The organism is Flavobacterium akiainvivens (assembly GCF_001278115.1).
Classification (GTDB): Bacteria; Bacteroidota; Bacteroidia; order Flavobacteriales; family Flavobacteriaceae; genus Flavobacterium; species Flavobacterium akiainvivens.
This window is the reverse complement of sequence record NZ_LIYD01000005.1, coordinates 2,001,715-2,058,745: the sequence shown is the minus strand read 5'-3', so window position 1 is coordinate 2,058,745 and position 57,031 is coordinate 2,001,715. Positions and strand designations below refer to the sequence as shown.

The following is a 57,031-nucleotide window of genomic DNA, read 5'->3' as shown; positions in this document are numbered from 1 at the left end:
CACATTATCTGAACCTTCTTTAAACGCCGGGTGTATAGCGCCGTTTATAACCAGCATGGGGCCGCTTTGTGTGGCGTACTTTATGTTGTTGGCAGGCTTAAAATCTTCCGTTTTACTAATGCCCGCCTTACCTTTGCCGTCAATGTAAAAAATACCGTTAGGCTTCAGGTAAAAATTACCCTTACCGGAAGCTGTATCGGCAGGGGAAAGGGTTTTAAAATCTTCTATATACAAGCCCACAGGCTCACGTTTGGGGCTGTACATGCCGCCGTTCATGGCAAAAAGCAGTGTTTGTCCGCTTGCCTCCACATGCTTTTTAAGGTTGCCCAAACTTTTTATGCGTTTGCCGCCAGCATCTTTATAATACAGGATTACTTTTTCTTGAGAAAGGTTGGCGGTGTAGCTAATGTAATCATTGGCAGCATCCTCATAGCCCATTACGGCAAGTGAGCCAAGGGCAACAAACGCAACAAGCAACCACAGTTTTTTCATAGAGGAATTGATTTAAAAAAGAAAGCCACTAATTTCACGAATGTACACAAAATATATTAGTGCAGATTCGTGAAATTAGTGGCTCTTATAACTAATACCTACAGCTTTATAATTTTGTGCGATGCCGTACCGCTGTCAGTAGCCAGGTTCAGGATATAGCTGCCCGCTGCAAGCCCGCTAAGCGATATGCTGCCCGTAAAGCCTTCGCGAGGCTGGTTAAGTACCAGTTGCCCCTGCAGGTTATACAGCTGCGCAGCACAGCTGCCTGCGGGTAATGCTATGTTTATAATGTCAGTTGCCGGGTTAGGATGTATTGTAAATGCAGGTGCTTCCAGGCTTTGTATACCCACGGTATCGTCATTTTTAAAGCGGCATATAATCATTTTCATTTCATAGTACATATCTATCCCGCTAAAGCCTGCGGTAACAATACGTCCGTCTGCCATTTGGGATATGTCTTCCAGATAATTCATGTAATCGCCGTTATTACCCGTAAAATCATGAACCAATTTGCCTTCATCGCCAAAGGTTTCGTCTACTTCGCCATTGCTGGTAAACCGTGTAAGGTAGTGGTAGGTGCGCAGGTACGGAAAAGGGTAGGCTGCATTGCCACCGGCCAGTATTTTGCCATCGCCTTGCAGGTGCAGGCACTTAAACTGGTCGTTAGCATTAAACACAGTGGGCAGTACTATTTTTCCGTCTGTACCGAAGCCGGTATCTATACTGCCATCAACATTTAGCCTCGCCACAGCCGGGTTGGTTGAGTTAAAGCCCCCGGTGCCAAAAAGCCCTATGGCATAGCCCGCCGCCACAATTTTGCCGTCAGGTTGCAGCGCTATGGTTTCAAGCGAACCGTTACCCTGGTCGGGCGAAAGTGCAACAATAGCCACACCGTTATTAGCAAATGTGGTGTCAGGGCTGCCGTCTTCGTTAAAACGGCTAACCACGCCATTTTCAAGGTTAAGGTATGATTTGCCAGATATAACAATTTTATTATCAGGCTGCACTACAACATCAGTAGCAATATCAAACTTATAATCGGTAACATCAGCATACACAATACCGTTAGTGCCAAAGCCGGTGTCGATACTGCCATTGGCTTTGTAGCGGCATATTTTGTATACGTTTATCTGGCCGTTCCAGTACTGGCCTAAGGCAATAATCTTACCGTCAGGGGCCAGCGCCATACAGCCCACATGCTGCGGTGCTACCTGTACCACCCCGTTGTTGCCAAAAGCAGTATCGGGCGAACCGTCTGCTTTTAAGCGCCTTAGCTCTCCCTCGCCGTTTATAGAGCCGCTTACTAAAATTTTACCGTCCGGCTGTACTTTAAGCCCGGTTATAAAACAGTTTAAACTGCTGGGATTAGCAAAATACGTAATGCCGTTGTTGCCAAAAGAGGTGTCTATATCGCCGTTTTCAAGGTGTTTGCTCACAAAACCGCCAAGGAAAGAAACGCCTTCACTCGGCACATAATTAATCCCGGCGGTAAGTATAGCGCCATCGGGCAGCACGGCAATGCGGTAACCTCGGGTAAGGTGTTGCTGGACGTACTCTGTTTTTTTACCGGTAACAGCAAAAGAGGTGTCAAAAGAGCCGGCCTGTGCCGCAGCCAAAAATGGCATGCACAGTAGCGATAGTAAGGTTTTTTTCATAACAAGCAATAATAAAGTGATTGGTTTTTTTACTTAGATGCCGGTTATGTTAAAGGGTTGCGTTAAATTTTTAACAATTGTTGATTTGGTAATTAGATTGTTCGATGATTGGATTTTTGGATTCTTCGACCTTGTATTATGGAATAAAAAAACCAGCCCGAAGGCTGGTAGGTACTTTTAAATGGCTGTCGGATCATCTAATAATCGAACAATCCAAAAATCTACTCACGATATATCTTGTCATACAGTTTCTGGTACTTTTCTTTTACTGCTTTTCGCTTCAGTTTTAGGGTAGGTGTCATTTCACCGCCCTCTACGCTCCATACATCGGGCGTAATTTCAAATTTCTTAACCTGCTCCCAGTGGCCAAATTTCTTGTTTACGGCATCTACTTCCTCCTGTATGCGGTCGTGCACTTCTTTGCTTTGGGCAATTTGCTCGTTGCTGTCAACACTTAGCCCTTTGCGCTGCGCCCATTGCTTAACAAAGGCAAAATCAGGCTGTATAAAGGCTGCAGGCATCTTTTCGCCATCGCCTATTACCATAACCTGCTCTATAAAGCGGCTTTGCTTCATGGCATTTTCAAGCAGCTGGGGGGCAATATACTTACCGCCGCTGGTTTTAAACATCTCTTTCTTGCGGTCGGTTATTTTAAGGAAACCGTCTTTGTCTACCTCGCCAATATCTCCCGTGTGGAAGTAGCCGTCGGTAATAACCTCGGCCGTTTTTTCAGGGTCGTTATAGTAACCCATCATTACGCTGTCGCTCTTGGTCAGTATCTCGCCGTCCTGTGCAATTTTAACCTCTACGCCTTTAAGCGGCCTGCCCACAGTACCCACTTTAAAGCCGTGGTTGCGCTGGTCGTTAACCGCTATAACGGGCGATGTTTCGGTAAGGCCGTAGCCCTCCATTACCGGAATTTCAGCGGCTGCAAATACACGGGCAAGGCGTGGCTGTATGGCAGCGCTGCCGCTAACCATAAGGCCTAAATTTCCGCCAAGGCCGGCTTTCCACTTGCTGAAAATCAGTTTGCGGGCTATCCATAACTTAAAGCCATACCAAACGCCGTTTGCACCATACGGCTCATAAGCCTGGCCCACATCAACCGCCCAAAAGAACAGTTTGCGTTTAATGCCGGTAAGGTCAGAGCCTTTGGCAATAATGGCATCGTACACTTTTTCCAGCAGGCGCGGCACAGCCGTAATAACGTGCGGCTTAACCTCCTTAATATTAGCGCTTACCTTTTCAATGCTTTCGGCAAAATAAATGCTAACCCCCACATACTGGTAAATGTACAGTATCATGCGCTCATAAATGTGGCACACGGGGAGGAAGCTCAGTGCCACGCTCTGGCCCTTTTCAAACGGCACGCGCTCTTCGCTCATCAGTACATTACTCACAATGTTTTTATGCGAAAGCATTACGCCCTTGGGCCTTCCTGTAGTGCCCGAAGTGTATATAATGGTGGCAAGGTCATCGGTACCAATGGTTTGCTTAATGCTGTCCACCTCGCTTTGGTTAGACGTGTCTTTGCCAAGTTCCAGTATTTCTTTCCAGTTTTTGCAGCCGGGCACTTCTTCAAACGAATAAATGTCCTTAAGGCCTGCAACCTTGCCTCTTATGGCACTAACCTTGTCAAACAGTTCCTGGTTGCTTACAATAACATATTGCGAGTTGCTGTGGTTAAGTATATATTCAATATCATCTTCAGATATGGTAGGGTATACCGGCACGTTTTGCGCACCCGTTTGCAATATGCCTATATCGGCAATATTCCACTCGGTGCGGTTGTTGTGCGATATAACGGCAATCTTATCGTCTTTTTTAATGCCCAGGCGCAGCAGGCCACGGCTAAAAGTATTGGCCTGGTCTATATACTCCTGCGTTGAGGTAGCCACCCATTCTTCGCCATGCTTTGTAACAAGCGCTTTCTCAAGGTTGTATTTCTCAAGCTGGTAATACGGAAAATCAAATAATCGGGTTATTTGGCTCATATGCTTTTTAAAAGATTTGGTTCTACCAATTTAAGGAAAAAATAAATAGTGTGTGCCTGTAATTGGCAAAATAATAAAAAATGCCCGACAAAATCAGCATTTCGTCAGGCAACTTGTTATTTAAAAGCAGAGTTGGTAAATTACCCCCTGCTCGTGTACATAATCAAATCTATAATCCTTGACGAATAGCCAATCTCGTTATCATACCAGCCCACAACCTTTACCATTTTGTCTATGACCGATGTAAGTTGTGCGTCAAACAGGCACGAATGGCGGTTGCCCAGCACATCTACCGATACTATAGGGTCTTCGGTATAGGCCAGGATGCCGGTAAGCCCGTTTTGCGATGCCGTCTTAAAGGCTGCGTTTATCTCTTCAATGCTCACCTCGCGGCTTACATAGCAGGTAATATCAGTAAGCGAACCATCGGGTACCGGCACGCGTATGCCACCGCCGCCTATTTTGCCCACAAACTGCGGGAAAATCTTGGTCAGCGCCTTGGCAGCCCCCGTTGTAGTGGGCACAATGCTTTGGGCAGCGCCACGGGCACGGCGCAGGTCTTTATGCGGCTGGTCGTGCAGGCTCTGGTCGGTCGTATATGAGTGTACTGTTGTAATATACGCCTGCTCAATACCGCATAGGTCGTTTATGATTTTCATCATGGGTGCGGCGTTGTTTGTGGTACAGCTGGCGTTAGAAATTACAAGCTCGGTACCATCAAGTATATGTTCGTTTACGCCCAAAACAATGGTTTTAATGCGGTCGTCTTCCGGCGGGGCAGAAAGAATAACCCGTTTTGCGCCCGAATCCAAATGCTGCTGTGCATCGTCAAGCGTTTTAAAGCGCCCGGTTGATTCAATTACTATGTCAATATCATATTGCGCCCAGTTAATATCCTGAACGCTTTTCTGGCGAATAAACGGCACGGGTTTACCATCTATAATAAGGCTGTCTTCGGTGTGATGAACTTCGTGCTGAAGGATGCCGTGTATGCTGTCATACTTAAGCAGGTGCGCCATGGTGCGGGCATCGGCAATGTCGTTTACGGCGGCCACCTCTATGGCGGGGTGGTTTATAAGCAGCCGGAACAGGTTGCGGCCTATGCGCCCGAAACCGTTAATGGCTATTTTAGTTTTTTTCATTTATGTGAAGAAAAATAAGGCCGTAAAGGTACTAAATCTTTACAGTTTGTTTTTGTATTTTTGTAGTTATAAATCAGGAGTATGACAACAATAACCTTAAAAATAAACGAGCGCACCAAGGCCGGTAAGGCATTGCTGTCTATGCTTGAGTTTTTTACCAAAGAAAGCAAAGGGGTAGAGGTAATTGAAACACCTTATGACCCCGAGTTTGTAGCCATGGTTAAAAAATCTGCCGCGAGCAAGAAGAAAAAGGAAGTTAATCCTGATGATGTATGGGGAAGTTTAGGGTTGAAGTAACGCCTAAGGCAGAAAAAGATTTGGAGAAGCATTTCAAATCCGGCAATAAAGCCAACATCAAAAAAATTGAAATGCTTTTTATTGAATTATCCGAACACCCTTATGAAGGTACTGGCCAGCCCGAACAGTTAAAGCATGAACTTGCCGGTTATTGGTCAAGGAGAATAAACCAAAAGGATAGACTTATTTACTCTGTAGTAGAGGCTGTGGTTACTGTAACTATTGTGTCTGCTTTAGGGCATTATTCTGATAAATAAGATACTTTTAAAATAAAGTTTCAGTAAAAATACATCAAAGATTAATAACAGGCAAAACGGTTGTAAATAAAGGCTTTACAGCCGTTTTATGATTTTTTGGTAATGAGGTAAAAAGCAGGAAAAAGCGAGGTTTGGCAAAAGTAAGGTTACTAAAACGTTACTTTTAAATATTAGAAACAATCGTTTTAAAATACTGTATTTCAGCTTTCTGCATAGTTTTTCATATTGTTCCGCAGCTCACATAAGTTTAATTTTATCATTAAGAATTGTGAGTATGGAAACGACAAAAAAATCAACGTTTAAGGTATTGTTCTACCTGAAAAAGAATGCACCAAAGAAAAACGGAAAAGTTACGGTTATGTGCAGAATTACCGTAAACGGCAAACAGTCTGCATTCAGTACAAAGCTGGATATTTCCGCAACAAATTGGGATTTGAAGTACGGCAGGGTTTTAGGTAAAAGCCGAGAAGCACAAGACACAAACAGGAAACTTGACAAAATTCGTTCGGGTATTGAGGAATGCTATTCCAAAATTCTGAAGAATGAGGGGGCTGTAAACAGTGCTAAACTTAAAAATGCCGTTCTTGGGATGGAAAGCGGAGAACTGACCTTTTTCAAATTCTATGAACAGTTCCTATTGGACTATGAGAAAAAGGTTAATAGTGGACTTCGGGTAAATGGCACACGCAGTAAATACAAAATACTTTTGAAACATCTTCGAAATTTTGCACTTACAAAATACGGCTATTCCGATGTGTCCTTTAACGACCTTACACCTGATTTTGTGCAGGACTTTAATTACTACCTGCGTGACGACCAAAGTTTAACACACAACACCATTTGGCTGTATATGATTGGATTTACTACGCTTTGCCGATTGGCAATGAGCAGAAAGCATCTTGCTTTTAATCCGTTCAGCGAATACAAGAATACCAAAAAGGATAAAGACCGAGGTTATCTATTGCGTAATGAATTGGAACAGCTCGTAACGTTCAACTGCGATAAAAAGAAAGACGAATTAGTTAAAGACCTGTTTGTTTTCAGTTGCTTTACAGGTCTTTCCTATTCAGATATGAAAGGACTTAAAAATAGCAATATCCAAGATTTTTTTGACGGTAACAGGTGGATTATTGTGCGAAGAAAGAAAACAGCTACATCATCAAACGTAATGCTCTTAGATATTCCAAAAATGATTATTGAAAAATATGCAGGATTGTCAAAGGACGGAAAGGTATTTCCTGTACCATCAAATACGATTTGTAATGACAGCTTAAAGAGAATATCTCAACTGATTGACTGCCTTGTAGAAAAGAAAGTAACCTTTCATTTGGCACGTCATACCTTTGCCACGCTATTTTTAAGTGAGGGCGTTCCATTGGAAAGTTTGAGCAAGATGTTAGGGCATAAGAATATTGCAACTACACAGATTTATGCAAAAATTCTCAATGAGAAAGTTGGAAAGGATATGCAAAAAGTATCGCACAAATTTAAGGGTATTGAACAGTCTTTTGCTTCTCAACTATGAAACCTATAAAGCAATCAAGGAAAGCCAATGTTAGTTACATTGGCTTTTTTTGTAATTTAGCTTATTACAAATAATCTGTTGCAAATAAATATAATGGGACTAAAAATTAGCACAATCGCCGCCATTCCAGAGAATGTAGAAAGGGAATATTACCTATATATTCTTGACTATTATAACTGGGATGAACCAATTAGTAAAACTTTACGTGACAGTTTCGACAAAATTGCAAAGTTTGCCGCTGAAAACAACTCGGTTGCTATTCAGGGTATTCCCGAAAGTCATTTTTATTCAGAGCTTATGTCTTGGGAAGCAGTAAATGGCATTGACCCTAAAGAATTGCTTCCCGCACTGATGATTACAACAATTCATCCTAAATACTTTTTAGAGGGAAATGATAAACAATCTATCGGTGGCAAAATCCCAGAAGACAAATTGGTCTTTATCGAAATTGCGAGTGTTTGTAAAACTCCTCAAGATGTTATCAAACTTATTGAAAAAGTTTTTCAAGACATTAAAGACAAAAAGGAAATTAAGGATTTTAAAGTGAAAAAGGAATTGAAAGGCGGAATTGGGAAAATATTAAATGATACTATAATCCTTGAACCTAACATTGCAGGAATTGGAGTTAATATCAATAATATATTTAAGTTTCTTAGCAAAAAGTAATGTGAATATATTAGAGATTGAATGTCAACAAACATTCTAAAAGAGTTTTTAAATGAGAGAGATTTACTATAATTCAGATATTACACCAAAATCGGCAAATGAAATAAAGTTGCTTGCTCTGTATTATGACAAAATAAATATTGTTAATGATGCAGTGTATGCCCCAAAGTTTAGCCAAGCAAGTGGAAAGTTTGAGTTTGACGGAGTAGAAGATTTTCAATTTATTCCTAAAACGTTTACAACAGATTATAAGGTTCTTATTGATGAGAATATAATTGCAATTACTGAAAAAAACGAAAATCAGGAAGATGAATTTGAAAAAGGACTTGCAAGTAAAATAAGTGAAATAGTTAATGCAAATCATAACTTAATATTTCCAAACCATCCAACAGAGAAAGACGGTAAAATAATCACTGAAGAGGTTTACGACATAATGAAAAATATGTGGGATTTTGATTGGGGTAAACCTGTTGAGACCAATTTAATATGGTGGTATTATTCCTTAAAATTAAAATGGTTTCTAAAACTTTTGATAGAGGGAGAAACTTGTTTGAGCAGTAGTAATAATTTAAAAGCTCTTTTTTCAGCATTTATTCAACAATCAACCAAATCGAACAACGATTTAAAAACTCAAGGCTACACAAAGTCATTAGCACTTGACGCTTTAAAAATCAGTTTACCAAACCCAGACATTTTAAGTTTTGATGACCTTTTAGAACTTAAATTAAGATTGAAGGATGAATTGGGGCTATTCTATCAAACAATAAATGCCATCGAAGTTAAAAACAAACAGCTTTACAATGCTGATTTAAAAGACAATGAGTATCAAAGTGTTTTCTTTAGTGAAATACAAAAACCTCTTATTGACTTAGAAAACAAAATGAAAAATCTGAATAGTAAAACATTTAGGAAGTTCATTGAAAAAATGCAAAATCCCAAAACATATGTTCCGTTAATTGGGACAGTGGTTGCAAGTATGCCAATACATTATGCTTTATTAAGCTCTTTAGGTTTGACAGCAGGGATGACATTGTTAGAATTCAAAGAAGAAAAACGAGAACTTGAAGATAATGGATTATATTTTTTACTCAAATTAAGAAACTAATCAGGAATATAAGCCCAAATAGACTTCACACTGCACAAAGGCATTACAAAAAACGACACAGCCCATTGTTTTAAGCAATGGGCTGTTTTTACTGATTGATATGGATACAAGAGCATTCTTTTGATGTAATCGGGCTAACGCTGATAGTTATCTTCCAATACTTTTACAATATCGCTTTCACGAAACAAGATTTTCCGTTCGAGCTTGATAAAAGGTATCAGTCCGTCATCCCTGTACTGTTGCAATGTCCGTTTGCTGATGTGTAACATCTCGCAAACCTGTTCACCTGACAGGTAGATTTCCCCTTTCAATAAAGGGTGGAAATATTCCCTGATATACAGCAGTTCATTTTTGATACTTACCACAGCTTCGAGCAGTGCAAGCATATTTTCGTTTGAATCTCCAATCTGTTTCATTTCTTTTGCTTTTTTAATAGTCGCTCTCCCTGCATCAGTAATTCCACTTCGGATAATCTGAAATAAGTCTTCCGATTGATTTGCGTTGCCCCAAGAATACCCTTTGCCCTGTACGTTTGTAAAGTTCTTTTACTAACATTTAGCAGTAGGCAGGCTTCCTGCTGGTCGAGCCATTTTGTTGCCTGTTGCAATGCTCTGTAGGGTGCAGTCATTTCCTTAATCAATAGAGAAACTTCTTTTACTTCCCTGTGCAATGCTTTCAAAATCTGAATGTCTAAAACCGTTATTTCCATATCTGCATCATTTAAACCTCAAAAATAAAAGCTACTTATACAGAAATTTCCAATGTTGCTTTCAGAGGTAGCATTTGGCGTGCAGATGCCAAATGCGGTATTACAATCGCAGTTTTGGTTTATTGTTTTTCAGGCGAGCTTGTTGTGTTTTGATTGTATTGTCCATTCTCAACGCAGGTTTTTTGTTGGTCTGTACAGTCTGACTTTTTTCATCGTTTTTGAAATCCGAACGCATAATCGTTTTTGTTGCACCAATTATGCTTTCGGACTGGGTAGGTTGTTTTGGTGGTTCAGCACGTTTGCCCCCGAACAGCCTATTCCAATCTATTAAGCCTTTTGCTTCCTTGAATTGGCGTTTAAAGTTGGCAATGAAATTGGAAATCGGGTCGCCCTGCTTATCAACTTGTATCAAAGGGCTATGCCCTTTTTTTCTGATTAATTCTTTCTCTTTCCGCTCCTTGTCGGGTGTAGCTTTTTGTGCCATAGGTTCAAAATTTACTCCAATGTAGACTACAAGAGAATGTCATGTTTTCCTTTGACATTTGGTGGCAGTATTTGGCAGTCAAAGGCATTATAAAATCACTTCCAAAAAAGAATAAAAAAGGTAGCAAAGGTAAGGCGGACACCCACCGCACCGCCCAACCAAAAGACTACGGCATAATGGCTGGGCAAAATTAAGGTGGCTTCGCCGAGTTTTTTTGTTGCCCTGCCACCCTTCGGGACTTATTCCGTTTCCTTTTGGTTTTTCCGCCCGTCCGCCTTATTGAAATGGCTTTCTTTTTTTTCTGTTTTTTTCTTTTGGAAAATAATTTTAAGAGAGAGAAACGTACCACCCACCACGTATATTTATCAGAATAACGGTTTGTGTTTCTCGTTATAGATTTCCCTAATCAATTCACCAAACTCCTGAAAGTGGTATTCGATAATGTTGTCCAGATATGCATAAATCGTCAGTTTGTCGATGCCCATAATATTGGTAAGCCTGTTAAATGTTTCGTGGTGTTCCTGCCGTACATAGACCGATTTACCCCTGCTTGCAGTACTGTTCGGAATTTTAAAGAACTGTCCGCAGTAATCCTCTTTGGTCAGCTTCTTTGGCTTGTAAATCATCTTTTTTGTATTACTCGCAGGTGTTTTTGTGTTTTTCGTTACAGTTTCCGAAGGTTCTTCGCCTGCCATTACACGCATAATGGCTTCCTCATCTACTTCGGGTTTGGCAAAATCTTCCCGATGTGTTACCGCCTGTTGTTCCGTGAAAGATTGTTTCTTTTCATCAGTTAGGAAATTTTCAATAGAGAAATCTTCTTTTTCGGGTTGCTGATTTTTGTTTTCTTCGTGTATCATATCTCTCATTTTTAATATTATATCCAATTAGCTGTTTGGTTAACTAAGCAATCAGCTGTATATACTTTTGTACCTATCTACCTAAGCACTTGCATACCCTTAATTAGCTGTTCCATTAACTCAAAAATCTGTAATTCGTCCGCATTCAATCAAGCAGATTTGCTGTAGGGATTTATGCTTATTGGTTACATAGTTAAGGATATAAACAATCAGCCAGCTAACCATATACAAAGGAAGCAAAAGCAGTCCTATCTATGTTGATGTGGCACTCAAAGGTAGCATTTGGCGTCTATTGTCGTGATTGTAAATGGCTGTTATTCAAATAGTCTTGTCGAAATTTGTAATCGGAAGCAATGGGTTTTCCCTGCTAACTCCAATCCGTTTGCAAAACGGATTTTCTGAACTCCTGTTCAGAGCAAGTTATCTCTTGAGGTCCTCGAAATAAATTTCCGCACCTCAAGAGCACTTGCCCTTGCAGGGGGCAGGAAACGGCTCCGAAGTCGCTCGTTTATGTAAAATTAAAAATGGATTATTATGGAAGAAAAAAACAGAAAACAGATTAAGAAATCAGGAAGAAAACCAAAGATTGACCCAGCCGTCAATCGGTATTCCATCAACCTGAATGCAGAGGATAATGCCAAATTTCTTGCCCTTTTCGACCAATCAGAAATGAAAATAATTGCTCATTTTATTACAGCCTGTATCTTTCAGAAGACGGTAAAGACCGTTAAAATTGATATGGATGCAATAGAATATCACGAAAAGTTGACCCGATTTTTTAGCCAATTCCGATCAATCGGAACAAATTATAATCAGATTGTGAAGATATTGTACCGCAATTTTTCAGAGAAAAAAGCAGGAACGTACCTGTTTAAATTGGAAAAGGAGACCATCGAATTGGTACAAGTTACTAAGGAAGTCATCCGTTTGACACAGGAATTTGAAGAGAAGTATCTGAAAAAAGAGTAAAGTTATGATTGCAAAAATTGGAAAAGGAAGCAATATGTACGGAGCTATTTTGTACAATCAGCAGAAAGTAGACAGGGAAGACGGAGCGGTTTTGTTATTGAACAAGATACCCGACACTGTGGACGGCAAGTATTCAGTAGCCTATTTTAATAAATGCTTTGAGCCGTATCTGTCTGCAAATATTAAAACTGAAAAGACGGTACGGCATATATCGCTGAACCCAGATCCTGCGGATAAGGTCAGTGATGAACAGTTTACGGAAATGGCTCGCGTTTATATGGAGCGTACGGGTTATGGCAATCAGCCCTATATTGTTTTCAAGCATACGGATATTGACCGCACCCATATCCATATCGTTTCGACTTGTGTAGGCATTGACGGCAGGAAAATCCCCGATGATTACGACCATCCACGCTCAATGGCAATCTGTCGGGATTTGGAACAGAAATATAATATGAAAAAGGCAACTGAACAAGAGCAGAAACAAGCCAATAAAGTTTTCAAGCCTGTAAGTCATAATAATGGCGACATCAAAAGTCAGATTGCTTCGGTAGTAAGGCATCTACCCAAGTATTATAACTTTTCTACTATGGGTAGCTACAATGCGTTACTTTCTCTTTTCAACATCACAGCGGAGGAAGTCAAAGGTGAACGGAACGGACAGACCGTAAACGGATTGGTGTATTTCGCATTGGATAAAAACGGCAACAAGGTTAGCAATCCGTTCAAAGCATCACTTTTCGGAAAAGATGCAGGCGTTGCACATCTGCAAAAACACTTTGAGCAGTCCAAAGAGAAAATGAAAACCACGCCTGTAAAGTCTGTTCTGAAAAATACGGTAGAGCATGCCATACATACCACAATTAACGAAACAGATTTTAAAAAGCAGTTGACCGAGCAGAGTATTAATACAGTTGTAAGACGTAATAGTGAAGGACGAATTTATGGTATGACCTTTATTGACCACGAAAGTCGAACCGTTTGGAACGGTTCACAGTTAGACAGAAACCTGTCTGCAAACGTGTTTAACGATTGGTGGAACAACAGAAATAAGCCCGTATTAAGAATACGGGACAACTCTGTTTCCAAAACAAATACAATGGATAACCTGCCTACAAAAGACCTTTTTGGTTTTATCTTGCAAGAGCGTTCACAGAGTTCCGATTTGGGATTGTTCAGCCTGTTGCCCCAAGAACAGGGTGTGGACTACGAGGAAGAACAGTTTGCCAACCGAATGAAGAAGAAAGGGAGGAGATTATGAAAATTGTTTATCAAATGTTGTCTAAAATAAATTCACATCTTTTGTCAACAGTTTCTTTAGGAACCTCAATCACGTTATAATCAAAATCTAAATAAGTCTGCTTCATTTTATCAAAAGTGTACACAGCTTCTTTCCAAGTTTGTTTCCTTTCATTGTCTGTTTCGTAGATGTCTAACCAAGGCGGAAGAATGAATACTTTTCGATTATATGAATTTGCTTCTGCCTGACTATTCTGCTCTTCAGATATAGGTATGTTTTCCATTTCCATATAGCAAATTACGTCCAATAGTCCTCTATCAAAAAAAACGGTTTTATCATACACTTCTCTAACAACTTTTCGATATGTGCTTAAAGAAGCGTCAAACATTAACTCTGCATATAAAGTCTTATTCTTCCATGGCACTCCTTCTCCGTTGGTTTGCATCTGTTCTTTAATAATTTGCCGAGCATCTTCCGGAATTACACGCATACCTTTAATTTCGAGTGCATTAAGCAATGTTGTCTTTCCAACGCCTGGTCCACCGGTAATAACGTAGTAGTTTTGATATTGATTTTTTTTCTGACATTTCATAGGTATTGGTTTAAATTCAGATTACTTCTTCATTTCTTTTCTGATTTCCCGCATTCCTTTTCCAAAGTGATTTTTCATCATCCTATTGAGATGACTACTATCGGTAAATCCTAAATCAAGAGCAATATCCTGAATAGGATTATCCGTATATTTTGCTCTTGACTGTGCAATCCGTAATTTAGATTTTAATACGTAATCCTGAAACCGTTCCGAGGAATTACGCCTAAAATATTCACTAAAGTAAGTTTCGGAAACGTGAAATTTATTGGATAGATATTTAACGGATAGCTTTTCGGGGTCGAGAATATTGAAGCTTATGAAATTGAGTAAATCAACAAATTTTTCATCGTTGAAAGTTCGTCCACCCCATACCTTTTGCTGAACATTCCTACAAATGATTGCCAGCACAGAAACTAATGTATTCTGAATTACAAATGCAGAACAAATATCTTTTCTATTGTATTCATAAATTATTACATCTAAAAGTCTCTTCAGCTGTTTTTTATCATCAGGGTCGTCAATCATTTCTCCTGAAAGATGACTGTGATTTCCCATAATAAAGTTTAAACGGCTAAACCAGTTGCTGTAATCAACAGTTCCATTCGAGTTAGGTAAAAAATAACTTCCCATAAACCTGACAAACAAAAATCGGGTTGGCTTTTCAATTACATATTTATGGCATTTAGCCGTAGGTAAAAGGAAAATACCGTTTTCTTCATATGGATAATCTACATAATTGACACTATGAAATCCTTTGCCATCCAAAATGTAAACCAGTTCAAAGAAATTGTTTTTACGGCTTCTATCTTGCCATTCATCATATTCTGCAATCTCAATTGCAAATGTTTCGTGAATAATATCCATAATGCAAAAATACTAATTTTTGGTTACCGCATTACAACGCCCAATAATGTTACTGTTTTTTCAAAGAAGAGTACCAAGTTTTTAAACTACGATTAGTCAACTTTGTAGAAAATAAGATTAGATATGAAAGCAATACAATTAGAAGAGTTCGATATTGACAAATTACAATTAAAGGAAGTAGTGAAGCCAAGTCCAAAACAGGGAGAAGTTCTTGTAAGAATAAAAGCCGTTTCGCTTAATTATTTGGATTTCTTATTAGCAAGTGGCAATTTCTACAAAGACTTGCCTAACCTTCCTTACACACCAGTATCTGATGGAGCAGGGATTATAGAAGAGTTGGGAGAAGACGTAAGCGGATGGAAAGTTGGAGACCGTGTGGCAGTCCAATATGTACAGAATTGGACAAAAGGGAACTTTCAAAAAGAATACAACACAAGAGTTGCGTGGCAAACACAGGGCGTTTTAGCAGAATATGTTTGCCTACCAACTTACGGGATTGTAAAAGCTCCAAGTAATCTAAGTTTTGAGGAGGTTTCCACATTGCCAATTGCTGCCGTAACAGCTTGGCACGCACTAATTAATCAGGCAAACCTGCAAATCGGACAAACCGTACTGACACAAGGAACGGGAGGTGTTTCCATTTTTGCCTTACAATTGGCAAAAGCAGCAGGAGCCAAAGTGATAGCCACTACCAGTACAAAAGAAAAAGAATTGAAATTATTAGAACTTGGAGCGGATGAAGTCATTAATTATAAAGAACATCCAAAATGGCACAAAGAAGTTCTTCGACTTAATGGTGGACAGGGAGTAGATATTACGCTGGATATTGCAGGTACAAAAACCATAGAACAGTCCTTACTTTCACTCAAAGAAAATGGTTTTTTGGCAACTGCGGGATTTATATCGGGTTCTGCATTACCCATTGATATTCACAAACATTCCATCAATATGTCATTTATACGCATTCAGGGTCTGGCGACCGGAAGTGCCGAAAGTTTCTCAAAAATGAACCGTGCTATAGAAATTAATAATATCCATCCTGTTATTGATAAGGTCTATAATATGGATGAGGTAAGGGATGCATATAAAAGAATAGAAAAAGGAGATATGGTTGGCAAAATAGTTATTTCCATATAATTCCATTTCTCTTTTTAAATAAAAATAATAAAGGAGGAGCTTGAATTAAGGTAAGCTTCTCCTTTATTTCTTAAACATCCAGACGAGAGTAAGAAATAAAAATATAACGAAATACTCAATAAAGCTCACATTAATGAAGAGGCTTATTTAATGCTCTTTTGGTACGTTTTAGCGTTTGCTAATGATAATACATATCATATATATAAACGCCTAAAATAAAAATTCTCTTTAAAATGACATTTTCATTAAATCATATTATCACAGAGATACAGCGAAAAGAAAATGCAATTTCGCTTTCTGCACCTAATGCAATTGATGAAGCATATCAAATGACCATATATCTGAAAGAATATTTATGGTCTATAAGAGAGGATGTTACAAAGCAAGGCTTTAAAAACCAATGGGAGGAAATCAATTTCTTTCGCAACATTAAGCCATATATCCTCTCCAAACTCATTTACCACAATAAGATATTTCGCATACAGACCGCTTGTCCCGTTGACGGAGGGAAAATGTACGCCAGTTATTTTTCAGAACAATTGCAGGAATTAAAACAGGAATATAGGGAGCATATCTACAATTCGGATTTTTACAGATATTATCGTTCAGGAAGAACCGACCGTGATGAAACCTACTTTAGGTTAGGCAACATTAATTTCCACGATGGGCTGAACAGTTTTGTTTTTGAGATTGACCCGCTGTTTTCAACCTACTATGATAACAAAGTGGCTCGGATAATAGCAAATGAGCTACTCTATACCTACATACTCCAAAAAATCAACAATGATGAAATAGCAGGCTCTCTTTCTGCAAGCGGTATCTCATCTGACGGTATCCTTTGGACAGATACCAAAAATGCACTGATAGAATTGATTTATGCGCTGTATGCACATGGCTCTCTTTCCTACGGTAAAATAGGAATACGAAAAATCAGTATGACTTTGGAAAGATTATTCCAGATTACTTTGGGAGATTTGCACAATTCTTTTCATCGAATGAAATATCGAGCAGGTTCCCGAACTGCATTTTTAGACCAGCTGAAATCTTCTTTGGAAGAATATATGGATAAAGATTTATAGGTGAATACTTCGCAAACCAACCCTAAAAATAGGCACAGGCGATAAATAGCCTACCTTGAAATATTTGTGTAAGTTTGTATAACTAAGTAATAAAAATAGTTATGGCAAACACTATCGAACAAATCAACATTGCGTTTATCAATGATAAAAGTCCGATTATAAATATAATCAGCAATAACCTATCAGGAATTAACGTTCTGTTCCTTTCGGAGAACATTGAGGACGGATTATCACAATTATCTGCATTGGCAGAACTTCCCCAAGTCTGTATAATCAACCTTGATTTTTCTGACAGCAATGTACTGGCACAACTTCACGAATTAAAAGCAAAATACCCGACCTTAAAACTTATTGCCCACAGTGACGATGATAGCGAGCAAATTGTAACCACTCTTTTAGAAATTGGCATTGACGGTTATCTCCTTATCGGGACTGATGCCGAAGAACTGCAAACAGCAATTGAGGGAGTCTGCAAAGACAAGAAATATTTTAGTACAGGAGTATCCAAAATAGCACGAGAGTATTTCAGCAATAAGGCAGACGCCTAATCTTTTCCATTTCTTGTTTAATAAAATATAGACAATAATAATTTTTGTATATTTGCTTTGAGCTAACGGAAACACGTTGAAAAGCAAAGCAATAAGCACCGTTACCAAATCGTTACCTGACTTCTTTGATTATCCCTATAAAAGCCTTGTATTCAACCGATACTGCTTTTTCCTGAAAACTTTAAAATAAAACCGCTGCATTTCAACTGAAATGCAGCGGTTTTATTTTATGTAGCGAAGACGGGAATTGAACCCATGATCTGAATTTGTAAAATCCGTTTAAACCTGTTCAATCCGTGTCATCCGCGTTCCATTTTTACGTACAAGCCCGCCCCGAATGGAACCTTAAACTTTAAACAAATTTAAAGAATGTGCTTCTGCGCTTTGTAAGAAGACCTTACCAGCGCGCCGCTTTCTACATGGCGGAAGCCCATTTCAAGGCCTATTTCTTCATATTTCTTAAACTGGTCCGGCGTAATGAACTCCTTAACCGGCAGGTGTTTTTTGCTGGGTTGCAGGTACTGGCCTATAGTAAGCACGTCAAGGTTTACATTGCGCAGGTCTTCCATGGTTTGCAGTACTTCGGCTTCGGTTTCGCCAAGGCCCAGCATAATGCCCGATTTGGTACGGTTAATGCCGCTGGCTTTCAGGTAGCGCAGTACCTCAAGGCTACGCTCATATTTTGCCTGTATGCGCACCTCGCGGGTAAGGCGTTTTACGGTTTCCATGTTGTGGCTTACCACCTCTGGCGATACCCCCACAATACGGTCTATAATACGCTCCACACCCTGAAAATCAGGTATAAGGGTTTCAAGGGTAGTGGTAGGGTTCATCCTGCGGATGGCCTTAACCGTTTCTGCCCATATAATAGAACCCATATCTTTAAGGTCGTCGCGGTCTACACTGGTAATAACCGCGTGCTTAATGTTCATTATTTTAATAGAACGCGCCACTTTTTCAGGTTCATCCCAGTCCACCGTTTCGGGGCGGCCTGTTTTCACGCCGCAAAAGCCGCATGAACGTGTACAAACATTACCCAATATCATAAAGGTAGCAGTACCCTCGCCCCAGCATTCGCCCATATTGGGGCAGCTGCCTGATGTACATATAGTGTTAAGCTTGTATTTGTCTACAAGCCCGCGCAGTTCGGTATATTTTTGGCCGGTAGGGAGCTTAACCCTAAGCCATTTTGGTTTTTGTGTAAGAAGGCCGTTAGCAGCAACGGGCCTTGAAGTATCCAGCACGCTCTCCATACTCAATTCTTTCTTTAGGCTACAAAGATAAGGCAAATTTATATACCAACAGGCAGTACCAAACGGCTATAAAAATCACATTGGCCATACATTATGTGAAGGGGAGGTATTATCCTAAATCCGAAATATAATCATATTTAAGATAAATGGCGGATTTCCCGCAACGGACTGAAAATCAGATTTGATAATTTTTATGTTAAAAAGAGTTAAATTTATATAAACCTTTTTATGTAATGTATTTTGCATAGTGTTTTTAAATTGATTTTTGCTGTTTTTAATAGTGTAAGTGTTTGATATTTAATAGTTAAATGAAATGGGGTTATTCTTTTTTGGCTAATTTTAACACAGCCAATAAGGCCTTAAAGGCAAACCAACCAATCATTTTTTTCTAAACCAATCTAAATTACTTTCACCTTATGAAAAAACACTACATTTTTCTGGTGGCAGCCTTGCTGTCATCGGCAGGGATTTTTGCACAGTGTATCCAAAATGGCGACTTTGAAAAAAGAACAGACAACTGGCGGTTTTCACACCGCGCAGGTTCTTATACACAAGTGGGCTGCGATATAGATACAAGCCCTGCAAACGGCTTTGCACCCTTTATGGCATCGTCCACACCAGACCAGTTTTCGTTTCCGTATGGCACAGTAGTTTCTCAGGGGCTCGACCCTTTTTTGGCATCATGCAGCCCATCTGTAAGCGTGCCCCGCACAGTGCTTAACAAGTATGCCATGAAACTTAATATTAATGATGGCGATGCCGATATTACCAGTATGTTCCAGCCCTTTAACGGCGCCGAGTTTATTAGCTTTAACTATGCCTTTAGCGCCATGAACAGCCACCAGGGCGACCCCGATCACCAGCCGTTTTTTACCGCCAGGGTAGTAGATATTAACAGTGGCACAATAGTAGCCTCTTATTGCATTAAGGCCGATAATACAAACCCTTTATTCAGCTCAACCACCGGCCCGGTTGGCGGCGAAATTGTGTATACCGACTGGCAGTGTAAAACACTTTATATACCGGAGGAATACAGGCGAAGAAAACTTATGCTTGAGTTTGTAGTGGCAGACTGCGGTGCATCTAAAGATTTTGGTACCGTATACCTTGATAACGTAAACTGCAGGGAAAAATGCCGCGAAGTGGCCTGTATTGAAAACGGTAACTTTGAACCGGACGGCCTGTACCCTTGGGACTTTAAGCACCGTGCACAGTCTTACACCCAGGTGGGCTGCGATATAGATACTAATGATCCGGGCTTTGCTACAGTAATGCCATCTACCATACCAGACCAGTTTACAGCCCCTTATGGCACAAGGGTATCTGTAGGGGTAGACCCATTCCTGGCCAGCTGCTCTCCTGCGGTTGCGGTACAGCGTGTAATATCGGGCAACTTTGCTATGAAGCTTAACGTTAATGACGGCAATGCCGATGTTACCAGTATGTCCCAATACTTTACGGGTGTGCCTTTCATTAGCTTTAACTTTGCATTTAGCGCACAAAACACGCACCAGGGCGACCCTGATCATCAGCCGTTCTTTACCGCACGTGTTATAGATGTAAGCAGCAATACCATAGTAGCATCTTACTGTCTTAAGGCAGATAATACCAACCCTATTTTTGGCACTACTAACGGGCCACTGGGCGGAGAGTTTGTGTATACCGACTGGCATTGCAGGACGCTTTATATTCCTGAAGAATTCCACGAAAGGTACCTGCTGCTTGAGTTTGTAGTGGCAGACTGTGGCGCCTCTAAAGACTTTGGTGTTGTATATCTTGATAACATTAACTGCAGGGAAAAATGCCAGGATGGTAAGGCGAAAATGATGCGTAAAATACAAACATTTAACGCTTATCCTAACCCGGTTAATAATGTACTTACCATAACAGGAGCACAGGATACTACCGTATTTACACTTACTGACCTATATGGCAAAACGCTGATTAGGGTAGAGAATACCCAAAAAGCAAACGAGGTTACCATAGATGTATCCGGACTTGCAAAAGGTGTTTACCTGCTGGGTACAGACAGTGGCAGTACAACTAAAATTATTAAAGAGTAAGTAAAGCGATAATAGAATTTTTAATTGAGGAGAAGTCCCCGCCCACCCGGCGGGGATTTTTTGTTTACAGGGCAACAAGCACATCAGATAATTTGCCTAAGTGTGGTGCTGTAAATTCAGGTTCAGCGGCAAGAGGGTACAGCTGTTGTCCGGGTCTGCTTAAAAATGCAGTGCGCCAGCCTGCCCATTGTGCACCGGCCACATCCCAGCCATGGGCAGCAATAAGCATACACTCCTGTGGGGCAATACCCATTTTACGGGCAGCCCAGCTGTAAGCATCGGCATGAGGTTTAAATTTGCCAATTTCCTCTATGCTTAGTTGTGCATCAAAGTATGAGGTAAGCCGGGCATTTTCAAGTTGTGCCGCTACGGCTTTTGATGATGAGTTGGTAAACGACACCATTTTAAAGCCCGCCTGTTTTAAGCGTGCTAAAGATGCCAATACATCTATATGCGGCGGTAAAGACAGTATAGGTTTTATGGCTGCTTTGGCCTGGTCTTCGGTTAGGGTAATACCGTTGTTTTTACCCACCATAATAAGTGCGGCAGCCCCAACAGCCCCAAAATCATGATACTGGTTAGCCACGGTGCTTACCAGTGAATAGTGCAGCATGGTGGTAAACCACAGCGACAGCAGGTCGGCCCGGCCGTTCAGGGCATCGCCTACGCTTTTTTTCATGGGGGTAAGGTCGAGCAGGGTTTCGTTTACATCAAAAAACAGCACTTTGGGCCTTGTAGATTGTTTTGTTTCTTCTCCATGCGGCGAGGCATGAAAAAATGATGTGGGTACCAGCAATCCTGCGGCACTTGCGGCGGCGGTATTGCCAAGAAAGTTTCTGCGGCTTATTTTTTTCAAAGTAAATGTTTTTGGTAAAAATAAGGCATGCAGGTTTTTTAGTTAAGTATTGGATGACGAATTGAATTTATCAACACAGTAAGCCCGCAAATGAGCAGCTAAAAAAAGTAACAAACAATATTTCAGGTATATAAAGGTTATATAAGTAAACCAGCCTATATGAAATACTTTTTACCCTTCCTTGCCTGCGTGGCCTTTATTTGCTGTAAAAAGCAGCAACCCGCCGTTGCTGAAACTGACAATATAAAACCGGCAGCTGTTTCCCAGGTTTCTGAAAAACAAAATGTTCCTTTTGATACACTTACCAATACCCTGCACATATTTGTTGCCCTGTGCGATAACAAATACCAGGGCATAGTACCCGTTCCGGCGGGTATAGGCAACGGACAGGACCCAAATACTAACCTGTATTGGGGCTGTGGCTACGGAATACGTACCTATTTTAAAAAGAGCAAGGAGTGGAAGCTGGTAAAAACCATAAAGAAAGACAGTTTGGTTTTAGAACGCCTGGTGTTTAAACACGCTACCAAAAACTGCTACCTCGTGGCCGATGCTTACGATGGGCAATACATAAAACAATGCACGCAGGATTTTTTGGCGGCAGCAAACGGCGCAGCAAAAGACACGCTAAACCTTAACGGAAAAACACTGGGCATAAGCGGTAACAGCAGCTTTGTAGGCTATATAGGCCACGACGGCCTTATGGATTTTGATGTAGATGAGGTATACAAAAATACAGATGGCAAAACCCGCAATGTGGTTGTTTTGGCGTGTTTTAGTAAAAGCTATTTTTCGCAGCACCTTGATAAAGAAAAAGTAAACCCACTGGTGTGGACTACCCACCTTATGTGCCCCGAAGCCTACACCATTCACGATGCCATAACCGGCTACCTGGCGGGAGAGGGCAATGCGGCAATACGCAAGCGGGCGGTATCGGCGTATGCCAAATACCAAAAGTGCGGCGAAAAGGCTGCCGGCAATTTACTGGTAACGGGGTGGTAGTACTGCACATATTTATATATTTGTGCAGTAAACCCATACCAAATGAAATTTAAACTCCTCATAATGCTGCTTTTTGCAGTATCTGTAGTCTTTGCCCAGCGAACTGAACTTGAAACTACAAATCGTAGTGTGCCGTTATTTCCCGGATGTGTTGAACCAGAATTGCGTTACGACTGCTTTGTGCAGAGCGTGGGTGCTATAGTGCTTGATTCTGTAAATGGTTATCATAAAAAGCAACCTGTTCCACAAGAAAGAATAGAGGTAAACCTTATGCTTTTTACAACCGAATCGGGTGATATAGAGGTTCGTAGGGTAAAATCTGCCAACAGTACAGTTGAGGCCATTGCTAAAGCTTCCCTGCAAAAACTTCCGAAAGTAATTCCCATTTACAGGCCAGAGGGTACCCCGGCTACTTGCTCGGTAGGGTTTGTATTAGTATTGGTAAAAGATACCGGTACGGGTTTATTCAGGCATGATTACAAAAGTATGTATGAGAGATTGCATAATAAAACAAGCCCAATAGGGGGTATAGATATTATTGATGCGGTTTTTCCTGAGTGTGTGGGTGTTAAAGCACCTATAAAGTGTTTTGAAGAAAAATTTACAGGCTGGCTTTTGCCGAAACTAAGTGCAGCTGCAGTGGATGAACTTAAAAAGGATACAAAAGTGATAAGGCTTACAATTGATGAAGAAGGAGGCCTGCTTGCTTTTGAGCTTTTTGGATTTACAGGGCAACTTCAGGATGAGGTTGTAAAAATTATGCCTTCTTTTCCTAAAGTAGCCCCGTCAACTGTAGATGGCAACCCCTATATGGCAACCTATGTATTTCCTGTAGTGGTTAAGTAAACCTAATACTTAATAATCAGTTCTTTAATCAGTGCCCTTACCTTTGGTTCTGCCGATGCAGCTGCCTGTAGCACCTCGTCATGGCTTACGTTGCTTACGCCTTCCTGTGTGTCGCCCATATCGGTAATAACCGATATGCCAAAACACTCCATGCCCATGTGGCGCGCCACAATCACTTCGGGCACGGTGCTCATGCCTACGCAGTCGGCGCCCAGTATCTTTACCATGCGGTATTCGCTCAGGGTTTCAAACGTTGGCCCCTGTAAGCCCAGGTAAATACCATCTTTAACATCAGTGCCCTGTGTTACTGCAATTTCCTTGGCTTTGCTAATCATTTTACGGCTGTAGGGCTCGCTCATGTTTACAAAGCGCGGGCCAAAACGTTCGTCGTTTTTACCCCTTAGCGGATGCTCAGGCATCATGTTTATGTGATCGTAAATAATAACAACATCGCCCACCTTGTAAAATGGGTTAACCCCGCCGCTGGCGTTGCTTACAATCAGCTTGTCTACCCCCAGGGCTTTCATAACCCTTACGGCAAAGGTAACCTCCTGCATGCTGTAGCCTTCATAATAATGAAAACGCCCCTGCATAGCCACCACGGTATTTTGGCCTATTTTTCCAAAAACCAGCTGCCCGGTGTGCCCCTCTACGGTAGTAACCGGAAAGTTAGGCAGCTCACTATAAGGTATGGTGTGTTCTACGGCAATATCCTGTGTAAAGCCGCCCAGGCCACTGCCTAAAATAACGCCATAGCGCGGCACAAAGCCTGTTTTGTCGGTTATGTATTTAGCGGTTTGCTGTACTTTTTCCCACATAGGTTAAAATGGTATTGTCAAAATCATCGCCACCGTTAATAAACATACTGCTAATGGGCAGGTAATACAGGCTGTCGGCGGGCAGCTTGCCCTTAAGGCGTGTATAGTCTTTTTCGGTGGTTATAATAATGCGTTCATTAGCTAATTGGTTCAGTTCGTTTAATTCGGTTTCGGTAAACTCATGGTGGTCGGGATACTGTTTGTTTATAGTACCCGGCCCGGCCAGTACCTCAAAAAAATATTGCGGTTTTGCTATGCCTGCCACAAGAACCCGCTGCGTTTGTGTAGCATCATCAATATGCAGCACACCTTTTTCCGAATATACTAAATCATCATAATCAATACAAGTAAAAAACACTTTTTGGGAAGGTTTTGGCTTTAGCTTTTTGATAATGCGTTGCTGCTCAGTATCCGATAAATCCGGCGGGCACTTGGTTACTACAATAACATTGGCACGGTGTGCGCCGGTGCGGCTTTCGCGCAGGTTGCCCGCGGGGAGTATAAAATCGTCAGGATAAATTTCGCTGTAAGCGGTAAGCAAAATATAAAACCCGGCCTTAAGGCGGCGGTGCTGGTAGGCATCGTCCAGCAGTATGATTTCAGGCTTTGGGTTAAGGTTCAGGAGGTTGGTAACACCGTTAACCCGGTTGGCATCTACGGCCACGGTTATGTTGGGGAATTTACTGTAAAACTGGTAGGGCTCGTCGCCAATGGTTTGGGCAGCAGCGTTTTCATTGGCAATTATAAATCCGTTGGTTTTGCGGCCATAGCCCCGGCTCAGGGTGGCAATGCGGTACCGGTCGCCCAGCAGGCGGATGAGGTATTCGGTCTGCGGGGTTTTGCCCGTGCCGCCGGTACTCAGGTTGCCCACGGCTATAACCGGCAGGGGGAAAGAGTGCGATGTATACACCCCCCAATCATACAGCAGGTTGCGTATGGCTGTAATTAGCCAATACAGGGCAGAGAAGGGCAGGAGCAGCCTGCGCAATAGTTTAAGCATACTACAAAGTTACATTTTATAGGATATGGAGGCGTATGTTAAAATTGCATTTTTTTAAAACCGGTGCAAAAAAGCCATCGTATATAGGGTATGCAAGGAGCATAAAAGTGTGTTTTTATTAGTTGGTTGAAGCCCGTGAGTTGATGCATGGGCTTTTTTTGTGCCTTAAAGTTTCCTGTTGTTAATCTTTTCCCAAATGTAAATCCTCCTTCAAACCACGGTTGTTTTTATGGCGTATCTGTACCTATAAACTTTAAACAAAAGACAACCATGAAAACCCCAAAATTTTTAGCAACAGCAATCATTGCCTTTATTATGCTTATTAGCGGTGCCGCTGTGGCGCAAACCAAAATGGTGGGTGGCGCGGCCATGTACCCAACCAAAAATATTGTAGAAAATGCCATGAACTCTAAAGACCATACCACGCTGGTAGCCGCCGTTAAAGCTGCCGGGCTGGTAGAAACGCTTCAGGGTAAAGGGCCGTTTACCGTTTTTGCCCCAACCAATGCCGCTTTTGATAAGCTGCCTAAAGGTACGGTAGACAAACTGTTGAAACCCGAAAACAAAGAGATGCTTAAAACCGTGCTTACCTACCATGTGGTAGCCGGTAAATGGAGCGCTGCCGATGTAGCTGCCGCCATTAAAAAAGGAAATGGCAGTGCCGAAGTTACTACGGTAGAAGGCGGTAAGCTTTGGTTTAAGAATGACGGTAAAGATACCTGGGTAATCGACGAAAAAGGCGGTAAGGCTAAAATTACCATTGCCGATGTAAACCAAAGTAACGGTGTTATACACGTTATAGACACGGTTTTGATGCCAAAATAAATGAGTGATTTTTTTCAGTGTTAGTAAATGTTGTTTAAAGGCTGCTTACCGGCAGCCTTTTTTATGCCCAATTCTAAAATCTTTTAAAAAAACATTCTTTTTTAAAACCATATAAAACAGCCTGACGTATATATCTGCAAATACTGCATCTAACAACTATTATATAACCCCCGCTACAGGTTGGGAATTACCCCCCGAAGATTCCCAACCTTTTTAAAGCCTGCCCGATATCAGCAGGCTTTTTTATTTAAAATGTAAATTTGTTAAATATTAGTTAACGAAACTTACAAAATCTGTAGGTTTTTACATTTAAGAAATATTGGTAACTTCATAATAACGCAGCGTTGTTTTTTATTTAAAACTTGGATAATACAGCAGGCGCACATTTGCACCACATTATTAACCAACAGCTAACAACTTATGCAAAACAACTACACAAAAGCCATTATGCTGCTGTTTGCCTGCCTTTTGGCCAATATGGCCGGGGCACAGGAACTGCTGCATTACTGGAACTTTAACACGGTTGCCACCTACACTACTGCTAACGTAGGTACGGGCACCATAACCGCAAACCTGGGTACTGCCAGCGAAATGGTAACCGGAGACGGCCAGGATTTTGGTACACTTAACGCACAAAACGGCGATGCGGCCGGCACACACCTTAGATTTAACAATCCTGTAGGCGGCGAAGTACTATTTGCACTGCCTACAACCGGCTACCAGGATGTGGTGGCAAAAGTAGTAACCCGCCGTTCAGGCTCGGGGGCTTCTATCCAAAAATGGTCATACTCATTAGACGGTACTACCTACACGCTTTTCCAGACGGTAGATCCTATAACCACTACACCATCATTAGTAACGCTTGATCTTTCTGCCATAGCAGGAGCTGATAACAATGCCAACTTTAAAATTAAGGTAGCGTTTGAACAGGGCACAGGCGGCCTTGAAGGCAACAACCGTTTTGATAACTTTACCCTTGAAGGCCAAGAGCTTGCTGTACCACAACTGGTACACTACTGGAACTTTAACGGTGCTACCTATACTAACGAGACTTCGTTTCTTGTTGCAGGCGGCAGTGTAACGGCTAACCTGGGCACAGCCAGCGAAATGGTTTCGGGCGATGGCCAGGACTTTGCCGACCTAAACGCACAAAATGGCGACCCAGCTGGTACACATCTTAGGTTTAACAACCCTGTGGGTGGCGAAGTACTGTTTGCCCTGCCTACTACAGGATATGAAAACCCTGTTTTTAAAGCGGTAACACGCCGTTCAGGCTCGGGTGCCTCAATCCAGAAATGGTCATACTCTTTAGACGGAACAACCTACACGCTTTTCCAGACGGTAGACCCTATAACCACTACGCCATCATTGGTTACGCTTGACCTTTCTGCCATAGCAGGCGCTGATAACAATGCCAACTTTAAAATTAAAGTAGCGTTTGAGCAGGGCACAGGCGGCCTTGAAGGCAACAACCGTTTTGACAACGTAACCGTACACGCTACCGCAATGGAGGGTACCAGTGATACTACTGCCCCGGCTGTAACTATTGTTCCGGCTAACAACGCGGCAAACGTAGCGGTTGCAACCCCAATAACGCTATCATTTAACGAAAACGTAAGGCTTATAAACGATGCGGCTATAACCAACACAAACGTTGATGCCCTTGTAGAGCTTCGCCTTAACAACGCTAACGGCGCTGTAGTGCCTTTTGATGCTACTTTTGCCGATAACACCATTACTATTGTACCTACAGCGGCTCTTGCCAATGCACAGGCATATTATGTAGCGCTGCTGCCAAACGTGGTGGAAGACGAAAGCAACAACGCGGTTGCAACAGCGGTAACATCTACCTTTACAACTATAGCGGTTCAGACTGCGCTTACAGCCGGCGATATCCTATTCACGGCATACCGTATGAACGTAAGCGGTGGCGAAGACGAAATTGCTTTTGTAACGTTTGTTGATATTGCAGCCGGTACGTTTATTACGTTTACCGACTCTAAATATACTTCTAACGCTACACCACAGTGCCCTAACGGTATTGTTTGGACAGCTACAAGCTGCATACCGGCCGGTACTGTAGTAACCATACAAAACGATGCCCTAACGGCAAGCTCAGGTACGGTAACGGGTTCGGGCTTTGGCCTTAGCTCTGGTGGCGACCAGGTAATTGTATATACAGGCACTAACACAGCGCCTAACTATATTACGGCCCTTACCAGCAACGGCTGGGCTACAGCTAACACATCGTGCAGTGGCAGCGTTTCTATGCAGCCAGCAGGCCTTACAGCGGCTAACAGCACTAACACCAGTACTGTTACAGGCGCTGTAGACGGTAACGCGGTTAATGCTTACTATACCGGTACCATGACAGGTACTCCTGCCGAACTTAAGGCTGCGCTTGTTAACCCGGCTAACTGGGTTGCAGTAGCTGGCGGCACAGAGCCTCAAACATGGCCTGCATGGGCGTTCCCAAGCTCGCCAACCGTGCAAACGGCTACTGTGGTAAACAACACTACCATTACCCTTGCGTTTAACAGTGCGCTTAATGCTGCATCTGCCCAAACGGTGGCTAACTATACCGGTATTGCAGGCCTTACTTCGGCTGTGCTAAACGGTAACACGGTTACGCTAACATACGGCACTGCTTTTACAGCCGGTTCAGCCTATGAGCTTACGGTAGCTAACATTGCCGATGCCAACGGCCTTACCATGACCTGCCCTTACGAGTTTAGCTTTAGCTACAACACTACAGTATCTTTTGATGAAACGTTTGTAGTAGTTAATGAAAACGCGGGTACACTAAACTTTGTGGTAAACCTTGCCAATCCTGCAACGGGTTCGGTAGACCTTGTACTTAAGGCTGCCCCATGGAGCACCGCTACAGCCGGCCAGGACTTTACATTCTCCACACAAACACTAAACTTTACAGGCAGCAGTGCGCTTACGCAAACTATAGCTATCCCTGTTTTAGACGATACAGATGTTGAAGAATATTCTGAATACTTTGTACTAAGCCTTGAAAACCCTGTGGGTGTTACCATTACAGGTGATACACTTGCTACGGTATATATTAAAGATAACGACATCCAGGCCCCGGTGGCTAACGAAACCATTACACTTGATTATGTAGTGAGCTTCGACCCAAGCGGCGCTAACGAGAGCACCTGCGAGATTGTGGTGTTTGACCCTGCAAGTAAAAAGCTATTCGCTACAAGCGCAGTAGAGGGCAGGCTTGATATCATCAACTTTGAAAACCCGGAAGCTCCGGTAACAATAGAGAGCATAGATATGGCCCCTTATGGCGAGGTAACCAGCGTAGCTGTACATAACGGTATTGTGGCAGTAGCTTCTCCAAATGCGGTAGGTACTGAGAACGGTTCGGTTGTATTTTTTGATACAGATGGTACATTCCTTAAGCAGGTAACGGTGGGCAACCTTCCGGATAACGTATCGTTTACACCAGATGGTACTAAAGTACTTACGGCTAACGAAGGCCAGCCAAACGCTAACTACAGCGTAGACCCTGAAGGTTCGGTAAGTATAATAGACATAAGCGGCGGTGTGGCTAACCTTACACAGGCTAACGTAAGCACACTACTGTTCACGGCATACAACAGCCAGGAAGCAGCCCTTATAGCCAGTGGCGTAAGGAAACTGAAGCCTGAAAGCACACTAAGCCAGGATTTTGAACCGGAATACATCACTACAAGTGCCGATTCTCAAAAAGCATGGGTAACCCTGCAGGAAAACAACGCCATTGCCGAGATTAACCTTGCTACAGGCGCCATTGCCGATGTTTGGGCACTGGGCACTAAAGACGTAAGCCTTCCGGGTAACGGATTTGATATATCTGATAACAACAACGAAATACTTATTGCCAACTGGCCAATTAAATCATACTACATGCCTGATGGCGCTGCTACATACAGCGTGGGTGGTGTTAACTACATTGTTACCGCTAACGAGGGTGATGAGAAAGAATACACAGGCTTTGTAGAACGCACTACTATTGGTGCCGACTCTTATACGCTTGATGCTACGGCGTTCCCTAATGCGGCAATGCTTAAGAAATCATTTAACGCAGGCAGGTTCCGTGTTACGGCTTTCGACGGTAAAAATGAGGCCGGTAACTATGAGGAGATCTACTCGCTGGGTTCACGCTCATTCTCAATCTTTAATGCCGATACTAAAGAAATAGTATACGACAGCGGTAACGATTTTGAAGTGTACACTGCCATGACGCCATCTATAAGCGCCCTGTTTAATGCTGATAGCGAAGACAACACTTCTAAAACGCGCAGCCGTGCCAAAGGCCCTGAGCCGGAAGGTGTAACGGTTGCCCAGATAGGCGAAAAAACATTTGCCTTTGTAGGCCTTGAGCGTATAGGCGGTGTAATGGTGTATGATGTTACTGACCCGGCTGACGTGAAGTTTGTAGACTACAAAAACAGCAGGACAGTATCGGCTTACGGTGGCGATAACGGCCCCGAAGGCATCATCTTTATCAGCGCGGCCGATAGCCCTGATAACACACCTTATGTGATTATAGCAAACGAGATAAGCGGTACGCTATCTGTATATTCGGTAGATACAACAAACCTTGGCCTGGGTGACGATTATACACGTGCCAACCAGTTTGTGGTGTTCCCTAACCCGGCAGAAAGTGGCATAGCCTACTTTAACCGTGCTGCCGATGTTGAGGTGTTTGACTACACCGGTAAAAAAGTTTATGAGGCTAAGCAGGCGCTAAGCATCAATACCGCTAACCTGGCTGCAGGAATTTATCTTGTAAAAACAGGCGAGGGTATTACCAAAAAACTTATTGTTAAGTAAGTGTTAGTTTCGTGTTTTTAATTTTTTTTCCCGACCGGGAAAAACAAATCCTGCCCGTTCTGGGCAGGATTTTTGTTTTTAGGGCTGTTGCGAAACTTTAGTGGGTTTTGTCATGCCGAACGCAGCACAGCAGTTTGTGTCATGCCGAACGTAGCGCAGCGGAGTTGAGGCATCTCAGATTCATCTAAATTTGTATCTTTACTGTATGGAAATCTATTTTGGTACCAAGGAAGAAAACAATGCCCGCAGGCAGGAGGAGTTTTTAAAGCTTCACCCGGCCGAAAGGGTTATGGCGTTTATAAGGCTCAGCCAGGCCATGGCAGCGTTTCCTACCCATGCGCCAAAACAGGATAAAGGTAATTTTGTGCTTACCAAAAAGAAAAGCTGAAATGACGGAGAATTGGGATGATGAAATTGATAAGGGTTGAAAACCATGAAAAACAACCTGCCAAATCTAAACGGTTTTCCTACAGATAAAAGCACATTAACCTACTGCAAAAGCAACTAATCTGAAACACTACCACAGCGGTAGCGTATAATTTCTTAATAGCTATAAAATGAAAATGGTACCATACCATTAGGCTTCTGTATGTAATAAACGCTATACTTATCTTCTGTCTCTCTGCTAAAAATCATATTTTTAGATTTATAGTCTTTAAATACTTTATCTCCGACTGAAATTCCTAATTTGTCATGTTTATTAAATGTAAAGCTTGCAAAAGAATATTCATTACCAACACTGTCGAAAAATATTAGATTACCTTTTGCATCTGATTTAATTTCATCGATAGTAAAATTATATTTGCTACCATATTCCTTACGGGATTTTATAAATCCATTTATAAAAATGAAGATAAAAATGGTTCCAAAAAAAATGAAAAAAAATATATAGCTTTTTTCATATTTGAAATTGTTTTTTAGTTCTAAATGAAGCTGTTGATAACCTGTGCCTGCCGGCGCAATCATCTTGCTAATACTGTGTGAGCCAACAGCCATATTGATTACAGCCTCCTTATTACCCTTGCAAGGAAGTAAGTAAAGAGTAATACGACTATTATTGTGGCTACGGCTTGTGTGGTGTTAACGCCCACATCTGCAATTGTAAAAACAGCATTGAGTATAACCATAAACACAACAAAAATCAGTACGTTTTTGAGGATGTATGCAGTAACTTTCTTCATTTGGTTGTATCAGGATTAAAATTATGACAGGCTAAACAAATAGCAGTTATCAGGTAGCAGTTTGCAAACTGCCGCCTGCTACCTGATAACTGCCAACTGGATTACTTCCTCTTGTATACAACGGCATCAGGGCCGTCAATATCAGGCGTTTTGTCTTCGTCGGCTATATTGGCCTTAAATTCGTTGTCGTTAAGCGGCCTGAAGCCTATGGTAAACATAAGTTCTTTTTCGCCCGTAGACAGCCTTTTAAGCGAAATTTTAATAAGGTTTGGCGTAGCCTTGTAGTCCACCTCATAGGTCATGGCAATTTTTTCGCCGCCCATATCAAACTCTTTTCCGCCAAAACGCTGGTCGCCTTTTTGGAGTGTGGCATAGCCGTCTTTGTCAAATTCCATCCCAAATTTTTCGCCCTCTACGGTGCCTTCCCATTTGCCTATAATGCTAAACTCGGCAGGCGGGGTGGTAAAGGCCATAAGGCTTAAAAATGTAACGAACAGGATAAGTGATTTTTTCATGGTATGTTTTAAGTATTACGTTTTGTGCTGCCTATCTTAAAGTCGCAGCAAATAGTACGGGTAAGCGATGTTATTTTTACAACGGCATCGGCATTGTTACCGTAGTTGTGTTTGAAATAGTTATTAATGCCATCGGTTTCATGTGTGGTAACAAAGTCTTCAAAACGGGTAATGCCATTAACTTCAATTTTAATACTGTCGTTAAAATTACCCATAAATATAAGTGCATTTTCATCTTTAGCCAGTGTAAAGCCTGAATAAGAAGCCTGCCCGCCACGTTTATCAGCCTGCACTTCAAGGCAGCCTCCACATGTAAGGTTGTCAATCAGGGCTGTTTTACTTTTGCAGCCCATTAATGCTGTAAGTAATAACAGGGTAAGTGGTGTTTTCATGGTGTTAAACACATTATGTTCCTGATTTTACCAAAACCTGTACCACGTCTTTTTTGCCAAACTTATACTGCATCTGGCGGTTTCTTTCAATGGCTTTCAGGCTGTCATCGCAAAAATCAACAAACAGGGTAACATAAAAGTAATCAGTGTCAATGCTGTCAATTTTGCATTTGTTAATCCTGATTAATCGGTTGTCAATTTTATCAATGGCTACCATGCCCTGTTGAGAAAACCAGTTGTTGTGACCGTTATCTTTACGTACTTCAATAAACCGTATGGGCTTGTTGTTAATGGTTATGGTAAGGGTATCTATAATTTTTCCGCCAAAAGAACGGTTAAAAAAGTCAAAGTGCACGTCTTTGCCCACCAGGGTGCTGTCTGCCTTTTCAATGTTATAATACCTGATGTCTGAGCCATCCTGGGCATGAGCTAAGGCGGAAATTAAGAATAATAGTGAGGATATGAGCTTCATAAGTGAGGAGGTTGGTTAGTTTTCTTGTTTTATAACCTTAAACCTTTTTCTTGTTCTTAATCTTAAATAGATAAGTCTCTTTATACCATTTTAGCAAGCACTCTAACTGGTTATAAATTTCTTCGGCAGTTTGCCCTTTGTATAAATCAAAAGTTTTATTGGTTAAAAGCTGTAAATCTTTAAAATCAAGTATTTCAAAATCAGCCCCATTTTTAAAGAACAGGTAATCATTGCCATCGGTACGGTATACCGTCCTGATTACGTATATACCTTTTTCTTTAGTGCCAATATCAGTTCCGTCACAAATATCATACGCGGCTGTATCGAGTTTGTTTTCGTCATCAATTTCGCCTTTTGCAATAAAGAAATTTCTAACTACGGCTTTCATTCCGTCAACTGTCTCTTCTCTACCTTTTGTCTGGGCAAAACAACCAAAACTTATTAGTACAATCAATAGTGTTAAACTTCGCATAATAATGGTGTTGTTAAATTTTAAACCAGAAATAAAACCTATTCATACCTGAGCGCCCCTGCCGGTGCAAGCATTTTGCTTTTGCCCTACTTTTTAGTTGCGAATATTCAAGCCCATACCAGCCGGGGATTTTTCACTACTATTATTTTTTAGAAAGGGATAGAATTATCGTTTAAAATTTTTTGCAGGCGTAGAATTTCATCTACTAATTGTGGTAACGTGTTTCTTGCCATTGCTATAAAGTCCTGGTCTTCTTCCCTCAATCTATCAACGTCGATATCATAATCTCTATCTTCTTCAACTCCTGTCATTATAAAGTTGCTTCCACTGGTATGGTCTCTTCCTTCTATATAAGAAGTCCAAGGGGCTTTAGTAGCTTTATTTGTTATTTCGATTATTTGTTTTAATTCGGTATCAAGCATAACTTAAGTTTTAATATTCATAGCATAGTCCTAATATCTGCCAACTGCCATCTTAATACCTATTCATACCTGAGCGCCTCAACCGGGTCGAGCGCGGCGGCCTTAACGGCAGGGTACAGGCCTGAGAAGATGGTAACAATAACCACGGTAGAAAGTGCGGCAAAAAGCGCCTGCCACGGCATGGCAAAGCTTAGCCCCATAGCCATAGAAAAGCCAAAGCCCACCAGCAGGCCAAGCAGTACGCCAATGGCTGCCCCCATAATGCATATAACCAGGGTTTCGGTTAAAAACTGCAGTGCTATAATAAGGCGGGTGGCGCCCAGGCTTTTGCGAACGCCTATTTCTCGGGTGCGCTCTGTAACGCTTACCAGCATAATATTCATAAGTGCAATGCTGGAGCCAAACACGGTTATAACACCTATGGCCCAGGCTATAGCGTTCATAACAGCGGTTTCTTCCTTTAGCTGCGCCAGGAGTTCGTCGCTGCGCTCTATGCCAAAGTTGTTGCCCTGTACGGGGTTAAGGTGGCGCACACGGCGCATGGTTAGTATGGCTTCGTCTACGCTGCTTTCCAGCAGGTTGTGGTTGGCCACGTTTACCTTAATAGTATAGTCTATATTAGGGGCTGTAAACAGCGAACGCGCCAGTTGTATGGGTATAATAACGTTAAGGTCCTGGCGGTTGCCAAAGGTAGAGCCACGCTCTTTAAGCACGCCTACTACCGTAAACCTCGCCCCGCGTATTGAGATAACCTTGCCAATGGGATTAGGTGCATCTTTAAGCAGGCCGCCCTTGGCAAAATCACTGCCCACAATACACACATAGTTATTGTTGTTAACATCAAAAGGGGTAAAGTTGCGCCCCTGTGGGGTTTCCAGCCCGCTGTTGGGCAGGTAGTTTTGGTCGGCGCCAATAATGGTAATATCGGGGTCGCTCTTTTTACCTTCATACTTAACCTCTACATTACCCGCTGCGGTAAACGATAGTGAGGTAGTAACGCCGCCATAGCTGTATTTATCCTGAAACTCCTTGGCCTGCGGGTAGCTGATGATGGGGTTTTCGCGCACATCGCCGTCATTCTGGCGGCCTATTTGCTCGCTGTTGTCATAACGGCTTATGGTAAACGCGTTAGAACCCATGCTGGCAAAGTTGCCCATAATGGTATTTTCCAGCGCGGCCACGGCTGCCAGTATGCCCACCAGGGCAAAAATGCCCAGGCTGATGATAAAAACGGTAAGTATGGTGCGCAGCAGCTGGGTCTTTATGGAGTCCAGCGCTATCTTGGTATTTTCGCGAAAGAGGTTAAACATTACCCACAGGATTTTTGTGGCATCTAATGTACGGATTTCAGATTTTAGATTGAAGATTTCAGATTTGAAATTTGCCTGGACAGTTTTGGATTAAAATTTGGGATGGTGGTTGAAATAGAATTATCCGGTGTGTTTTAATATTTCACACCGTGAAAATGAAGTCCGAAAGTGAAAAATTAAGCACCTAATTATAAGTAAACTTCTGAAAAACAATGATATATGATATTTCACACCACTATTTTTTTGTAAAGTGCTGATTTTTAAAAACTTATGCTTGAGTTGGTTAAAAATCCAAAAGTGAAAAATTAAGCGTTTTTTGAGGACAATCTGAAATCTGAAATCTAAACTTTGAAATCCCTACCGTATATTTGCCCTTCAAATTGAAAATCATATAAAAAATGGCAAAACCGGGAATACCAAAAGGCACCAGGGATTTCTCCCCTTCAGAAGTAGCTAAGCGTCAATATATTATATCGGCCATAAAGCATCATTTTGAGCTGTTTGGGTTCCAGCCCATAGAAACCCCGTCTTTTGAGAACTCAGATACCCTTATGGGTAAGTACGGAGAAGAAGGTGACAGGCTGATTTTTAAGATATTGAACTCAGGTAACTACTTTTATGACAAGAAAGGTATAGAACTGCCACAGTCATTGGAAGAACTTAAGGCTAATTCTGCCGAAAACATTACTACAGAGCAACTTATAGAGCTAAATAAGTTTACAGCAAAGATATCTGAAAAGGCACTGCGCTATGACCTTACCGTGCCATTTGCGCGCTATGTAGTTCAGCACCAAAATGATATAACCTTCCCATTCAAGCGCTACCAGGTGCAGCCGGTATGGCGTGCCGATAACCCGCAAAAAGGGCGTTTCCGTGAGTTTTACCAGTGCGATGCCGACGTAGTGGGCAGTACCTCGCTTTGGCAGGAGGTAGAGCTGGTGCAGCTGTATGATGCTGTGTTTACGCAGCTTGGCCTTGACGGTGCTACCATAAAAATCAACAACCGCAAGGTTTTGGGTGGTATTGCCGAGGTTATAGGTGCTAAGGACAAGCTGATTGACTTTACCGTAGCTCTTGATAAACTCGACAAAATAGGCGAAGACGGCGTTAAGGCCGAAATGCTGGCTAAAGGCATTGAAGCACAGGCTATTGAAAAAGTACAGCCGCTATTCAATTTTACAGGCAGCATAGATGAAAAACTGAACCAACTGGCTGATTTACTTGCCGGTAGCGAAGAAGGCACCAAAGGCGTTGAAGAATTGCGTTTTATTTGTAATAATGTAGCTGCTACAGGATTGGGCAACAGTATTTTAGACCTCGATGTTACCCTTGCCCGTGGACTTAATTATTATACCGGAGCAATTTTTGAAGTATCTGCACCTAAGGAAGTTAAGCTGGGCAGCATAGGCGGCGGTGGCCGTTATGACGACCTTACCGGTATATTTGGGCTTAAGAACATGAGTGGTGTAGGCATATCGTTTGGCCTTGACCGCATTTACCTTGTGCTTGAGGAGCTTAACCTGTTCCCTGAAACGGTTACAGAGGGTACTAAGGTACTGTTTATCAACTTTGGGGATAAAGAAGCGCAATATGCCCTTAAGGCTATTTCAAGGCTTAGAAATCAAGGTATTAAGGCCGAATTATACCCCGATAATGCCAAGATTGGCAAGCAGTTTCAGTATGCCGATAAGCGCATTATACCTTTTGCCGTACTAACCGGCGACACCGAAATTGACAACAACAACTTTACCCTTAAAAACCTGGCTTCAGGCACACAGGATATTGTTACGTTTGACCAGCTAGTAGAGCAGCTTACTGGTTTGTAACACTTTGTTTATAAGAGTTTGACTATTAGTATTTTGCGGTTAAAAAGCGGTGTGAAATATCATACATCATTGTTTTTCAGAAGTTTAACTCTAATTAGATGCTTAATTTTTCACTTTCGGAATTCATTTTCAAGGTGCGAAATATTAAAATATAGCTTTGAATAAAAAATCCCGCCCTTGGTCAGCCAGGCGGGATTTGTTTTTTTCTGTAAGATGACAATTAAGCCTTACTTCACAGCGTCAAGAACGTTGTACTTGTTTACAGGTACGTTGCCTGATTCATCCTGAAGGATTTCAATACCCAGAATTTCAAACGGGCGCTCAATCTGGTTGCCGTTTGTGTCAAGGTAGTCCATCACTACGCTGTCAAAACTGTCCGGGTGCAGCGATATGGCCACAGTGTCGGTTAGCTCGTTGTCAAGAATGAAATTACGCATTGCGTCAAGAGTAATTTTCTCCATAATTATTAAGATTTAGGTAAGAGTAAAAGTAAAAGATTTAACTGAATAAATAATTGTTAAATTTGTTAAATGTTGCGTTTTTAACATCATTTACTCTTTTGTGTAGATAATAATATATAAAATCCTGTTAAAAATTGAGGATATTTAAATGTTAAAACCCTTAAAACCTTATCTTATTTATAAAGAAATGCCCAATAGCGGCCTGTTTAAAATTTTTTTTAAACTAAAATTTACATTTTAATGCAATATGTTCAAAATTTCTGCGTTATGTAAGGTTTTTCTTCGTTAGTTCCTGAAGTCCACCATGTTTTCTCCCTTATTGCCCGTTTTAGGTGTCTTATTATCAGCTTTTTCCCAGTCAATATTTGGGTATTTCTTCTTAAACTCGGGTAAATCACGATTAAAATAATCGGCAACAAATATTTTAGGTTCGCCTTTTGCAGCCTTATCCACATAACTCATTTCGCCTATATAGGTTATGGCACCGGCTTTCACTTCAAAGGGTATCCCAAACGGTTTGCTTTCGGTAACCATTCCCTGCGGCCCCAGGTGGTCAAGGTGGTTGTATTTGGTAAAGGCATAGCTGCCCGGTTTAACCTCAAGCACAAACAGATACGTTTTCTTGTTATTAAAATCACCGTTAAAAACGCTCTTGCCATCGGTGCGGCCGTTTATAATAATCCTGTCGGCGTTTTGCTTGTTGAATTTCTTGTCCCCGGTTTGCCCTTCGTAAAAAAAACGGTAAATATCGTTCATGGGCACATCGCCCTCAAAAGTTATGGTGCCTATAGCCAGTCCGTTGGCCGATGTTGCTGTAAAGGTTTCGGGTGCGGCATTGCCGTTTTTAGAGGCACATCCTGCCAGGGCAAGTACTGCAAGTAATACTATGAGTTGTTTTTTCATGGCTTTTATATAAATTGAATGGTAAAGTTACGCCATTTTGGGTATTGCCCTGCCTAAAACCGTATATTTACATAAGCGATACAACAATTGATACACTATTTATGAAACACGTTATAATGCTATTCCTGCTGGCAACTATGCCCGTGCTGGCGCAAAAAGATTTTAAATCGGTAGGTAAATGGCAGGGAACCGATGACGATGGCGGTGCTGTTTATATAACCTTTGATGCCGAAGGCTATGTAACCATGCAAAAAGGAGACGAAATTGTAGGCGGCAAGCATTTTGAAATGGAAGGAATTGAGGGGCAAATGACCTATAAATTTATTGATGGTACCAATCAACTGGATTTTATTATGAAAGAACTCAGCTCTGGGCAGGAAAATACATTAATGGGTATTTATAAGGTAAATAACCCTGATGAAATTGTACTTGCCATGAATAATTTAGAGCGCCCAGAAGACTTTACGGTAGACCCCATTGTTTTTAAGCGGGTTAAGAAATAAAAAAAGGGATGCCAAAAAGCATCCCTTTCTCTTTGTATTTAGCGTTGTTATGCCAATACAAATATTGTAATGACCACAAGGCCCGCGGCAATAATTTGTATGCCGTTAATAATGTTGTTTTTTAAAGCTAACGATTTTTCATGCTCCGTTAGTCCTTTGTGCAATGTTGCTGATTTTTTCATAGCGCCCCTTCATTAAATTATTATAATATCCTTCTGTTCTGTGCTAATATAGCAAATGTTTAGCGTCTGGTAAATATTTTAACGACAAATTGTTTAAGTTATTTCTTTTTTAACATATTTTAAGATTAATGCAGCCATTTTCTTAATGCTTTTATATTTTTAGCTGTTTGCTTACTTTTGCAGCTTTATAATAAATAATTGTGGCTAAGGAAATTGTTGTATTAATTGGCGGGCCGGGTAGCGGCAAAACCACGCTTATAGAAAAGCTTACCGAAAAGGGGCACACGTGCTACCCTGAAATTTCGCGCGAGGTAACCCTTGAGGCACGCCACCAGGGCATAGAGCAGTTGTTTCTGGAGAAGCCTTTATTATTTAGCGAGTTGCTTTTAGAAGGCCGCAAAAAACAATACCACAATGCCGTAGCCCAGGAGGGCGATATAGTGTTTATTGACCGCGGCATACCTGATGTGCTGGCCTATATGCATTATATAGGAGATGCCTATCCCGCTTTTTTTGATGAGGCCTGCCACAACCACAAGTATACCAAAATATTTTTCCTGCCACCGTGGGAAGAAATCTATACGGCAGATGAAGCCCGTTATGAAAACTATGAGCAGGCAAAGCTCATTTCCGGCCATTTGCAGGAAACCTACCGCAAATACGGCTATGAGCTTATAGAAGTGCCAAAAGACAGCCCTGATAACAGAATTCTTTTTATCTTGGGGCATCTTTTATAGTACTATGCAGCAGGCGCAGGAAACCCTGAAAAAATACTGGAATTATGACACCTTTCGTGCACCGCAGGATAAGATAATCCAAAGTGTGCTTGAGGGTAAGGACACTTTTGCCCTTATGCCAACGGGTGGGGGTAAGTCGTTGTGTTTTCAGGTGCCGGCCATGATGCAGGAGGGGCTTTGCCTTGTGGTGTCGCCGCTTATTGCACTTATGAAAGACCAGGTGGCCAACCTTGAAAAACGCAATATAAAGGCCCTGGCGCTAACCGGCAGCCTGAGTGTAGACGATATAAGCAACCTGCTTGATAATGCTAAATTTGGCGGCTATAAGTTTTTATACCTGTCGCCTGAGCGCCTTCAGGCCGACTGGATAGTAGACCGTATAAAAGACCTGCCCATAAACCTTGTAGCGGTAGATGAGGCGCACTGCGTGTCGCAATGGGGGCATGATTTTCGTCCGGCATACCTTAAGATATCTGCCCTAAAAAAACATTTGCCCAAGGTGCCGTTTATAGCGCTTACGGCATCGGCCACACAGCGCGTGCAGCAGGATATTGTTACCCAACTGGGGCTTGAGCATCCGAATGTCTTTAAAAAATCATTCGCCCGGGAAAATATAGCCTACATGGTTTTTGAGGCTGAAGACAAGCTGTACCGCATGCAGCAAATGCTTACTAAAAACCCCGGGCCTTCTATAATATATGTGCGCAACCGCCGTGCCTGCCACGATGTTTCGGCACAGTTGCAGGCGTTGGGCTATACCGCTACCTTTTACCACGGCGGCCTTAAAGAAAAAGAAAAGGAGGCCAATATGCAGCTTTGGCTCAGTAATAAGGCACAGGCCATGGTGGCTACCAATGCGTTTGGTATGGGTATAGACAAGCCTGATGTAAAAACGGTTATCCACATACAGCTGCCCGAAAACCTTGAAAACTACTACCAGGAAGCGGGCAGGGCAGGCCGTAACGGCGAAAAAGCCTTTGCAGTACTACTGGTTAACCCCAGTGATATTAAGGCCACACAAAGCCAGTTTATAGAAGTTTTACCCGATAAGAAGTTTTTGGGCGAAGTATATTCTAAACTCAATGCCTTTTTGCAGATTGCTTATGGCGAGGGCATGGGGGAGACATACCCTTTTAATTTTAACGACTTTTGCCATAAATACAGCTTCCCGGCGGTAAAGGCGTTTAACGCCCTGCAGTTTTTAGACCGGCAGGGGGTGCTGACGCTTTCTAAGGAGTTTTCAGAAAAGGTCAGCGTGCAGTTTATCATCCCAAGTAAAGAAGTTATCCGTTACATAAGCCTTAACCCGGCCGATGAAGAGGCGGTGCTTACCATATTACGGAATTATACCGGTATCTTTGAAATGGAAACGGGTGTAAATACCGCCATGGTGGCTAAAAAGGCCAAAACTAATGAGGCGGCCATTATAGCTATGCTCGAAAAGATGGAGCAAAAAGGTGTGATTGCCCTTCGTAAAACGGGCAACGATAGTTCTATACTGTTTAATGAAATTCGCGAAGACAGCCATACCATAAACCGTATTGCCAAATTTCTTACGCAACAAAACGATATTAAAGTCAGGCAGTTTGAAAGTGTGGTGCACTATGCCGTAGATACTACCAGGTGCAAAAGCCGCCTGATACTGGAATATTTTGATGAAAAGCCGGAGGAAGACTGCGGTATTTGCTCCTATTGTATTGCTAAAAAGAGTACGCCTAAAAGTCCGGTTGAAACCGCCACAGCCATATTAGAGCTGCTTAAAGAAGGCGAACTCAGCTCACGCCACATAGAAGATAAACTGGGGCTCACACCCCAGGAGACCATATTTGCCATAAACCTGCTGCTGCAAAACGGCAGGATAACCATTAATTCTTATAACGAATATATAGTACTGTAATGGAACAGCTTAAGATAGTTTTTATGGGTACGCCCGATTTTGCCGTGGGTATACTCGATGCCATATACCAGCATAATTATGATATAGTGGGGGTTATTACCGCCCCGGATAAGCCCGCCGGCCGTGGCCAGAAGGTAAAATACAGCGCCGTTAAAGACTACGCGCTGGAAAAAGGCCTGAACATACTGCAACCCACTAACCTTAAAGACGAAGCCTTTCTGGCAGAACTGAAAAGCCTTGAAGCTAACCTGCAGGTGGTGGTGGCGTTCCGTATGTTGCCGGAGGTAGTTTGGCGCATGCCAAAGCTGGGCACGTTTAACCTGCATGCGTCATTATTGCCACAATACCGTGGTGCTGCGCCTATAAACTGGGCAGTGATTAACGGCGAGGAAAAAACCGGCGTTACCACCTTTTTTATAGACGATAAGATAGATACCGGTGCCATGATACTTAAGGCTGAAACCGATATTGCCCCTGATGAAACTGCCGGGCAGCTGCACGACCGCCTGATGGATTTAGGTAAGGAAACGGTGTTAAAAACCCTGGGTATGATTCAGGGTGGAAATGTACAAACAACGTTACAGCCACACGACGGCGATATAAAAACGGCCTACAAGCTAAATAAAGACAATTGCAAAGTAGACTGGACAAAGCCGGGTAAAGAAATTTATAACCAGGTGCGCGGCCTTAGCCCGTATCCTGCGGCGTGGACATTTATTGCCGATGCAGGGCAGGAGTGGAACGTAAAAATATACGAAACCGTGTTTGAAGAGGCTGTGCATGATTTTATAACAGGCACGCTTATTTCTGATAAAAAGTCGCTCAAAGTGGCGGTTTCAGATGGTTTTATTCACATAACAAGCCTGCAAATGCCTGCAAAAAAACGCATGAACGTTAAAGAGTTGTTAAACGGTCAAGCGTTTTCTGTTGAAGCAAAAGCGTTTTAAAGGCTTAAAACAGTGGTTTTTTAGAAAATTTTAATAAAACAAGCCTTTGAATTAACATTTTGGGAAAAGTTATCAACAATTAAAATCATAATCGCAGAAAACTCTTGCGTGGTAAGGTTTTCCTGCTAAATTTGTAATACAGGAATTTGGAAAAAACAATAATTTTTAACCAAACAATTAATAACAAATTTATTATGAACAAATCAGAATTAATTGATGCTATCGCTGCTGACGCAGGAATTTCTAAAGGTGCTGCTAAAAAAGCCCTTGAATCATTTGTAACTAATGTTAGCGAGTCTCTTGCAAAAGGTGGCAGGGTATCTCTTGTAGGTTTCGGTTCTTTCTCTGTTTCAGGCAGGGCTGCACGCGAAGGCCGTAACCCTCAAACAGGTAAAACCATCAGCATCGCTGCTAAAAATGTGGTTAAGTTTAAGCCGGGTGCTGAGCTTGATACACACGTAAACAAATAATTTACATTAAAAAATACACTAAAGCCTCCTTTCATGGAGGCTTTTTTGTTGTTGTAAACTGTAAGAATTGGCAGCACTAAAACAATTTTTTATTCTTTTTAAGAAATTTTGTAAAAATGTAGCAGTAATTCAATTATTTAAATAAATTTATGGGCAAACCAATCCTCTGTCCATGATTAAAAAAATTACCTCACTATTTTGCTTATTCCTTACCATTTCTGCCCTTGCCCAGCCTCACATCCATACACCTGTAGATACCGCTAATGCGGGCTACCGTGCTAAACTGCGGTCGTTATATAAAGAGCGGGCATCGCACACTATGGCTTCTTATAACGGTTTTATGGATAAAAATTTCCGTAAAATGCTTATTGAATCCTATACCGAAATCAATACCGAATTTATTGAAAAGGTAAACAGCGGCCTTTTTGTTCAGGATGCATATTATGATGAGCAGCTAAACGGCCTTTTCCAGCAAATTGTAAAGGCTAACCCGCAGTATGCCGAACTGGCCTCAACCCGCATATTGCTCTCCTTTGCCGAATCGCCAAATGCCTATGCCATGGGCGATGGTTTTGTGGTGGTGCACCTGCCACTGTTGTATAATGTAACCAGTATGCACGAGCTGGCTTATATTTTATGCCATGAGCTGGCACACAACCTGTTAAATCATCCACAGGGCGGGTTGCAGGAGTATGCCAAAATAAACAGCTCGCAGGAAATAAAGCAAAAAACCCGTGAAATAGAAAAGAAAAAATACAATAAGGCACAGGATGCCTCCGGGCTTTATAAAACCATTGTATACAGCAACCGCAAAAGGCACCGCGGGGTAGAGTACCAGGCCGATTCGCTTGGGTTTGTACTGTATAAAAATGCCTTTCCGGGCAATGAGGGTGTGGTGATTAAAAGTTTTACAACCCTTGACGATATGGACAGGGAAAAAGACTCGCTGCTGCCGGCTGATTATGAAAAGTTATTCTCGTCTGAAAAGCAACCGTTTAAACCTGAGTGGCTTGCAGGCGATGAAATAAGCGGTTATAAGTATGACAAAACCCCTAAATTCTGGCAGATAGATTCGCTTAAAACCCACCCTGACTGTTTAGACAGGGCGCAACGCCTCAAAACTGTTTTTGGTATAACCGCTACAAGCCAGCCTGAAGCCATTAGCCGCGAGCTTACTACCCGTGCGCAATATGACAGTGTGCTGGGGCTTTTTGTTATGAAAGAGTACGGCAAATCGCTCTATCAAACACTGTTGCTGCTTAAAACCAGCCCTGATGATAAGTTCCTTGCAAAAATGGTGCACAGCAATCTTGTAAAAATTCAGGAGTCGCAAAAAAACTATACCATGAACAAGTATGTTGAAAATGTAAATCCGCGATACTCCTATAGTTACAATACATTCCTGTCTTTTATAAGACAGTTAAGGAAAACCGAAATGGCCAATATAATAAACCAATACCAATCTAAATTATGACACGAATTATTATGTTTTTTACAGTGCTGTTTTGCGGCACGGCACTGGCCCAGGTGCAAAAACTGGGTGAGCTTTCATCGGGTATATTTATCGATTCTGCGGTAATTATGGAAGATGACGACAGCAACGTTTTTGGTTACTGCCTGCTTTATCAGTTAGACCGGAAAAGTAAAGAAGTTTTTGACCTTGAATATGTTATACTCGATAAAAACCTTAATAAACTAACATCGGTAAGCCTTACCCAGGCAGCCTTTAAAATGACTTTGGTTAAAACCCGTACAGAACTTACGTTTGTAAAAAAAATAGGCAACCAGCTTACGGTAGGTGTAAACGACAGGAAGGTTAATATAGATTATTATGATGTAATGGCGTTTTTTAACTACAGGTTTGTTAATATAAACCTGGACACCTTTGCAGCCTCCAAAGAGTATAAATATGAGGGCTTTAAGAAAAAGGAATATGAGTATAAAACAGGCGATAAAATGTCTTTTGATGACCTGTATTACCTGCAGCAGCTCATTAGCACAAAGAGCGACTATTTTGTTTCTTTTGCCATTACAGAGCACAACCCCGAAAAGCTTGTGGCAACTAACCCTGTAACCTATAATTATAAAAAACACCAGGAAATAAAGCGTTTTGCGGTTCTTGATAAAGACCTTAAAGAAGTCTGGTCTAAAAATATAAATGCCGATAAAAAAACAGCCCTTCAGTATGAGTACCTTGATTCTGATGATGAGGTTTTGCTGATGAAAAAACTATTCCTTAAAGATAAAGAGGCGCTTTTAAGCAAAAGTATTGAAGTGTATAACATTAAAACGGGTGCATTGCTGGGTGAGATTGAATTAGATGATAAGGAGCTTGAAATTACATTGTACAGTACCGGTATAATAGGAGATAAGCTGCATGTGTACACCAATGCGCACCAAAAATCTAAAAAAGGATGGAGCCAGGGGTACGGGCACCTGGTGTTTGATAAAAAAACGGTTAAAGAAACAAAACGTGATTTTATACTTTGGAAAGACCTTGCGTCAACCATTCCCGGGTTAACAGAGTATGGTGGTATGGGTAAAGACTATGGGTTTGCCGCACAGGAGTTTATAATAACCCCAAAGGGCACCCTGCTTTTAGTACTTGAAGGATATGGGTTTAAGTCAGGTTATTCGCCCCTTAAAAAAGTACAAAGCATTTATGCGCAGCTAAAGGAAATGTACCTTGTTGAATTTGATATGGATAATAAGGTTGTCTTTTCTAAAAAAATTGAGAAGCAAAATTCTGTTGAAGTATATGCGGGTATTACGCGTGAAGAAATGAAAAAATATGGCATTTTTGATTATATGTTTTGCCAGAAGATTAACAAAGACGGCGATTTTGTAATGTACTATACCCTTAACGACCAGGAAGGTACCAAAAGAAAAATGGCTAAGAAACCACTATGGACACTGGGTATAATATCTGACGTAAGTGGAGAATATGGTTTTGAAACGCTGCCGTTGTATGGCGAAGACCTGAAGATTTATCCGGGGCTGGCTAAAAACGGTTATATACGTTTGCTTGAAGTAAACCAAAAAACCGGCCAGGCCGAAATGCGCCTTGAAAAAGTAAATTATTAATTAAGTTTTAGATAAGAAATGTAAAGGATAATCTTCTGTAACGTTATATTGGGGCAGAAGATTGTCTTTTTTTTAAAAGTTTTATAATTTTTTTGGTTTGGGGAAATTTTCTGTATAATTTTAATACAAATTGCAGGAATATGATTTCACTTAAACCCCAAAAGGGCCACCTGTTAATAGCAGAGCCCTCTACAATAGGAGATCTTTCTTTCAACAGGTCGGTTGTGCTCCTTGCCGACCATACCCACGAAGGCTCGGTGGGGTTTATACTCAACAAGCCGTTGGGGTATACAATACACGACCTGATACCTGAAATTCAGAGTAATTTTAAAATTTACAATGGCGGCCCGGTAGAGCAGGATAACCTGTATTTTATACACAATGTGCCTGATTTAATACCCAATAGTATTGAAATTAACAACGGCATATACTGGGGTGGCGATTTTGAATCGGCAAAAGACCTTATAAACCGTGGGCTTATAAAAAAAAGCAACATTCGTTTCTTTTTGGGCTACAGCGGGTGGAATGCCCATCAGCTTGAGGAGGAGCTTGAAGAAAGTTCATGGATTGTTACGGCTAACAGCTACAGCAATAAAATTATAGGTAAATCAAGTACTTCTTTCTGGAAAGAAAAAATTATGGAGCTTGGCGGCGAATACCTTATCTGGAGCAATGCGCCCGAAAACCCTGCGCTTAACTAAACCTTATCTGTGCATTTAACCTTTTGAGCAGGCTTTGGGTAAAGTCTTGCTTATACTCTTTTTTGCGGTATTTTGTTATGGGTTGTATGCCGGTTATTACATTGGTAATAAATAGTTCGTCTGCCTTTTGCAGGTCAAAAGGAGATATAGGTTCTTCAACCACCTCATAGCCTTCAACCTTGCGGGCCAGTGCCAGCACCTGTTTGCGCATAATACCGTTAAGGCACCCATCGGCAAGGGCAGGGGTAACCAGTTTATTGCCGGTTAGCATAAACAGGTTGCCGTTAGTGGCTTCAATCACATTTTTATCATCGTTTACCAGCAGGCAGTTGTTGTAGCCGTTTTCATCGGCAAATATGGCGGCAGTTATGTGCACGGCCTTATTAGTGGTTTTAAGCGTAGATAGTAATTGTTTGGTTACATAGTAGTCCCTGAACAATTCTACCTCATATGGGGCTTCGTTAATACTGTATAACGGGCTTTGCAGTGGCTCGGCAGTTATTATAAATGCACTGTTGTTGTCTGTTGGCAGGTATTTGCCCCCGGGGTTACGATAAAACGTTATTCTGGCCCTGTAAGACGGTGCTGCAGGAAGCAGCTGTATTAGCGCCGTTACCTGGCTTTCCATATATTCCTGGGTAAAGGTCATGGGTATTTCCATGCGCAGTATGCGCATAGAGGCCATCAGGCGAAAATAGTGGTCTTCGGCAAAAAGTACCTTTCCGTCAAGCACTTTAAGGGTTTCAAAAATAGCATCTCCATACAAAAATGCCCTGTTGTTGTGTATTGCAATATCTGCCGAAGTAACTATGGTGCCGTTGTAATTAATCATAAAAAAAGCCCTGATAAAATCAGGGCAAATATACTTTTAAAAATAGGAACCATTGTTATACAGAGCCCAAAACGTGCTTAAGGTCTGATATCTGGTTTTCCCACAGTAGTTTAGATTCGGCCATATCGTTGTGCTCGGCAAAATCTACCACCATTAAAGATACGTCTTTGGTAATTTCATCAACCAGTATGCGCAGTTCAAAATAATACTCGCTGTCTTTGTTATCAGTATCTACCCAGCGGAATTTTACTTTTTCGCCGCTTTTTTTAGAAGACAGTCGTGCTTTTTCTTCAGAATCGTCCCAAATAAAGGTAAAGATTTCGCCGCGGGAGTTAACGTTATCAGCAAACCATTCAGATAAACCTGATGGTGTAGATATATACTGGTATAGTAACTGGGGAGAAGAAGTTATAGGGAACTCCAGTTCATACTTTATTTTTTCGTCCATTTTTTCGTCAAAATTTTCGGAAATATATAATAATTAACATTGAAAAAAAAACAATTTTAAAAATAATTTTTTTACGCAAAAATTACTTGCAAGCTCTAAATAAAGTTTTATATTTGCACCCGCATTCAGCAAGGATGTGAACCGAAAAAATGGCGAGGTAGCTCAGTCGGTTAGAGCGCAGGATTCATAACCCTGAGGTCACGGGTTCAACTCCCGTCTTCGCTACGAGTAAAATAAGGGCTTTCAGAGATATCTGAAAGCCCTTTGTGTTTTTAGGTACAACATAGGTACAACATTTTTTTATGAGTTATATCTTTAAAAGATATATTTTAATATAAGAATATATTGACTAACATTAAGTTAACATTTTTCTATTATATTTATCTCATAAATATTTTCCTCTATGTATTATTATATCATTCATATTCTCGAAGAGCGTAGGTGTGTTTATATTGGAAACTCACTTTCAGCTTCCCCACCAAAATGCGATTGTAGATACCACCTTTTCGCCCCATCAAAACTTAAGTTTGTTGGTTTATCATCGGTAATATGTGATGAAAGATTGATGATGGCGGAAGTCTTTACTGATCTAGAATTGGCTGATGATAAGAGTAGGTATAAACAATTAATTCTTATTTCAAACGACTAACTTAAAATAAATACTATGAGTACCGATGAAATACGAGAAATACTTATACCCTATCTAACTGATCGTGATGAACGCGTTATTGAATATTTAGTTAAGGAATTTAGTACTGAATCAGGTATTTTTATATTATCTGAAAAGAATGTTGAAATAATTCAAATCATGATCAAAATGTCCGCAGATAATGTGGAATCGCGCCTTTTGGCGGAAGATAAACATGTTCCAATAGGCACATATTCAGCTAACGGAATTATTATTAAAGATGCGAAGTTTATGTCGCAAGAAAAAGAATTCATCTTTGGAATTCATGAGCCAATACATCGATTTATTAATGCCTCAACTCCTTTTGGCAACCTCCTTTCAATTTATTCAATATTACCTGAGCACGATAATTTTAATAATGGTTCATATAGTAATATATACAATTGGTTGTCAGAAAATTCAATTAAGGCGCATGAAACATTTGCAACCTGGTTCAGTATCAATAAGTCAGAAAATATTTCTTCGCCTGAAAAACTGACAGAAAATGATCGAGATTATTTATATTATTATTACTTGGGCGAGAGTTTGGTTGAAAATATTCCAGGGAGTTATAATAAAGGTATAATTATGAGTGTTTGTCTTAATTTTTGCTTTTCAAGCCTAAAATCGCTACAAAAGATTGATAGTGAATTTGATAAGATAAATTTTTCAGATCTCATAGATTTAGATTATCCAGACCATAGACTAATATATATTGCAGAAACATTAGGCTCTGATTTCTTTAAAAAAGCATTTGAAGAATTCTTCAAATTTAGGAAATATCTTCCTGCATACAATTATATTGAGAAGCAAATTCGTGGAGAATTCGTAGAAGAGCCTCTTCATAATCCACCCGTTGTGATGCTGTATCAAGAACTCAGTGAATACTTATATAATCTCTTACAAAAAGAGTTTAATAAATTAAATTCATTTACTAGAAATTATGCTGAAGCCTATGCGTTACCTAACCATATCCGAATAAAGGTAAACGAATATTTAGGAATGACAGTATTGAGAGAGATGTCTGAAAAAGAATATCCTATTGATCGTTCACTGCTAATAAACCTCGAAAATTTTAAATGGATTATTAACGAAGAACCTGAAATTTGTGAGATCATAAAGCCTGAAAATTTGCCGGTTGATTTAAAAAGAACAATTTTTAGTGGAGAAAATGAGCCTGGCCTTTTTAATTCATTCGGTGACTTAGTGCTTATGATGAGAAGCCCAAGAAATCTGGTTAACGAATTTAAATTCGAAAATGTTGAAGACAAAATGTGGTTAGATAGTCAAAAAAATCCAATCACTTTTCTTAGTTCTCGATATTATGTAGGTGATAAACGAAAAGTAATAATAATACCTTTTGATGATCCTGAAGATTTAAGAATATTTTTTGCATCTAACCGCACTTCACTAGAGATTTGTTGTTGTGTTTACTATCACATTATAGGTTGTGAAGAATTTCTGTTAAAATGGGATGAAATTATTTATAACTTTAGTCATTACACAATCTTTTTTAATGATTTGTCTTTTGTTTACCTTCTCGAAAAAGATTTTTTTTTTACTAACCCGAATATTACTTATTGTGAGATGGATATTTCTTTTAATGGTGATACTTCCGCTACATTTATTGTCTGTTTATTGGAGTTCGGGAATGATTGTAAGACTGTTTTAGTTGTTACACCTTGTACGAAGTATTTTATAGTTATGGCTCTTAAATACCTTGGTAAAAATAAAAATTATATTTATGATAAAGATATTCTTGATAAAAGTATGTTTACAGAAAGGAAATATGGATCTGCTATATTTGATGTAGTTCGACAAGCATACTTAGATCATTCAGTTTGGTTCAAAACTTCTTTGATAAATGAGAGTTATTATTAATTAATTATAAGTATGGAAGATTATATCGAGATTAGTGAAGCATTTATAAATGATAAATTATCGAAGGTTTTTAAAGGTGATCGTAGTATTAGTATAATTAATACTGAACAGTATTTTTGGCAGTCTTTTAAGGCACAGTTAGAAACAAATAACAATACAATTGAACCATTATATTTTAAAACTGGAGCTTTAAAACTTACTGTAGGTAAAGATTTATTTAACAAGGCATTTCATGCGTCTTTACTATCTAGTGTACTTTATTTTAATGATCATAAGCAATTTGGCAGTACAATACTTACGGCAATATTGACAAGTATAATCAGCTTTGAACTCATGGAGATTAAAGATGAAGAAGAAGTTGTATATATGCGTTTACCTATTAAAAATGCATATATGACAGTTCAAGAACACTTTGATAGCTTACCTGAATACATTCGAAAGAATGTGAACGAATTGCAATTCGAAATTTTTATGAATAAATTTGTCAAGGCTGGCTTAGCAAAGAGAGATTTAAATGGTGAAGAAAGATATCTTGTACTTTCTAAAGGGAGATTTTGCTTTAAGTTCGATTTCTTTGTGTAATTCTACTATAGATTTCAAAAATCTAGTTTGAATTCCTTGTGATAAAGCCCAAAGAGGATTATTTGGTTTTATCACAAGGAATATAATAATAAGTCAGAATGGTACAATAGTTTCTTGGGGCATGACTAATATATTTGGCATTTCTCCAATATCTGCCATAGACAGCCAACCTTCCTTTGTAACAAGCAGATGATCAAGGACAGGAATATCTAAAACTTTTCCGGCAGTTGCCAAGTCCCGAGTAAGCTTTTTATCTACGCTGCTGAATCGTTTATTTCCCGATGGGTGGTTGTGCGCAATAATTATCCCTGATGCTTTCGCTAGAAGCGCAGTAACAAATACAAGTTTTGTATCAACAATACAGGCTGTAATCCCCCCTGTGGATATTGTAGAGACACCTAGCACACTATTATCACGATCCAGTACCATGATCCTGAAATGCTCCTGCAATTCAATTGTATTGCTATCCCAGGTCTCTGAAAATAGATTGTAGGCATCCCGTGAGGTTCTAATGACCGGCTTTTCTGATGGCATGTAGTTTCCTTTATAGGTTAATTGAATTTCGGCGACCTTGCTAAAGTCTTGGGTCAGGCTCATTCTTTGCTCCTTATGGTTTGGGGGTCGATGGAGGCTTTGACTTCAGCGTTTGCACATGCCAGTCATTTACATCCTTGTAAGGCGCATATAGGTCGTTCATGGCTTCAAATTCGATACTCTCATTTACAGCAAGTTCCTTGAAGTATTTGGTGGCATCACGCCCAGCCTCGTCGTTATCAAGCCATGTCGTCAGCTTTTTATAATTACGGTAGTTTGTGATGTAAGGCACTGCCTGCGGCGCGAGGGAAACAGAGTTCAAAACAATCACATCGCCTTCAAAATGCTGCTTTTCGTGTTGGGCGAAGGCTGATAGGAAGTCCATCATACCTTCAAAGACATGGATTTCTTTTGCGGGTAGTTCAGTTCCGCGAATAAAGGAAATACTTTTTGCTCCGACACTGGCTTTTAAATCCTCTGTTCGAATTTCAAAACCTTCAGCTTCGGTATAAAGCCCGATGGCGCGGAATTGCCAGCCTGTGCGGTTATTGCGTACCAAGACCTCTTTGAGGAATTCCTGAGCCAATTCCAAAGGAATGCCCCGGCTTTCGATAAAGTTGGTGAGAATGCGGTATTTAAGTTCAGATGCTTTAAGAACCTGAAAACCTCTTTCTGCCGGGTCGGGTTCTCTTTTGGCATAGGTTACAGTCGTATAGGTATAGGTATCGAACGCCTGAAGCCATTTCAAGGCCGCAGAGACCGCAGATCCGTCATTTCCTGATACAAGATAATTGCAGGCGAATTTGATGACATCCCCGCCTCTTCCTGCCCCAAAGTCGTACCATACGTTTTTGCCTGTATGCACCTTGAAGCTTGCAGTTTTTTCGTCGCGAAGCGGCGAGAGATACCACAATTCATCGCCTTTTTCCCGTACGGGATAATAGCCGAGTTTACGCAGGATTTCAGTCATAGCAATGCCGTTGGCTTGTTCTATGTTCATAGCAACACCTTTCAAAAGTTTAGATTTTTAGATTTATGGGGGGATTTATTACGGTCGGGTGCGTTCTCTCATAAACGCATCGAGAACCGATTTACGGTAGCGCACCATTTTTTTGCCGATCTTGATTGGCTTGAAATCATAAGTGCCTTTGCAGTCCCATGTTGCCAGTGAGCGCCATGAGCAGTTCATATATGCAGCAGCCTCCTTTCTGTTAAAGTATATTTCCTCAGTCGGGTTAGTTCTAGTCATAGTAATCTCCTTTCATCAAGGACTATCATAAGTTGCAATCCTTAATTAACTATAACCGATTTTTACGCGGACTATAAAAAAGCTGAATTCGTAAACGATAAACAACGCATATCAATTCATAGCGAAATATGTGAGGACAGAATTTTCTCAATCTAAATGGATTTTATGAGAATCATGCTGGCTCCGAATAGAGCCTGCATGAAGAATCGTGTTTATTGTTGTTGCTCTTTGGATGCTTGATACATTGCCTTTGTTGCTGTTTCCATTGATTTGCGCACAGGGTCGAGATCAAGCCTAGAATATATTGCGGTGGCTTGCGGTGATTTATGTCCTAGCGATTTACCAACAATAAGAAGGCTTGCACCAGTCTTCGCCTGCCAGCTCCCTAAAGTTCTCCGCAAGTCATGAATTCGCAGATCTTCGATACCCGCTCGCTTTAAAATTCTTTGCCATCCCTTTTTAGGTTCTACGAGGTAGCCGCTCTTTCCAGTTCCGGGAAAGACAAAAGGCGAAGTTGATTCGTTCACAACCTTACGGCTTTTTAAAATTTCGATGGCTTCTTCGCCAAGTGGAATTGTTTGTGGTTCATTATTCTTAGTACGGGGTATTCGCCATTCTTTTCTTTCAAGAGAAATTTGATTCCATTCCATTGCCATGACGTTGCTTCTGCGTGCGCCTGTCAGCAAACACATCATGAAGAAATCACGTAGAGTTTCGTTTTCCTCCTGTGCAAGGGAAGAAAAAAAGCGCGGCAGTTCATCAGCCTGTAGAAATCTGTCGCGACTGCGCTCGGGGCTTTTCTTAATGCCTCGTGCCGGGTTAAATTTACAGAACCCATTATTAACGCCCCAACTGAAAATGCTGGAGGCAAGAGCTAATATTCTGTTTGCTGTGCTTGCGCTCTTGTAAAGCACTTCATTTTCGGCTGTTGTTCGCTTTACCTGACAGCAAATGTCCGCATGAATATCCGCAATATCTTTTTGCTGAATTTGAGAAAGCTTATATTTTCCGACCTGATCTTTTAAGTAAGCTTTATAATTGCTTTCATCTTGATATGCTGTTCGTTTCTTAATTTTTGAGTGCTTCTCTAAATATTTATGAAACAGGTCATCAAAGGTCAGCTCGGCCTTATGCGCCCGCCTTGCATCGGCGGGGCTTTGCCCTTCTACAAGGGCATTGCTGATTTTTATTGCCATTGCCCTAGCAACATCAACCGACACTGTGGGAAATTTTCCTATCGTTACTCTTTCTGGTCGCCCATTCATACGGCGGAAGACGCTGAATGTTTTAACGCCTTTGTCTGTAACGCGACAATGTAGCCCGCCAATCTTGGTGTCGATGAGAACAAGTCGCTGCCCCTTTTTAGGTAGCTCAATGGACTCTAAAGCGGCCTTAGTGAAATTGAGCTTCTTGCTCATAAACTGCCCTCTTTCAGGAAATAAGATATGTTTTGTTTTGTGCCGGGGTTACGCCGGGGTTACGGCTGATGTAAAATCACACCGTTCCATATCATACCTTATAAAGCAGTAATTCATTGAAAACACAAGGAAAATCAATGTTTATCAATATTACATAAAGCATGTCAAAAGTGCCATAATCAAACTTTTAATCAGAGGGTCCTGGGTTCAAATCCCAGCGGGATCACCATTTATTTTCAATGACTTAGCCGCAGTCTTGAAAACCCGAAGAATCACCTGGGGTTACGCCGGGGTTACGGTTTACATCAAAAAATATCTACAGTTAAATTTCGAATAGTCAATATAGATCAGACTAAAAGCGTCTTCGCCGGACATATCGAACATATCTAACAGGTCTGAAGAAAATCCTCCCAGATCCTCTCCTTTGTTGCTTCTTCATTTCGGCATCCCTCTCGCGATTTATTTGTTTGAGTTCCTCCATATAACTTTTGACCCGAGGAAGCCATTCACCGCTCGTAACGCTTTTTATAAATGCTTTTCTCGGGATTTCAGCAACAACGGCATACCAGCCTACACGTATAGGAAATAGACAGTAGAGAGGTTGTCTAATTGAGAGATCATCGGAGATTAATCCGTGTCCAAGAAAATCGAAAATAACAGGGACAGTAGATTCGAGCCATGCAGCAGGAAAGCAATCCTCAACAAATTCTACGTGGAAGTTTCCGGGCTTGAGAACTTGGCGAAAACCATCTTTGGCTTTTAGAAATCGTGGAAAATCTCTTTTAAGGCGTGTTCCGTCTACTACCCAAACCATAGTCTTATAGAAATTTTCACGGATCATACGTTCTTTTGGGTCAATATGCGAATGTTGGAATTCTATCACTAGGCCATCAGGAGTACGAGTATCGGCTATATGCTTTTCACCTGTTTTGATATCAGGCAAGAATATTTCCTGCCACTCAGTCGGGAAATTATTTTTCCATGCGCGATGCCATTCTGTTTCAGGTTCCCACCAGTCGTCACAAATCCTGCTACCTTTGTGTGCCCAATGATGCACTTTTTTCGAGCCGCATTTAGCCACGACTGGCTGCTCGCATCCAGGGCATGTAGCTAAAAGGCCACTTCTAGCCTCAACTAATTCTGTATCAACAATAGCGAAACGCATATCTATTCTATCTATTAAATTTGTACGGGACCAAATCGTAGATCGTATTCTACTTTATTAAGAACTACGCGATTAATGCTCCTTACTATTATTTTACCATCCCTTAGCGGTCTACCAAATATGGCGATATTTTCAATTACCTGGGCTCTTGCATAGTCTTTCAATTCTTCAAATTGCCTAATCGAAAAACCTAACAGTGTTGGAAATGGAGTAGAGCCTGTTCCTAGTGTACTAAAATAAGAGGGGTAAATTAAGCCATCATATCCGTGTATATGAGCTGCTTTGGCAATCTCGCGACATATATCATAAGAATGCTCTGGTGCAGAGAAAAGCATATGAATGGCAATATCTAAACTTTCAAATTCACCTACATTCTCGTGGAGTATATGTGTCAAATCGAGGAACTTCAGAGAACGAGTTGGCTGTAGAGTTGCTACATATGTATTGTCTGCCATAGTGACGCGGCATTCGTGTACACAGAGCTCTAAATTTTGCGAAGCATATAAAATAGGCAGCCCAGTACTATCTAATCTATTCTGTCCTAAGCATGAATCAGGAGCGCTATCATATTGCTCTTCGCTTTCAGGAGAGCTTAAATTTTTGCGGATTCTATAAAAGATACTTTCTTCTGGTATTTCTTTTATAGGATATTCAGTGGATATACCA

At 41.1% G+C, this 57,031-nt stretch carries 59 protein-coding genes and 1 tRNA gene (1 of these 60 cut by a window edge); 28 read left to right on the top strand and 32 right to left on the bottom strand.

The genetic code is table 11. The features are described 5' to 3' along the window. From AM279_RS09155 to gap, 4 genes are all read right to left on the bottom strand, one after another. Positions 1–492, bottom strand: partial view of a phosphodiester glycosidase family protein gene (locus tag AM279_RS09155; protein ID WP_054407672.1) — the 5' portion only. The gene continues 261 nt to the left of window position 1, outside the view; the window shows 492 of its 753 coding nt (coding positions 1–492); it begins with the start codon at positions 490–492; its stop codon lies beyond the left edge, outside the window. A 98-nt stretch (positions 493–590) separates the two neighbouring features. Continuing rightward, positions 591–2,147, bottom strand: a complete 1,557-nt coding sequence (locus tag AM279_RS09150) for a T9SS type A sorting domain-containing protein (RefSeq protein WP_054407671.1) — start codon at positions 2,145–2,147, stop codon at positions 591–593. Between the two features lie 221 nt (positions 2,148–2,368). Further along, a complete protein-coding gene (locus tag AM279_RS09145; RefSeq protein WP_054407670.1) occupies positions 2,369–4,141 on the bottom strand; it encodes an AMP-dependent synthetase/ligase in 1,773 nt (590 codons plus the stop codon). Positions 4,142–4,281: 140 nt separating this feature from the next. Continuing rightward, positions 4,282–5,283: a type I glyceraldehyde-3-phosphate dehydrogenase gene (gene gap / locus AM279_RS09140; protein WP_054407669.1), complete on the bottom strand. Its 1,002-nt coding sequence runs from the start codon at positions 5,281–5,283 to the stop codon at positions 4,282–4,284. A gap of 81 nt (positions 5,284–5,364) precedes the next feature. Here gap and AM279_RS09135 point away from each other — a divergent pair, with 81 nt between their 5' ends. The 5 genes from AM279_RS09135 (at position 5,365) to AM279_RS09115 (ending at position 9,133) form a co-directional block, all read left to right on the top strand. Then, positions 5,365–5,580: a DUF2683 family protein gene (locus AM279_RS09135; protein ID WP_054407668.1), complete on the top strand. Its 216-nt coding sequence runs from the start codon at positions 5,365–5,367 to the stop codon at positions 5,578–5,580. Next, complete coding sequence (locus tag AM279_RS09130) at positions 5,556–5,837, top strand: Txe/YoeB family addiction module toxin (RefSeq protein WP_054407667.1); 282 nt, start codon at positions 5,556–5,558, stop codon at positions 5,835–5,837. The genes AM279_RS09135 and AM279_RS09130 overlap by 25 nt, the downstream gene beginning before the upstream one ends. Before the next feature lie 274 nt (positions 5,838–6,111). Then, a complete protein-coding gene (locus AM279_RS09125) occupies positions 6,112–7,362 on the top strand; it encodes a site-specific integrase (RefSeq protein WP_054407666.1) in 1,251 nt (416 codons plus the stop codon). A 93-nt stretch (positions 7,363–7,455) separates the two neighbouring features. Next, positions 7,456–8,028, top strand: coding sequence for a hypothetical protein (locus AM279_RS09120; protein WP_054410235.1), 573 nt, complete (start codon positions 7,456–7,458; stop codon positions 8,026–8,028). Positions 8,029–8,080: 52 nt separating this feature from the next. Further along, the gene (locus AM279_RS09115; RefSeq protein WP_054407665.1) at positions 8,081–9,133 is read left to right on the top strand and encodes a hypothetical protein; all 1,053 of its coding nucleotides are present in this window, start codon (positions 8,081–8,083) and stop codon (positions 9,131–9,133) included. 134 nt (positions 9,134–9,267) lie between these two features. Here AM279_RS09115 and AM279_RS09110 read toward each other — a convergent pair whose 3' ends face one another. The 4 genes from AM279_RS09110 to AM279_RS09095 form a co-directional block, all read right to left on the bottom strand. Further along, positions 9,268–9,549, bottom strand: a complete 282-nt coding sequence (locus tag AM279_RS09110) for a helix-turn-helix domain-containing protein (RefSeq protein WP_054407664.1) — start codon at positions 9,547–9,549, stop codon at positions 9,268–9,270. Further along, positions 9,546–9,842: a helix-turn-helix domain-containing protein gene (locus tag AM279_RS09105; RefSeq protein WP_054407663.1), complete on the bottom strand. Its 297-nt coding sequence runs from the start codon at positions 9,840–9,842 to the stop codon at positions 9,546–9,548. The genes AM279_RS09110 and AM279_RS09105 overlap by 4 nt, the downstream gene beginning before the upstream one ends. A gap of 100 nt (positions 9,843–9,942) precedes the next feature. Then, positions 9,943–10,326 carry a hypothetical protein gene (locus AM279_RS09100; protein ID WP_054407662.1) on the bottom strand — a complete coding sequence of 128 codons (384 nt, stop codon included), beginning with the start codon at positions 10,324–10,326 and terminating at the stop codon, positions 9,943–9,945. 365 nt (positions 10,327–10,691) lie between these two features. After that, positions 10,692–11,186, bottom strand: coding sequence for a DUF3408 domain-containing protein (locus AM279_RS09095; RefSeq protein ID WP_054410232.1), 495 nt, complete (start codon positions 11,184–11,186; stop codon positions 10,692–10,694). A 534-nt stretch (positions 11,187–11,720) separates the two neighbouring features. Here AM279_RS09095 and mobA point away from each other — a divergent pair. Continuing rightward, positions 11,721–12,155, top strand: a complete 435-nt coding sequence (gene mobA / locus AM279_RS09090) for a conjugal transfer protein MobA (RefSeq protein ID WP_054407661.1) — start codon at positions 11,721–11,723, stop codon at positions 12,153–12,155. A gap of 4 nt (positions 12,156–12,159) precedes the next feature. Continuing rightward, positions 12,160–13,416 (top strand): conjugal transfer protein MobB, encoded by a 1,257-nt coding sequence (gene mobB / locus AM279_RS09085; RefSeq protein WP_054407660.1) that lies wholly within the window; start codon positions 12,160–12,162, stop codon positions 13,414–13,416. 10 nt (positions 13,417–13,426) lie between these two features. Here mobB and AM279_RS09080 read toward each other — a convergent pair whose 3' ends face one another. Beyond that, positions 13,427–13,987 carry an AAA family ATPase gene (locus AM279_RS09080; RefSeq protein WP_054407659.1) on the bottom strand — a complete coding sequence of 187 codons (561 nt, stop codon included), beginning with the start codon at positions 13,985–13,987 and terminating at the stop codon, positions 13,427–13,429. A gap of 21 nt (positions 13,988–14,008) precedes the next feature. Next, a complete protein-coding gene (locus tag AM279_RS09075) occupies positions 14,009–14,851 on the bottom strand; it encodes an AraC family transcriptional regulator (protein WP_054407658.1) in 843 nt (280 codons plus the stop codon). 123 nt (positions 14,852–14,974) lie between these two features. On the opposite strand from AM279_RS09075, the gene AM279_RS09070 reads away from it, so the two are divergent. The 3 genes from AM279_RS09070 to AM279_RS09060 all read left to right on the top strand — a co-directional run bounded on the left by AM279_RS09070 (position 14,975) and on the right by AM279_RS09060 (position 17,615). Then, a complete protein-coding gene (locus AM279_RS09070) occupies positions 14,975–15,988 on the top strand; it encodes a zinc-dependent alcohol dehydrogenase family protein (protein WP_054407657.1) in 1,014 nt (337 codons plus the stop codon). Between the two features lie 233 nt (positions 15,989–16,221). Continuing rightward, complete coding sequence (locus AM279_RS09065) at positions 16,222–17,067, top strand: RteC domain-containing protein (protein ID WP_054407656.1); 846 nt, start codon at positions 16,222–16,224, stop codon at positions 17,065–17,067. Between the two features lie 101 nt (positions 17,068–17,168). Then, positions 17,169–17,615 (top strand): response regulator, encoded by a 447-nt coding sequence (locus AM279_RS09060; protein WP_054407655.1) that lies wholly within the window; start codon positions 17,169–17,171, stop codon positions 17,613–17,615. Between the two features lie 362 nt (positions 17,616–17,977). Here AM279_RS09060 and lipA read toward each other — a convergent pair whose 3' ends face one another. After that, the gene (gene lipA / locus AM279_RS09055; RefSeq protein WP_054407654.1) at positions 17,978–18,868 is read right to left on the bottom strand and encodes a lipoyl synthase; all 891 of its coding nucleotides are present in this window, start codon (positions 18,866–18,868) and stop codon (positions 17,978–17,980) included. Between the two features lie 416 nt (positions 18,869–19,284). On the opposite strand from lipA, the gene AM279_RS09050 reads away from it, so the two are divergent. Continuing rightward, positions 19,285–20,931: a T9SS type A sorting domain-containing protein gene (locus AM279_RS09050; RefSeq protein ID WP_054407653.1), complete on the top strand. Its 1,647-nt coding sequence runs from the start codon at positions 19,285–19,287 to the stop codon at positions 20,929–20,931. 64 nt (positions 20,932–20,995) lie between these two features. Here AM279_RS09050 and AM279_RS09045 read toward each other — a convergent pair whose 3' ends face one another. Further along, positions 20,996–21,787, bottom strand: a complete 792-nt coding sequence (locus AM279_RS09045) for a haloacid dehalogenase type II (protein WP_201782548.1) — start codon at positions 21,785–21,787, stop codon at positions 20,996–20,998. A gap of 159 nt (positions 21,788–21,946) precedes the next feature. Between AM279_RS09045 and AM279_RS09040 the strand changes: the two genes are divergently transcribed. After that, the gene (locus AM279_RS09040; protein WP_201782546.1) at positions 21,947–22,789 is read left to right on the top strand and encodes a hypothetical protein; all 843 of its coding nucleotides are present in this window, start codon (positions 21,947–21,949) and stop codon (positions 22,787–22,789) included. A gap of 42 nt (positions 22,790–22,831) precedes the next feature. Then, positions 22,832–23,635, top strand: coding sequence for a hypothetical protein (locus AM279_RS09035; protein WP_054407652.1), 804 nt, complete (start codon positions 22,832–22,834; stop codon positions 23,633–23,635). A 2-nt stretch (positions 23,636–23,637) separates the two neighbouring features. On the opposite strand, the gene AM279_RS09030 is transcribed toward AM279_RS09035, so the two are convergent. Both AM279_RS09030 and lpxK read right to left on the bottom strand, forming a co-directional pair. After that, a complete protein-coding gene (locus AM279_RS09030; protein WP_054407651.1) occupies positions 23,638–24,453 on the bottom strand; it encodes a purine-nucleoside phosphorylase in 816 nt (271 codons plus the stop codon). Then, on the bottom strand, positions 24,425–25,453 hold the full coding sequence (gene lpxK / locus AM279_RS09025; RefSeq protein WP_054407650.1) for a tetraacyldisaccharide 4'-kinase: 1,029 nt from the start codon (positions 25,451–25,453) through the stop codon (positions 24,425–24,427). The genes AM279_RS09030 and lpxK overlap by 29 nt, the downstream gene beginning before the upstream one ends. A gap of 270 nt (positions 25,454–25,723) precedes the next feature. Here lpxK and AM279_RS09020 point away from each other — a divergent pair, with 270 nt between their 5' ends. The 3 genes from AM279_RS09020 (at position 25,724) to AM279_RS09010 (ending at position 31,502) form a co-directional block, all read left to right on the top strand. After that, complete coding sequence (locus tag AM279_RS09020; RefSeq protein ID WP_054410226.1) at positions 25,724–26,278, top strand: fasciclin domain-containing protein; 555 nt, start codon at positions 25,724–25,726, stop codon at positions 26,276–26,278. Positions 26,279–26,698: 420 nt separating this feature from the next. Next, positions 26,699–31,114 (top strand): choice-of-anchor I family protein, encoded by a 4,416-nt coding sequence (locus AM279_RS09015; RefSeq protein ID WP_082344205.1) that lies wholly within the window; start codon positions 26,699–26,701, stop codon positions 31,112–31,114. Positions 31,115–31,319: 205 nt separating this feature from the next. Beyond that, positions 31,320–31,502, top strand: coding sequence for a hypothetical protein (locus AM279_RS09010; RefSeq protein WP_054407649.1), 183 nt, complete (start codon positions 31,320–31,322; stop codon positions 31,500–31,502). Positions 31,503–31,657: 155 nt separating this feature from the next. On the opposite strand, the gene AM279_RS09005 is transcribed toward AM279_RS09010, so the two are convergent. The 8 genes from AM279_RS09005 to AM279_RS08970 form a co-directional block, all read right to left on the bottom strand. Next, positions 31,658–32,110: a hypothetical protein gene (locus AM279_RS09005; protein ID WP_152926066.1), complete on the bottom strand. Its 453-nt coding sequence runs from the start codon at positions 32,108–32,110 to the stop codon at positions 31,658–31,660. 5 nt (positions 32,111–32,115) lie between these two features. Beyond that, entirely contained in the window at positions 32,116–32,295 is a 180-nt protein-coding gene (locus tag AM279_RS09000; protein ID WP_054407647.1) for a hypothetical protein, read from the bottom strand. A gap of 101 nt (positions 32,296–32,396) precedes the next feature. Further along, on the bottom strand, positions 32,397–32,810 hold the full coding sequence (locus AM279_RS08995; protein ID WP_054407646.1) for a hypothetical protein: 414 nt from the start codon (positions 32,808–32,810) through the stop codon (positions 32,397–32,399). Positions 32,811–32,818: 8 nt separating this feature from the next. Next, positions 32,819–33,202, bottom strand: coding sequence for a hypothetical protein (locus tag AM279_RS08990; protein ID WP_054407645.1), 384 nt, complete (start codon positions 33,200–33,202; stop codon positions 32,819–32,821). A 13-nt stretch (positions 33,203–33,215) separates the two neighbouring features. After that, positions 33,216–33,674 carry a hypothetical protein gene (locus AM279_RS08985; RefSeq protein WP_054407644.1) on the bottom strand — a complete coding sequence of 153 codons (459 nt, stop codon included), beginning with the start codon at positions 33,672–33,674 and terminating at the stop codon, positions 33,216–33,218. A 37-nt stretch (positions 33,675–33,711) separates the two neighbouring features. Continuing rightward, complete coding sequence (locus tag AM279_RS08980; protein WP_143090421.1) at positions 33,712–34,146, bottom strand: hypothetical protein; 435 nt, start codon at positions 34,144–34,146, stop codon at positions 33,712–33,714. 149 nt (positions 34,147–34,295) lie between these two features. Further along, complete coding sequence (locus AM279_RS08975) at positions 34,296–34,568, bottom strand: hypothetical protein (protein WP_054407642.1); 273 nt, start codon at positions 34,566–34,568, stop codon at positions 34,296–34,298. Between the two features lie 59 nt (positions 34,569–34,627). Beyond that, positions 34,628–35,878, bottom strand: a complete 1,251-nt coding sequence (locus AM279_RS08970; protein WP_054407641.1) for an ABC transporter permease — start codon at positions 35,876–35,878, stop codon at positions 34,628–34,630. A gap of 398 nt (positions 35,879–36,276) precedes the next feature. On the opposite strand from AM279_RS08970, the gene hisS reads away from it, so the two are divergent. Beyond that, a complete protein-coding gene (hisS, locus tag AM279_RS08965; protein WP_054407640.1) occupies positions 36,277–37,704 on the top strand; it encodes a histidine--tRNA ligase in 1,428 nt (475 codons plus the stop codon). A 227-nt stretch (positions 37,705–37,931) separates the two neighbouring features. On the opposite strand, the gene AM279_RS08960 is transcribed toward hisS, so the two are convergent. Next, positions 37,932–38,165, bottom strand: a complete 234-nt coding sequence (locus AM279_RS08960) for a hypothetical protein (RefSeq protein ID WP_054407639.1) — start codon at positions 38,163–38,165, stop codon at positions 37,932–37,934. A gap of 285 nt (positions 38,166–38,450) precedes the next feature. Beyond that, positions 38,451–39,068: a hypothetical protein gene (locus tag AM279_RS08955; RefSeq protein ID WP_054407638.1), complete on the bottom strand. Its 618-nt coding sequence runs from the start codon at positions 39,066–39,068 to the stop codon at positions 38,451–38,453. A gap of 101 nt (positions 39,069–39,169) precedes the next feature. On the opposite strand from AM279_RS08955, the gene AM279_RS08950 reads away from it, so the two are divergent. Then, positions 39,170–39,571 (top strand): hypothetical protein, encoded by a 402-nt coding sequence (locus AM279_RS08950; RefSeq protein ID WP_054407637.1) that lies wholly within the window; start codon positions 39,170–39,172, stop codon positions 39,569–39,571. A gap of 47 nt (positions 39,572–39,618) precedes the next feature. Here AM279_RS08950 and AM279_RS20945 read toward each other — a convergent pair whose 3' ends face one another. After that, a complete protein-coding gene (locus AM279_RS20945; RefSeq protein ID WP_262494127.1) occupies positions 39,619–39,753 on the bottom strand; it encodes a hypothetical protein in 135 nt (44 codons plus the stop codon). A 200-nt stretch (positions 39,754–39,953) separates the two neighbouring features. On the opposite strand from AM279_RS20945, the gene AM279_RS08945 reads away from it, so the two are divergent. The 7 genes from AM279_RS08945 to AM279_RS08915 all read left to right on the top strand — a co-directional run bounded on the left by AM279_RS08945 (position 39,954) and on the right by AM279_RS08915 (position 47,589). Next, complete coding sequence (locus AM279_RS08945) at positions 39,954–40,490, top strand: AAA family ATPase (protein WP_054407636.1); 537 nt, start codon at positions 39,954–39,956, stop codon at positions 40,488–40,490. A 4-nt stretch (positions 40,491–40,494) separates the two neighbouring features. After that, on the top strand, positions 40,495–42,387 hold the full coding sequence (locus AM279_RS08940) for a RecQ family ATP-dependent DNA helicase (RefSeq protein ID WP_054407635.1): 1,893 nt from the start codon (positions 40,495–40,497) through the stop codon (positions 42,385–42,387). Continuing rightward, positions 42,387–43,334, top strand: coding sequence for a methionyl-tRNA formyltransferase (gene fmt / locus AM279_RS08935; protein WP_054407634.1), 948 nt, complete (start codon positions 42,387–42,389; stop codon positions 43,332–43,334). The genes AM279_RS08940 and fmt overlap by 1 nt, the downstream gene beginning before the upstream one ends. A 194-nt stretch (positions 43,335–43,528) precedes the next feature. Next, positions 43,529–43,804 carry an HU family DNA-binding protein gene (locus AM279_RS08930; protein ID WP_054410223.1) on the top strand — a complete coding sequence of 92 codons (276 nt, stop codon included), beginning with the start codon at positions 43,529–43,531 and terminating at the stop codon, positions 43,802–43,804. Positions 43,805–43,976: 172 nt separating this feature from the next. Next, positions 43,977–45,278, top strand: a complete 1,302-nt coding sequence (locus tag AM279_RS08925) for a M48 family metalloprotease (protein WP_054407633.1) — start codon at positions 43,977–43,979, stop codon at positions 45,276–45,278. Beyond that, positions 45,275–46,888 carry a hypothetical protein gene (locus tag AM279_RS08920; protein ID WP_143090420.1) on the top strand — a complete coding sequence of 538 codons (1,614 nt, stop codon included), beginning with the start codon at positions 45,275–45,277 and terminating at the stop codon, positions 46,886–46,888. The genes AM279_RS08925 and AM279_RS08920 overlap by 4 nt, the downstream gene beginning before the upstream one ends. 140 nt (positions 46,889–47,028) lie before the next feature. Further along, the gene (locus tag AM279_RS08915; protein WP_054407631.1) at positions 47,029–47,589 is read left to right on the top strand and encodes a YqgE/AlgH family protein; all 561 of its coding nucleotides are present in this window, start codon (positions 47,029–47,031) and stop codon (positions 47,587–47,589) included. On the opposite strand, the gene AM279_RS08910 is transcribed toward AM279_RS08915, so the two are convergent. Both AM279_RS08910 and AM279_RS08905 read right to left on the bottom strand, forming a co-directional pair. After that, a complete protein-coding gene (locus AM279_RS08910) occupies positions 47,582–48,421 on the bottom strand; it encodes an aminotransferase class IV (RefSeq protein WP_054407630.1) in 840 nt (279 codons plus the stop codon). The genes AM279_RS08915 and AM279_RS08910 overlap by 8 nt on opposite strands. A 55-nt stretch (positions 48,422–48,476) precedes the next feature. Beyond that, positions 48,477–48,869 carry an START-like domain-containing protein gene (locus AM279_RS08905; RefSeq protein ID WP_054407629.1) on the bottom strand — a complete coding sequence of 131 codons (393 nt, stop codon included), beginning with the start codon at positions 48,867–48,869 and terminating at the stop codon, positions 48,477–48,479. 151 nt (positions 48,870–49,020) lie between these two features. Between AM279_RS08905 and AM279_RS08900 the strand changes: the two genes are divergently transcribed. The 3 genes from AM279_RS08900 to AM279_RS08890 all read left to right on the top strand — a co-directional run bounded on the left by AM279_RS08900 (position 49,021) and on the right by AM279_RS08890 (position 51,999). After that, positions 49,021–49,094: transfer RNA gene (locus AM279_RS08900), tRNA-Met, on the top strand. Between the two features lie 439 nt (positions 49,095–49,533). Next, positions 49,534–51,417 carry a hypothetical protein gene (locus AM279_RS08895; RefSeq protein WP_054407628.1) on the top strand — a complete coding sequence of 628 codons (1,884 nt, stop codon included), beginning with the start codon at positions 49,534–49,536 and terminating at the stop codon, positions 51,415–51,417. 12 nt (positions 51,418–51,429) lie between these two features. Further along, complete coding sequence (locus AM279_RS08890; protein WP_054407627.1) at positions 51,430–51,999, top strand: hypothetical protein; 570 nt, start codon at positions 51,430–51,432, stop codon at positions 51,997–51,999. A gap of 93 nt (positions 52,000–52,092) precedes the next feature. On the opposite strand, the gene AM279_RS08885 is transcribed toward AM279_RS08890, so the two are convergent. From AM279_RS08885 to AM279_RS08860, 5 genes are all read right to left on the bottom strand, one after another. Further along, a complete protein-coding gene (locus tag AM279_RS08885) occupies positions 52,093–52,596 on the bottom strand; it encodes a JAB domain-containing protein (protein ID WP_074961633.1) in 504 nt (167 codons plus the stop codon). 10 nt (positions 52,597–52,606) lie between these two features. Then, positions 52,607–53,533 carry a toprim domain-containing protein gene (locus AM279_RS08880; protein ID WP_054407625.1) on the bottom strand — a complete coding sequence of 309 codons (927 nt, stop codon included), beginning with the start codon at positions 53,531–53,533 and terminating at the stop codon, positions 52,607–52,609. Positions 53,534–53,994: 461 nt separating this feature from the next. Next, the gene (locus AM279_RS08870; protein WP_054407623.1) at positions 53,995–55,200 is read right to left on the bottom strand and encodes a tyrosine-type recombinase/integrase; all 1,206 of its coding nucleotides are present in this window, start codon (positions 55,198–55,200) and stop codon (positions 53,995–53,997) included. Positions 55,201–55,552: 352 nt separating this feature from the next. Continuing rightward, complete coding sequence (locus AM279_RS08865) at positions 55,553–56,365, bottom strand: competence protein CoiA (RefSeq protein WP_054407622.1); 813 nt, start codon at positions 56,363–56,365, stop codon at positions 55,553–55,555. Between the two features lie 14 nt (positions 56,366–56,379). Beyond that, positions 56,380–57,031 (bottom strand): RES family NAD+ phosphorylase (locus AM279_RS08860; RefSeq protein WP_201782543.1); only part of this gene is annotated, 652 nt, incomplete at its 5' end.

Bases quoted from the DNA above. Each gene is read 5' to 3' on its own strand.
- AM279_RS09150 (WP_054407671.1), bottom strand. From the start codon at position 2,147: ATGAAAAAAACCTTACTATCGCTACTGTGCATGCCATTTTTGGCTGCG.
- AM279_RS09145 (WP_054407670.1), bottom strand. From the start codon at position 4,141: ATGAGCCAAATAACCCGATTATTTGATTTTCCGTATTACCAGCTTGAG.
- gap (WP_054407669.1), bottom strand. From the start codon at position 5,283: ATGAAAAAAACTAAAATAGCCATTAACGGTTTCGGGCGCATAGGCCGC.
- AM279_RS09135 (WP_054407668.1), top strand. From the start codon at position 5,365: ATGACAACAATAACCTTAAAAATAAACGAGCGCACCAAGGCCGGTAAG.
- AM279_RS09130 (WP_054407667.1), top strand. From the start codon at position 5,556: ATGGGGAAGTTTAGGGTTGAAGTAACGCCTAAGGCAGAAAAAGATTTG.
- AM279_RS09125 (WP_054407666.1), top strand. From the start codon at position 6,112: ATGGAAACGACAAAAAAATCAACGTTTAAGGTATTGTTCTACCTGAAA.
- AM279_RS09120 (WP_054410235.1), top strand. From the start codon at position 7,456: ATGGGACTAAAAATTAGCACAATCGCCGCCATTCCAGAGAATGTAGAA.
- AM279_RS09115 (WP_054407665.1), top strand. From the start codon at position 8,081: ATGAGAGAGATTTACTATAATTCAGATATTACACCAAAATCGGCAAAT.
- AM279_RS09110 (WP_054407664.1), bottom strand. From the start codon at position 9,549: ATGAAACAGATTGGAGATTCAAACGAAAATATGCTTGCACTGCTCGAA.
- AM279_RS09105 (WP_054407663.1), bottom strand. From the start codon at position 9,842: ATGGAAATAACGGTTTTAGACATTCAGATTTTGAAAGCATTGCACAGG.
- AM279_RS09100 (WP_054407662.1), bottom strand. From the start codon at position 10,326: ATGGCACAAAAAGCTACACCCGACAAGGAGCGGAAAGAGAAAGAATTA.
- AM279_RS09095 (WP_054410232.1), bottom strand. From the start codon at position 11,186: ATGATACACGAAGAAAACAAAAATCAGCAACCCGAAAAAGAAGATTTC.
- mobA (WP_054407661.1), top strand. From the start codon at position 11,721: ATGGAAGAAAAAAACAGAAAACAGATTAAGAAATCAGGAAGAAAACCA.
- mobB (WP_054407660.1), top strand. From the start codon at position 12,160: ATGATTGCAAAAATTGGAAAAGGAAGCAATATGTACGGAGCTATTTTG.
- AM279_RS09080 (WP_054407659.1), bottom strand. From the start codon at position 13,987: ATGAAATGTCAGAAAAAAAATCAATATCAAAACTACTACGTTATTACC.
- AM279_RS09075 (WP_054407658.1), bottom strand. From the start codon at position 14,851: ATGGATATTATTCACGAAACATTTGCAATTGAGATTGCAGAATATGAT.
- AM279_RS09070 (WP_054407657.1), top strand. From the start codon at position 14,975: ATGAAAGCAATACAATTAGAAGAGTTCGATATTGACAAATTACAATTA.
- AM279_RS09065 (WP_054407656.1), top strand. From the start codon at position 16,222: ATGACATTTTCATTAAATCATATTATCACAGAGATACAGCGAAAAGAA.
- AM279_RS09060 (WP_054407655.1), top strand. From the start codon at position 17,169: ATGGCAAACACTATCGAACAAATCAACATTGCGTTTATCAATGATAAA.
- lipA (WP_054407654.1), bottom strand. From the start codon at position 18,868: ATGGAGAGCGTGCTGGATACTTCAAGGCCCGTTGCTGCTAACGGCCTT.
- AM279_RS09050 (WP_054407653.1), top strand. From the start codon at position 19,285: ATGAAAAAACACTACATTTTTCTGGTGGCAGCCTTGCTGTCATCGGCA.
- AM279_RS09040 (WP_201782546.1), top strand. From the start codon at position 21,947: ATGAAATACTTTTTACCCTTCCTTGCCTGCGTGGCCTTTATTTGCTGT.
- AM279_RS09035 (WP_054407652.1), top strand. From the start codon at position 22,832: ATGAAATTTAAACTCCTCATAATGCTGCTTTTTGCAGTATCTGTAGTC.
- AM279_RS09030 (WP_054407651.1), bottom strand. From the start codon at position 24,453: ATGTGGGAAAAAGTACAGCAAACCGCTAAATACATAACCGACAAAACA.
- lpxK (WP_054407650.1), bottom strand. From the start codon at position 25,453: ATGCTTAAACTATTGCGCAGGCTGCTCCTGCCCTTCTCTGCCCTGTAT.
- AM279_RS09020 (WP_054410226.1), top strand. From the start codon at position 25,724: ATGAAAACCCCAAAATTTTTAGCAACAGCAATCATTGCCTTTATTATG.
- AM279_RS09015 (WP_082344205.1), top strand. From the start codon at position 26,699: ATGCAAAACAACTACACAAAAGCCATTATGCTGCTGTTTGCCTGCCTT.
- AM279_RS09010 (WP_054407649.1), top strand. From the start codon at position 31,320: ATGGAAATCTATTTTGGTACCAAGGAAGAAAACAATGCCCGCAGGCAG.
- AM279_RS09005 (WP_152926066.1), bottom strand. From the start codon at position 32,110: ATGGCTGTTGGCTCACACAGTATTAGCAAGATGATTGCGCCGGCAGGC.
- AM279_RS09000 (WP_054407647.1), bottom strand. From the start codon at position 32,295: ATGAAGAAAGTTACTGCATACATCCTCAAAAACGTACTGATTTTTGTT.
- AM279_RS08995 (WP_054407646.1), bottom strand. From the start codon at position 32,810: ATGAAAAAATCACTTATCCTGTTCGTTACATTTTTAAGCCTTATGGCC.
- AM279_RS08990 (WP_054407645.1), bottom strand. From the start codon at position 33,202: ATGAAAACACCACTTACCCTGTTATTACTTACAGCATTAATGGGCTGC.
- AM279_RS08985 (WP_054407644.1), bottom strand. From the start codon at position 33,674: ATGAAGCTCATATCCTCACTATTATTCTTAATTTCCGCCTTAGCTCAT.
- AM279_RS08980 (WP_143090421.1), bottom strand. From the start codon at position 34,146: ATGCGAAGTTTAACACTATTGATTGTACTAATAAGTTTTGGTTGTTTT.
- AM279_RS08975 (WP_054407642.1), bottom strand. From the start codon at position 34,568: ATGCTTGATACCGAATTAAAACAAATAATCGAAATAACAAATAAAGCT.
- AM279_RS08970 (WP_054407641.1), bottom strand. From the start codon at position 35,878: ATGTTTAACCTCTTTCGCGAAAATACCAAGATAGCGCTGGACTCCATA.
- hisS (WP_054407640.1), top strand. From the start codon at position 36,277: ATGGCAAAACCGGGAATACCAAAAGGCACCAGGGATTTCTCCCCTTCA.
- AM279_RS08960 (WP_054407639.1), bottom strand. From the start codon at position 38,165: ATGGAGAAAATTACTCTTGACGCAATGCGTAATTTCATTCTTGACAAC.
- AM279_RS08955 (WP_054407638.1), bottom strand. From the start codon at position 39,068: ATGAAAAAACAACTCATAGTATTACTTGCAGTACTTGCCCTGGCAGGA.
- AM279_RS08950 (WP_054407637.1), top strand. From the start codon at position 39,170: ATGAAACACGTTATAATGCTATTCCTGCTGGCAACTATGCCCGTGCTG.
- AM279_RS20945 (WP_262494127.1), bottom strand. From the start codon at position 39,753: ATGAAAAAATCAGCAACATTGCACAAAGGACTAACGGAGCATGAAAAA.
- AM279_RS08940 (WP_054407635.1), top strand. From the start codon at position 40,495: ATGCAGCAGGCGCAGGAAACCCTGAAAAAATACTGGAATTATGACACC.
- fmt (WP_054407634.1), top strand. From the start codon at position 42,387: ATGGAACAGCTTAAGATAGTTTTTATGGGTACGCCCGATTTTGCCGTG.
- AM279_RS08930 (WP_054410223.1), top strand. From the start codon at position 43,529: ATGAACAAATCAGAATTAATTGATGCTATCGCTGCTGACGCAGGAATT.
- AM279_RS08925 (WP_054407633.1), top strand. From the start codon at position 43,977: ATGATTAAAAAAATTACCTCACTATTTTGCTTATTCCTTACCATTTCT.
- AM279_RS08920 (WP_143090420.1), top strand. From the start codon at position 45,275: ATGACACGAATTATTATGTTTTTTACAGTGCTGTTTTGCGGCACGGCA.
- AM279_RS08915 (WP_054407631.1), top strand. From the start codon at position 47,029: ATGATTTCACTTAAACCCCAAAAGGGCCACCTGTTAATAGCAGAGCCC.
- AM279_RS08910 (WP_054407630.1), bottom strand. From the start codon at position 48,421: ATGATTAATTACAACGGCACCATAGTTACTTCGGCAGATATTGCAATA.
- AM279_RS08905 (WP_054407629.1), bottom strand. From the start codon at position 48,869: ATGGACGAAAAAATAAAGTATGAACTGGAGTTCCCTATAACTTCTTCT.
- AM279_RS08895 (WP_054407628.1), top strand. From the start codon at position 49,534: ATGAGTACCGATGAAATACGAGAAATACTTATACCCTATCTAACTGAT.
- AM279_RS08890 (WP_054407627.1), top strand. From the start codon at position 51,430: ATGGAAGATTATATCGAGATTAGTGAAGCATTTATAAATGATAAATTA.
- AM279_RS08885 (WP_074961633.1), bottom strand. From the start codon at position 52,596: ATGAGCCTGACCCAAGACTTTAGCAAGGTCGCCGAAATTCAATTAACC.
- AM279_RS08880 (WP_054407625.1), bottom strand. From the start codon at position 53,533: ATGAACATAGAACAAGCCAACGGCATTGCTATGACTGAAATCCTGCGT.
- AM279_RS08870 (WP_054407623.1), bottom strand. From the start codon at position 55,200: ATGAGCAAGAAGCTCAATTTCACTAAGGCCGCTTTAGAGTCCATTGAG.
- AM279_RS08865 (WP_054407622.1), bottom strand. From the start codon at position 56,365: ATGCGTTTCGCTATTGTTGATACAGAATTAGTTGAGGCTAGAAGTGGC.